A 55755-nucleotide genomic window follows, 5' to 3' on the forward strand; every position below is an offset into this window, starting at 1 on the left:
TGGCCTCCAATCCAGCCAGCATCTTGAATCACAAACATCCGGCTTTGGGAATCCTACGATTCTCTCAAAATAGGAATCGCTCTAGTTGATCATAATAGCGATCGGCCGCTCGTATGTTTTCGCTGCCTATCATCACGTAGACGTCGATGAGGTCCGCCTTGGCCGCGGGTGACCAGACCAGCCTAACGGTCATTCCGCGAGGCTTCCGCCAGCCTTCGCCGAGCTTCCTTTCGCAACGCGTCGAAATCCACAGGCTCCGGCCTCCCACTTGCCTTGCCTTCATCCCACAGGTGCCTTAGCCGGCGGATATCGTCGTGCCGAAGTTCACGCTTGGCCAGCCAATCCCGCACCGCTTCACGCACAATCTCGCTTGCGGTGGCATACTCGCCCGCCTCGACAGCCTCACGCATCACAGCTGCTTGTTGCGGGGTCACAGCCACGCTCATTTTTCTACGTTTGCCACGCCCGTTTCCTTATCGCATTTTGCTCTATGGTAGGAAATATTACTCCCTCCGTATTCTGGAGCAACTGCGACGCCACCAAAGGCCTTACGTCCGCTGGACGCTGGTCAAGGCAGCCTGTCGTCGGCCGTCAACCGTTGATAACGCGATGCGCGCCTAGCCGCGCCGCTCCGGAAATTCAATAGCTCTGGGTCGAGCGCCGCACTTTCGCGATTGCCGGTTGTTTGGCCGGCGCAGCAGGCTTTGGCGCGGCTGCAGGCTTGAACGGACCTTTCTTGAACGGTGCCATGCCTTCACGCGCAAGCTCGTCGGCGCGCTCGTTCTCGACATGACCGTCATGGCCCTTGACCCAGTTCCAGGTGACCTTGTGGCGCTTGTTGGCCTCGTCGAGCGCCTGCCAGAGTTCACCGTTCTTCACAGGCTTCTTGTCGGCGGTCTTCCAGCCGTTCTTCTTCCAGCCGTGGATCCACTTGGAAATACCGTCCATGACATACTTGCTGTCGGTGTGAAGGTCGACCGTGCACGGTTCCTTCAGCGCGTTCAGCGCCGAAATGGCGGCCAACAGTTCCATGCGGTTGTTGGTCGTCTCGGCTTCGCCGCCGGAAAGCTCCTTGGTGGTGCCGTTGAAGCGCAGGATCGCGCCCCAGCCGCCGGGGCCGGGATTGCCCGAACAGGCGCCGTCGGTGAAGATCTCAACCTGTTTGCTCATGATACTCATATCAGGCCAATCCATATTCCGAAGACGATTTGATCGCCCGGTGGAACCGCATCCTTCTGATGTATTCGGTCGGATCGCGTTTCATCACCAGCCCGCCATCGGGAACGGTCAACCAGTCGTACAGCCGGGTCAGCATGAAGCGCAACGCCGAACCGCGCGCCAGCATCGGCAGCGCAGCCTTTTCCTGGTCGCTCAGGGGCCGGAGGCTCTGGTAGCCGGCGAGCAGCGCCTTGCCCTTGGTGAGATTGAAGGAAAAATCCTTCTCGAAGCACCAGGCGTTGAGACAGGTGGCGACATCGTAGGCGTAGAGGTCGTCGCAGGCGAAATAGAAATCGATCAGGCCGGACAGTTTTTCGCCGAGGAAGAAAACGTTGTCGGGGAAAAGATCGGCATGGATGATGCCTTGCGGCAGGTCTTTGGGCCAGTTGCGCTCGAAATCGGCAAAGTCGGCATCGACCTCGGCGGCCAGACCCGGCTCGACCTCGTCTGCGCGATCGCGCGCTGCATCCCAGAGCTTGCGCCAGCCGTCGATGGCCAGGGCATTCGGACGCGTCATCGAAAAATCGGCGCCGGCCAGATGCAATTGCGCCAGCGCCTTGCCGACCTCGGCGCAATGCGTTGCTGTGGGCCGCCGCAACGAAAGCCCTTCCAGGAAGGTGATGATGACCGCCGGCCGGCCGGCGAGCGTGCCGATGACGCTGCCGTCATGCGCGGTCACCGGCAGCGGGCAGGACACGCCCTTGTTGGCGAGATGGCCCATTAGCCCCAGGAAAAACGGCAAATCCGCCTTTTCGACGCGCTTCTCATAGAGCGTCAGGATGTAGGAGCCGCTGGAGGTGTGCAGCAGGAAGTTCGAGTTCTCGGTACCTTCGGCGATGCCCTTGTAGGACAGGAGATCGCCGACCGGATAGTGCTTCAGGAATGCGCCGAGTTCGCCTTCCGCAACGTCGGTGTAGACCGCCATGTGGCTTACGCGGCTCCATTGACGAAGGCCATGTCGGCCCGCGTCAGTTCGACATCGCGCAATACCCGCATGACCGGAAAATCCTCCGTTTCCGTGGCCGTGATGGCCAGATCGATCGTGACATCGAAGCGCTGCCGGAACGCGTCGATGATCTCGTCGACGATGATTTCGGGCGCCGACGCGCCGGCCGACAGGCCGAGCGTCGAGATGTTGCCGATGTCATTCCACGGAATCTCGGCGGCGCGCTGCACGAGAAGCGACATGGTGGCGCCTGCACGCTCCGCGACTTCGACAAGTCGTCGCGAATTGGAGGAATTCGGCGCGCCGACGATCAGATAGAGATCGGCGCCCGGCGCGGTGTCCTTGACGGCTTCCTGGCGGTTGGTGGTGGCATAGCAGATCGATTCCGCCGCCGGTGCCTGCAGCGCCGGAAAGCGATCCTGCAAGGCGCGGATGATGCCGGCGGTGTCCTCGACCGACAATGTGGTCTGGGTAACGAAGCCGAGCGCCTGCGGATCGGCGGGCGAGAGCTTTGCGGCATCGGCTTCGGTTTCGATCAGCGTCACCGCTCCGTCCGGCAGCTGGCCCATGGTGCCGATCACCTCGGGATGGCCGGCGTGACCAATCAACAGCACATGACGGCCGAGCCGCTGATGGCGCATCGCTTGCTTGTGGACCTTCGACACCAGCGGGCAGGTGGCATCGAGATAGAAGAGATTGCGCGCCTTCGCATCCGCCGGCACCGATTTCGGCACGCCATGCGCCGAGAACACGACGGGCGACTGCCGATGTTCGGCCGGTATCTCGGAGAGTTCCTCGATGAAGACGGCGCCAAGGCTTTGCAGCCCCTCGACGACGTAGCGGTTGTGCACGATCTCATGGCGGACATAGACCGGCGCGCCATATTTCTTCAGCGCCAGCACGACGATCTGGATGGCACGGTCGACACCGGCGCAGAAACCGCGCGGCTGGCAGAGCCGGATCGTCAGAGGTGGTTTGGTGGTTGTCTGAAGCATTAAATCCGGGCCGGTTGATCAAAGCCGAAATGAGGTGCGCACCCCTGCCCTGTCAAGGGCATCAGCCGCGTTCATTCGTCTTTCGCGGGACGGCGAAGCCGCAGGATGAGCACGGCTGCGAGCGCCGCGGCAAGCCCGTACCAAGTCATCGCATATTGCAGATGGCTGTTCGGGAGGTCGATGATGGTGACGCCGCCAACCGGCAAGCCGCCCGGGTTTGGCGTCTTGTCTGCGTCGATGAAGATCGGCACCAGCGCGGCGCCCGCCGGCAGACCGGCGCTCGCAGCCATCACGTCGCGGTCCTTCCAGTAGAAGATGTTCTTCGCCACGTCGTTGTCGGGCAGCATCATCGACGGCTTCGCCGGCAGCGGGTTGCGGGCCAGCCCGGTCACGGTCACTCTGCCAGTCACCTGTCCCTTGGCGCGCTTGGCGGCGTCCTTCAGATCGTAAGGCACGAAGCCGCGATTGATCAGGACGAAGCGGCCGTCGTCGAGCGCCAGCGGCGTGTAGACATTGAAGCCGGCGTCACCTTCCCAGGTTGCGTAGAAATGGCGTTCGCCTTGATGCAGGAACGTGCCGGTGACGGTAACCGGCGTATAGTCGACATCCCCGGTGGCGGCGAACTCTTTCTCGACCGCAACCAACGGCAAGGGCGCCGAATGGGTACGCTGGTCGATGGTCTGCAGAAGGCCTTCCTTCCAATACAGGCGCTGCACTTGCCAGGTGCCGAGCACCAGCAGGATCAGGAACAGCATAAGGCCAAGGCCGAGCAGCAATGCCGATCGCGGTCGCGAACGACCGTCAGTTTTAACGGAAGCCTCGCTCATTCGCCGCGATCCAGCCGGCCCTCGGCCGCTTTGTTGCGGTATTGCAGCGTCAGCAGCACGCCCTTGATCAGCCGCAGCGCCGTCAAGCACAGCACGACAGCCAGCGGAATCCAGACCAGCAGATGCAGCCAGAGCGGCGGGCTGAGCGTGACTTCTACCCAGAGCGCCAGGCCGACGATGATAAAGCCGATGATCAGGATCACGAACACCGCCGGCCCGTCGCCGGCATCAGCGTAGGAATAATCGAGGCCGCAATTGACGCAGCGCTTGCCGACGGTGAGGAAGCCGGAGAACAACCGCCCCTCGCCGCAACGCGGGCAGCGGCCATGCAGGCCGGCCGAGATCGGATCGATCGGCGGCCAGATCGCCCTGTCTTCACTCATGGGAGCGTCGTCGCTCATGCTTACCGCTCGATCTCGATCGGTGTGCCATCGGCCACCATCGCCCAGATTTCGTCCATATCGGAGTCCGTAACCGCAATGCAGCCGTCGGTCCAGTCGACCAATTGAAGCAGCCAGCCCCACCAGCCATAACCATTCGGTTGGCCGTGGATCATGATCATGCCGCCCGCGTCGACATTGCGCGCCCTGGCGGCCGCCAGATCGTCGGTGTTGGGGTAGGAAATATGGATCGACCTGTGCGCGATGCTGTTCGGGTTCCGCCAGTCGAGGACATAGTTCCCCTCGGGCGTGCGTTGATCGCCCTCCTGGTGCTTATGCCCCACAGGATCGCCGCCGAGTGCGATGCCGTAGCTGCGCAGGATCTTGCCGTAGCCGATGAGTTCCAGCCGGCGTTCGGCTTTGTGGACACGCACCAGATCCACCTTCTCGCCGGCAAAGGCCGGGAGTGCCGCGATCATCAATGCGCAAATGGCCCGGAAAATTGTCAGCCGCATCGGCTATCGATCAGCGATCATTGCGCCAAAAAGAAGAAGGCGGCCACGTTGCCGCGGCCGCCTTCTCGAAACGAAAACTCCTCAGGCCAGGATCAGTGGCCCTCGATCACCGCGCCAACCGATCCCCAGACGTAGATCGAGGCGAACAGGAAAAGCCAGACCACGTCGACGAAGTGCCAGTACCAGGCGGCCGCCTCGAAGCCGAAATGCTGCTTGGGGGTGAAATCACCCTTCATCGCCCGGATCAGGCAGACCAACAGGAAGATGGTGCCGATGATGACGTGGAAACCGTGGAAGCCGGTCGCCATGAAGAAGGTGGCGCCATAGATGGAATCCTTGAAGGCGAACGGAGCATGCATGTACTCGTAGGCCTGCACCATGGTGAACAGCATGCCGAGGCCAACAGTCAGCACCAGGCCGTTGATCAGGCCTTTGCGATCGCCATGGATGAGCGAATGGTGCGCCCAGGTCACCGTGGTGCCGGACAGCAGCAGGATGACGGTGTTGTAGAGCGGCAAATGGAAAGGATCGAGAACTTCCATGCCCTTCGGCGGCCAGACACCGCCGGTAAACGCGGTGCGGGCATATTGCTGGGCTTCGCTCGGAAACAGGCTGGCATCGAAATAGGCCCAGAACCAGGCAACGAAGAACATCACCTCAGAGGCGATGAACATGATCATGCCGTAGCGCAGATGCAGCGACACGACACGCGTGTGATGGCCCTCATGCGCTTCCTTAATGGTGTCCGACCACCAGGCGAACATGGTGTAGAGGATGATCACGAGGCCGATGAAGAACAGCCATGGATTGGCGATGTTGAAGCCGAAGATCGGGAACGAGCCGCCCTTCAGGTACTCCATCAGGCAGACGCCGCCAAAGGCGGTGACAAGTGCGCCTACCGATCCCAGGAAAGGCCACGGGCTCGGGTCGACGAGATGATAGTCATGCTGTGGTTTTGCGTGCGCGTCTGCCATATCAACCCCCGAGATTTGCTTCGGTATTCGAAATTGTCTTGCTGTTGCCCTCGGCCGGCTCCGAGGAGGCGACCGGCTTGGTCTTCTCGACCGGGAACATCGTGTAGGACAGAGTGATCGTCTTCACGTCCTTGAGCTCCGGCACATTGACGATGTCGGGGTCCACGTAGAACAGCACCGGCATGTCCAGCGTCTCCCCGGGCTTCAGCGTCGTGTCGGTGAAGCAGAAGCACTCGACCTTGTTGAAATAGGGACCTGCCAGTTCAGGCTGCACGTTGAAGGTAGCGCGGCCGGTCACGGGACGATCGAACTTGTTGGTCGCCTGATAGTGCGCCTGCACGGTCTCGCCGATCTTCATCGTCATCGAGCGCTGGACCGGCTGGAACTCCCACGGCACGCCAGCGATGTTGGCATCGAAGCGGACAGTGATCTCGCGGTCGAGCACGCGGCCGGCATACTGCTTCTCGGCACGTTGCGTCGTGCCGCCATAGCCGGTGGCCTGGCAAAACATTTTGTAAAGCGGCACCGCGGCATAGGCCATGCCGATCATGCCGGTGAAAAAGGCGAGGCAGACAGCCGCGACGATGACGTTGCCGTTCTTGCCAGCCGTTTTTTTTGAGGTCTCGACGCTCATCACATCGTGCCCAGATTGTGGCCGAACTTCACGATCGTCGCGATGTAGAAAATGACCACCAGCAGCGCCAGCGCCACACCGATGGCGATAGAACGGCTGCGCTGCGCCTTCTTCTGACGCTCGGTCAACGTGACGGTCTCGAGCTTTTCCTCGATCATGGTCATGCTCCACCCATGGCAAGCGCGCGTTCGACAACGCTGTCGGCCAGATAGGCAGCGAAGATGGCGAAGAGGTAAAGCAGCGAATAGGCGAACAGGGCCTTGGCCGGTTTCATGACGCCGTCATCGTCGGCCATGCCAAGCACTTTCCACGCGTACCAGACAAAACCGACTCCCAGAAGCAGGGCGGCCACGCCATAGAACGGCGTGGTGTAGCCAAGCAGCCACGGCAGCACGCCGACCGGGGCCAGCACCAGCGCATAGGCGAAGATCTGGCGGCGGGTCGAAGCGTGGCCGGCGACGTTGGGCATCATCGGAATGCCGGCCTTGGCATAGTCCTCGGACTTGAACAGCGCCAGCGCCCAGAAATGCGGCGGCGTCCACAGGAAGATGATCAGGAACAGGACAATGCTTTCGAGGCTGACTGTCCCGGTCACCGCGGCCCAGCCGATCACAGGCGGAATGGCGCCGGCGGCGCCGCCGATGACGATGTTCTGCGGCGTCCAGCGCTTCAGCCACATCGTGTAGACGACGGCGTAGAAAAAGATGGTGAAGGCAAGCAGCGTCGCCGCCAGCCAGTTGACCAGTACGCCGAGCGTCATCACCGACAGCACCGACAGCACCAGCCCGAAGGTCAGCGCTTCGTGCGGCTGGATGCGACCGGCCGGGACCGGGCGGGTGGCGGTCCTGGTCATCACGGCATCGATGTCGGCATCGTACCACATGTTGAGCGCGCCGGAGGCACCAGCACCTATTGCAATAGCCAGGATGGCGATCACCGCCAGCAGAGGGTTGATGGTCACGGGTGCGGCGACAAGGCCGACAAAGGCGGTGAACACCACCAGCGACATGACGCGCGGCTTCAGCAGCGCGAAGAAATCGCCCGCCGTCGCTTCCGACATGCGAAAGCCCGCTTCGTCAATCAATGGGTCGTCGACAAGGGCCATGCGTACTTAAGTCCATCATCCGTTGGCCAAAACCGCCGGCGGACCGGCGGTTTCGTATTCGAGCGGGCAGCCGCCTTACTTGATTTTCGGCAGCTGTTCCCACTGGTGGAAGGGCGGCGGCGAAGGCAGCTGCCATTCGAGCGTCGTTGCGCCCTCGCCCCATGGGTTGGCGCCGGCGATCCGCTTCTTCTGGAAGGCCTCGAACACGCCATAGAGGAAGATCAGGACGCCGATGGCCGAGATATACGAGCCGATGGACGACACATAATTCCAGCCGGCAAACGCATCGGGGTAGTCGATGGTGCGGCGCGGCATGCCGGCGAGACCGAGGAAGTGCTGCGGGAAGAAGATCAGGTTCACGCCGACGAAGGTGACCCAGAAGTGGGTGTTGGCGATGACGGGCGAATACATGTAGCCGGTCATCTTCGGGAACCAGTAGTACCAGCCGGCGAAGATGGCGAACACCGCGCCCAGTGACAGCACGTAGTGGAAGTGGGCAATGACGAAATAGGTGTCATGCAGCGAGCGGTCGAGGCCGGCATTGGCCAGCTGGACGCCGGTGACGCCGCCGATGGTGAACAGGAAGATGAAGCCCAGCGCCCACAGCATCGGCGTCTTGAACGAAATCGACCCGCCCCACATCGTCGCGATCCAGGAGAAAATCTTCACGCCTGTCGGCACCGCGATGACCATGGTGGCGAAGACGAAATAGCGCTGCGTGTCGAGCGACAGGCCGGTCGTGTACATGTGGTGCGCCCACACGATGAAGCCGACGGCGCCGATCGCCACCATGGCATAGGCCATGCCGAGATAGCCGAACACCGGCTTCCTCGAGAAGGTCGAGATGACGTGACTGATGATGCCGAAGCCCGGCAGGATCAGGATGTACACTTCAGGGTGACCGAAGAACCAGAACAGGTGCTGGAAGAGGATCGGGTCGCCGCCGCCGTCGGGCGCAAAGAAGGTGGTGCCGAAATTGCGGTCGGTAAGCAGCATGGTGATGCCACCGGCCAGAACCGGCAACGACAGCAGGAGCAGGAAGGCGGTGATCAGCACCGACCAGGCAAACAGCGGCATCTTGTGCAGCGTCATGCCAGGCGCGCGCATGTTGAAGATGGTGGTGATGAAGTTGATGGCGCCGAGGATCGACGACGCACCGGCAATGTGGATCGACAGGATCGCCAGATCCATGGCCGGCCCGGGCTGGCCCGAGGTCGAAAGCGGCGGATAGAGCGTCCAGCCGCCACCGACGCCAAAGGCGCCCGGCGCGCTCGGCACGAACATCGAGGTGAGAAGCAGGATGAAGGCCGGCGGCAACAGCCAGAAGGAGATGTTGTTCATGCGCGGGAACGCCATGTCGGGCGCGCCGATCATGATCGGAACCATCCAGTTGGCGAAACCGCCGATCAGCGCCGGCATGACCATGAAGAAGATCATGATCAGGGCGTGCGCGGTGGCGAAGGCATTGTACATGCTCTTGCCGCCGTCGATCGCGGCGTCACCGTTCATGCCATAGACCATCTGCGCCAGGCCGCTGAAGATTTGGATGCCAGGCTCCTGCAGCTCCATGCGGATGGCGACCGACAAGGCACCGCCGATGATGCCGGCCATGATCGCGAAGATCAGGTAGAGCGTGCCGATGTCCTTGTGATTGGTCGAATAAACCCAGCGGACCCAGCCGTGATAAGGCTTGTGGTCATGCCCGTCGTGAGCTGCAGCGTCTGCCATGTTCCGCTCCGTTCCCTAAATCTTGCTAACCCGCGGCATCAGTTGCCGGCGGCCGCTACCTTGTTCTGGCCGTCGACCTCGGCCATCAGCGTCTTGTTGGCGCCGGGCAGATCGGTCTTGGCTGCCGCCAGCCAGGTCTTGAACTGCGCATCGGAGACGACGCGGATGGCGATCGGCATGAAGGCATGATCCTTGCCGCAGAGCTGCGAGCACTGGCCGTAAAAAATACCTTCCTTCTCCGCCTTGAACCAAGTCTCGTTGGTGCGGCCCGGAATGGCATCGATCTTGATACCGAACGACGGCATGGCAAAGGAGTGGATCACGTCGGTCGCGGTGACGAGCACGCGGGTCATGGTGTTGACCGGCACCACCAGTTCGTTGTCGACGGCCAGCAGGCGCGGATAGACCTTGCGGTCCTCCTTGCCGGCGCCGGCCCGATCACCGTCCTGGAGGATCGCGGAGTTGAAGGAGAGCGTGTTTTCGGTCTGGTACTCGTAGTCCCAGTTCCACTGGTTGCCGGTCGCCTTGACGGTCAGCTTTGCTTCTTCCGGCGGCGTATATTGCGCGGTCAGCAGCTGGAACGAGGGAATGGCGATGAGCAGCAGGATGACGACTGGCCCGATCGTCCAGATCAACTCGATCCACGTGTTGTGGCTGGTCTTGGACGGAACCGGGTTGGCGCTCGCGCGGAATCTGACGATGCAGTAGGCGAGCAGAAGCAGCACCAGGATGGTGATCGGGACGATGAACCACATTGTGTAGTTTCCGAACCACTCGATCTGCCGCATCATGTCGGTCGCCGGCGCCTGGAAGGTTGTCTCCCAGTTCTTGGGCTGGTCGGCATGGGCGGATGCGCCGGCGAAAAACGTGATAGCGGCACAAGCACTTAGAAACTTGGCACTTGCTGGAACCTTGGCGTTTGCCAGGAAATTTCTCATCGCCCTCATCGTCTCCCAGTTCCTCGCTGCGGTACTCACGAGAATAACGAACAATGCCGGGACGGGAATCCCGACAGTTTCAAGCTGGTTCAAACCATACTCTTTTTCCCTCCGCAAGAAAGGAGCGGACGAAACCGTGCGGCATTTTTGCGCGCAAGCCCGGATGTGCCTTTGGCGGCAGCCGCGGCAGCACCGAATCGCCTACAGTGAGCCCGCAGCAGCATTCCCGCGGGCCGCACGTGCCGAACGTCGCAATTCGGGCGAAATTGGCAGGGAAAAGCGCCCTATTGGCTTTTTCGGGGCAGACCTGGTGCGGTCTCGTCCTTTACTTGGCTTTGGCGCGGCTTAAAGTGCCGTGATTCGCAATGGAGCCGTCATGAATTACTGGCTTTCGAGAAACTCTCGGTTTTCGAGAAACTGGGCGAAGGTCATCTTTCTCGCCGCCCTGTCTGGCATCGGCTTGTCCGCGATCGTGTCCGGCACGGCCAACGCCGCGCAGCCGAGCGGCACCGTGCGCTCGACGCATGGCGCATGGTCGATCATCTGCGACACACCGGCCGGCGCCACCTCGGAACAATGCGTGATGATGCAGAACGTCGTCGCCGAGGACCGTCCCGAGATGGGATTGTCGGTCGTGGTGCTGCGCACCGCTGACAACAAGGCGGAGATCCTGCGCGTGCTGGCGCCGCTCGGCGTGCTTTTGCCCAACGGGCTCGGCCTCAATGTCGACGGCAAGGATATCGGCCGCGCCTATTTCGTGCGCTGCTTCCAGGACGGCTGCTATGCCGAGGTCATTCTCGAAAAGCCGCTTCTCGACACGCTGAAGACCGGCACGTCGGCCACCTTCATCGTCTTCCAGACCCCGGAAGAAGGCATCGGCATCCCGGTCGACCTCAAGGGTTTTGCCGACGGCTTCGCCGCGCTCCCCTGACAGCCCGGCGACATCACCGACTTCATCAACCAGAAGTGACATCGGCGGGCTGCTGGCAAACCGCTTTTGTCTTCACAATGCGGCAGAACGATTGTCTCGGCGCACCTTCGCGCCTACATCGTGGCAAAGACCCATTCCTCCTGTGAACGGACGCGCCATGAACAGCCTGATCGGCCAATTCGACATTTCAGACGATCGCATCAAGCAGATCGTCGCTGAGACCATCAACGGCGCCGATGACGGCGAGCTGTTCCTCGAATATAGCGAGAGCGAAGCGCTGATGTTCGACAACGGCCGGCTGAAGACCGCCAACTTCAACACCGACCAGGGTTTTGGCCTGCGTGCGGTTGCCGGCGAAGCCAGCGGCTATGCCCATTCCAGCGACCTCTCCGAAGCTTCGCTGCTGCGCGCGGCCGATGCCGTTTCAACCGTCAAGGGCGGTTATTCCGGGACGCTTGCCGCCGCACCCGCCCGCACCAACCGCCATCTCTATGGCGAAGAGAACCCGATCCCCTCGCCTTCCTTCGAGGCCAAGGCAAAGCTCTTGCAGGAAATCGATGCCTGGCTGCGCGCCGAGGATCCGCGCGTGCGGCAGGTTTCGGCATCGCTCGCCGCATCCTGGCAGCATGTCGAGATCGTGCGCGCTGATGGCCAAATGGTGCGCGACATCCGCCCGCTGGTCCGCATCAACGTCTCCGTCGTGGTCGGCGATGGTGACCGCCAGGAGAGCGGCTCCTACGGCATGGGTGGCCGCAAGGCGTTTGGCGAATTCCTGGTCGAGGGCAGCTGGAAGCACGCCGCCAAGGAGGCGCTCAGGCAAGCTCTGGTCAATCTCGAGGCCATACCGGCCCCGGCCGGCACTTTCGACATCGTCTTGTCCAGCGGCTGGCCGGGCGTCATGCTGCACGAGGCCGTCGGCCATGGGCTGGAAGGCGATTTCAACCGCAAGAAGACCTCGGCCTTCGCCGGCCTGCTAGGCCAGCAGGTCGCCGCCAAGGGGGTGACCGTCGTCGACGACGGCACGATGCCCGAGCGGCGCGGCTCGCTGACCGTCGACGACGAAGGCACGCCTTCGGCCCGCAATGTGCTGATCGAAGACGGCAAGCTGGTCGGCTACATGCAGGATCGCCAGAACGCCCGGCTGATGGGCATGAAGGCAACCGGCAACGGCCGTCGCGAAGGCTACGCCCACCAGCCGATGCCGCGCATGACCAACACCTACATGACATCAGGCGACATGGAGCCGGACGAAATCATCGCCTCGGTCAAGAACGGCATTTATGCTGTCTCCTTCGGTGGCGGCCAGGTCGACATCACCTCTGGCAAATTCGTGTTCGGCTGCACCGAGGCCTACATGATCGAGAACGGCAAGGTGACGCAGCCGATCAAGGGCGCGATGCTGATAGGCAACGGCCCGGACGCCATGCACCGCGTGTCGATGATCGGCAACGACATGAAGCTCGACACCGGCATCGGCATGTGCGGCAAGGCCGGACAGGGCGTGCCCGTCGGCGTCGGCCAGCCGCATCTGCGCATGAATCAGATGACGGTCGGCGGCACGCGGGTCTGATGCGATGGCCACTGGAGAAAAATCCGTTGCCTCCAGTCAACCGCCGATCAGCTCACACGGCCTGCTCCGGTCTTTCCCCCAACGCGACCCGAGGATGTGTTCGGGTCGCTGCCCAACAGAGGCAAGTCGAAAACATTGAGAGAAATAGAAACGGGCGTGCTCGCGGAAGCACGGCGTCGCCAAACCAGCGAATGATCTACCGCCTCTTCTTCGGCTTCTCCAGCAGCGCCACTGCCTCGACATGCGGCGACCACAGGAACTGGTCGATCGGGGTGACGCTTTTCAAGGTGTAGCCACCGTCGAGCAGGATGCGCAAATCCCGCGCGAGCGTCACCGGATTGCAGGACACCGCCGCAACGTAGGGAACATCCGAGCGGGCGATCTGCTTCGACTGGTCCTCGGCGCCGGCGCGTGGCGGATCGAACACCAGGCCGTCGAACGCATTCAACTCCTTGAACGTCAGCGGCCGGCGGAACAGGTCGCGGCGTTCGCCCGTCACCCGCTTCAGGCCAGTGGCGAAACGCGATCCACGGTCGAGGGCCGAAAGGGCTGCCGCATCGCCCTCCACCGCATGGACTTCCGACTTCGCGGCCAGGCGCAGAGCAAAACTGCCGCAACCGGCGAAAAGATCCGCCACCTTCTTGGCACGCTTCAGATGCCCGCCGACGATATCGGCCATCGCCTGTTCGGCGGCCTCGGTTGCCTGCAGGAACGCGCCCGGGGGCAAGGCTACAGCGACGCTGCCGAACATGACCACCGGCTTCCTCGGCTCGATGATGATTTCGTCATCGATGGACAGCCTGGCAAAGCCCTGCGCCATGACGAAATTGGCAGCGATGCGGCGCTGATGCTCCCCCAGCTTGCCGGATTCATGAACCGCGACATCGAGACCCGAACCGGTCACGGTGACCGCCAGCCGGAACGATTTGGTGGTTGCGCAGACCAATTCGGCGAGCGCCTTCAACCGATCGAGCGAAGCGACGATCTCCGGCAGCGAGATCGGGCATTCCGATATGGCGATGATCTCTGGCGACAGATGGCGATGGAAGCCGAGCAGCATGCCTGTATCGGTGCGGCGGGCGGCAAGCACGACACGGCGGCGCGTCTGCGGCGCGCAGGCGACCAGGTCACCGATCTCGCAATCGATGCCTTTGCCCTTTAGGATGTGCGCCACCTTTTCGCGTTTCCACTGGCGATAGGCTTCGGCTTCGAAATGCTGGAGCGCGCAACCGCCGCATTCGGTGAAATGGTGGCAGGCGGGATCGATGCGCAGCGGCGATGATTCCAGCACCGCCATCAGCATGGCGCGATCCCTTTCGCGCGCGGCGGTAACCGTTTCACCGGGCAGTGTGAAGGGAATGAACAGATCCCCTGTCTCGGTCTCGGCGACACCGTCGCCCTGAGCGCCAAGTTTCCTGATGCTGAAGCGCGCGCTCATCGGTCCTTGATCCCACCGAGCAGGAATTCGCGATTGCCGTCGCCGCCCTCGATCGGCGACAAATGCAGGCCCAGCGAGCGCCAACCGGGAACGGAGTCCAGCCAATCCTGCAGCAGGCCGGCGACACGAGAGGCGTCGTAGGGATCTTTCAACAGACCACCCTTGCCGATCGCATCACGGCCCGCCTCGAATTGCGGCTTGACCAGAAACATGGCCTTGGCGCCAGCCTTCGCCAGACCAAGCGCCGGCGGCAGCGCCAGTTTCAGCGAGATGAAGCTGACGTCGGACACGATGAAATCCGGAATACGCCCGCTGAGATCGGCAACAGCGAGGTCGCGGGCGTTCAGTCCTTCGATCACCGTCACACGCGGGTCGCCGCCGATATCAGGATGCATCTGGCCATGACCGACATCGACCGCGGTGACATGGGCCACGCCGCGCTCGAGCAACACCTGGGTGAAGCCGCCGGTCGAGGCGCCGATGTCGAGCGCTTCACAGCCGGCAGGGTCGAGGCCGAAATGATCGAGCCCACCGATCAGCTTGAGTGCCGCGCGCGACACATAGCCTTGCGCCGGATCATCGATGGTAACAAGGCATTGCGGCAAAACGCTCTGGCCGGGCTTGCGCGCAATGACGCCGTCGACGGTCACCGTGCCACGCTCGACCGCGTCGCGGGCACGTGAGCGGCTGGCAAACAGCCCGCGCTGGACGAGCAGGTCGTCGAGCCGCTGGCGTGCGCTGGCTGGCAAAGGCGAATTCATCGGCCTTCATGGCGAAAGCCGACGACGATGGCAAGAGCGCCAGATGGAAGCATTTCGTCTCCCGTTCCATCGTCACACCCAGCATCTTGCACCGTGACGATGGTGAGGCGTTCCGTCCCGCCGACCATCCTTATGAATATCCATGCGTTACGCCCGTTGAGACGGATGACCGCCGAAGCATGGGGTCTCGCCGCCTGCGGATAAATACCAAACACCTAGAAAGCCTCATGATTTCTTAACCAATTTTCATCGCATTTGCTTGAGGACTTCAATGTTATGACCGCGACGACCGGAAAACCCGGATGGAGAGGCGGCAACCTTGGAAATGGCCAGCGATATCGTCTACAAGGTTCTTGACCGGATTTCCGGCGCCGGCCTGCTGGCGACCGGACTTCTGTTGCTGACTGCTTTGGTCAGCGCCCTGGTCGCCTACTGGCGCACGGTCGAGAAAAAGAGCTGGAAAGAGTTCTTCGAGTTCGCAGTCCCGCATGAGGTCATCACGCATCCCTCGGCGAAAGCCGACCTTTTGTTCTGGGTGACGCGGAAGGCGCTGATGCCATTCCTCATGCTGCCCGCCGGCGTCGTCTTCGTCAGCGCCGTCGGCTATGCGACGAACTGGTTGCTCTCCACGCTGCTGGCAATCCAGCCGCCCCTGATCAAAGGACCGGCAGGGCCGGTGACGGTGACGATCTTCACCATCACCATGCTGCTTGCCTACGACATTTCGTACTATCTCTATCACGTCGCCCAGCACCGCTACCCGGTGCTCTGGGAACTGCACAAGGTCCACCATTCGGCCGAGGTGATGGTCGGCATCACCAAGGATCGCGTCCACCCGCTCGACGAATTGATGAACCGGGCCTGGGACGGCGTCATTCCCGGCATCTGCTTCGGGATCTGGTCGCTGGTGTCGCTGAACCTCGTCGAGCTGACGGTCTTCGGCGTCAACGTCTACATCATACGCAACATCCTGATGATGGATTTCGTCAGGCACACGCATTTCAAGATCTCGTTTGGACCATTGAACAATCTGATCCTGTGTCCGCACTGGCATCAATTGCACCACAGCACCGACCCGCGCCACTACGACAAGAACTTCGGGCTGCTCTTCTCGTTTTGGGATCGGCTCTTCGGAACGCTATGCGTTCCCAGACCCGACGAGGACTTCAAGTTCGGTTTGATCGAACGCAACGTGCGCGACTACCAGTCGCTCGCAGGCCTCTATGTTCTGCCGCTGAAGCGGATGTGGCGGCAGATCGCCAGACATTTCCGCACCGACAAGCCCGAGCCACAGCAATCGCCGCAAGGGGGCAAGCCATGAACGGACCCGCCGTGTTCCGGATGCCGCGAACGCACCGGATCGAAATTGCGACGTCGTCAGCGCGACTGGCAGAAATCGCGCCCGCCTGGGCAGCGCTCTGGCAACGCGCCGGCGGCCTCGTTTTCCAGCATCCCGACTGGATCTCGGCCTGGTGGCACACCACACCGCATCAGGACCGCCGCGGTCTCAGGATCGGCATGGTCTGGAGCGGCGAGCGCCTCGAGGCCGTCATTGCGCTCGCGACCTTCTGGCGCTCGGGCATCCGTATGCTGGAGTGGGCGGCGAAAGATCACTGCGACTATGGCGATGTCCTGCTTGCTCCCGATGCCGAGCCACAGATCCTGCCGCAACTCTGGCAACATATCCTCGACGATGGCGGCTTCGATCTTGCCTACCTCAATCGTCTGTTGCCCGATTCCCGATTCCGGACCCTGCTCGGTCCCGCCGCCCCAGGCCAAGACAATATCTTGCAGCCAAGCCACCGCAGCGAGGTCAGCTATCGAGTTTCCGGCGCCGGGCAACGCGGCGCACAATGGTTTGAAAGCCAGTCGAAAAAAACCCGGCAAAACTATCGCCGTGGCTACAAATTCATGGAGGAAGGCGGCGCGCTGCGTTTCCGCCTGATGGACGCGCACGAAGCCCGCGAGCCGGTGCTGGAGCGCGTCGCGGCACTGAAGCGGGTATGGCTTGCAAAACACGGCCGCGTTTCGGACCTCTTCGACGAAGGTTCCCCCGCGCTGGCGGCACTCATATCCGTTCTGGCCAAGCTTGGATTGCTGCGCATCTTCGTGCTCGAACGCGAAGACGAGATCATCGCCATATCGATCAATTTCGAGCAGCATGGAACGATGATGGCTTTCGTCACCACCTATGATCCGGCCTTCGAACGGGCCTCGCCAGGCATGGTCTTGATGATGGATTACATCCAGTGGTCGTTTGACCGGGGCTTGACCACGATCGATTTTCTCTGCGGCGGCGAGGATTTCAAGCGCCGCTTTGCGACGCATTCGGTGACCTTGTCGTCGGTGGTGGGTGGACGAAACCTGCGCGGACGCCTAGCCGCCCTGGCAGACCGCGCCCGCCACGCGGCGCAATCCTGGCGCCCCGAGAAACCGGCGCAGCAAGCGGAGTTGGTTGCGGCGGAGTAGCATTGCCAGCGCCTTCTTAGATCACCCGCACAGCGGCAAGCACATTGAAACGATCGGGCAATCCCGATCAAGGCTTGCTGCTCTCCAGCTCAGAATACGCTTCGCGGAACCGGACGCTCGACGGCTGGAGACAACCCATCCTCACGCCCTCCTGAAGCTTGCTCGCGTGCAGGCTCGATGGCAACCGCAGGCGCGGAAACAGGGGCCGGCAGAACCACCAGTTGCGGCACCTGCTTGAATGAAAAGCCGCCGCGGATGTCGCCCATCTTGCCAGCGATGATGCCCATCGCCGCCTTTTCGAGGCTGCGATCATAGCGCGTTTCGGCTGTGGCCGGCGCGACGATGACGGCGCAAAGCGCTGCACCGCACAGAAGCGTTTTCATTGTTGTTGTCTCCCTGCCTGATCACGATCTAGCAGGGCGCCATTGAAAAACGGCCAACAGACACGGTAAGCAAAGCGCCAAACGTCAGCGTAAACAACGCGTTAAGATCGTTGGCCGGCAAACCGATTCAAGTCATTGAGACTTTGATTCAGGCGCGCTGGGCGTGGACTGTGTGCCCGAGTGCCACGAACACGGTGCGCACGATGCCGGCAGCATCGAGCCCGGCATCGGCATACATCTTTTCCGGCTTGGCGTGGTCGGTGAACGCGTCGGGCAGTACCAGCGGGCGCACCTTCAGGCCGCTTTCCAGTAGGCCTTCATGGGCGAGGAACTGCAGCACGTGGCTGGCGAAGCCGCCGACTGCGCCCTCCTCCACCGTCACCAGCACCTCATGCGAGCGGGCCAGCCGCCGGATCAGATCCTCGTCGAGCGGCTTGGCGAAACGGGCGTCGGCGACCGTCGTGGACAGCCCGGCAGCCCCTAGCTCCTCCGCGGCGATCAGGCAATCCTGCAGCCGCGTGCCGAAGGACAGCAATGCAACCTTGGTGCCCTCCTTGACGACGCGGCCCTTGCCGATTTCGAGAACCGAGCCGCGCTCCGGCATGTCGACGCCGACGCCGTTGCCGCGCGGATAGCGGAAGGCGATCGGGCCGTCATCATAGCTTGCCGCGGTGCGCACCATGTGGCGCAGCTCCGCCTCGTCGGCGGCGGCCATGACGACGAAACCCGGCAGTGTCGCCAGGAAGGTGGTGTCGAAGGCGCCGCAATGGGTGGCGCCATCGGCGCCGACGAAGCCGGCCCGGTCAATGGGAAAGCGCACCGGCAATTTCTGGATGGCGACGTCGTGGACGACCTGGTCGTAGGCGCGCTGCAGGAAGGTGGAATAGATGGCCGCGAACGGCTTGTAGCCTTCGGTGGCAAGGCCGGCGGCGAAGGTCACCGCGTGCTGTTCGGCGATGCCGACATCGAAGGTGCGCGACGGGAACGCTTCACCGAACAAATCGAGGCCGGTACCGCTCGGCATGGCTGCGGTGACGGCGACGATACGGTCGTCCTCGCGGCCCTCCTGGACCAGGCTTTCGGCGAACACCTTGGTGTAGGCCGGTGCGTTGGCTGGCGCCTTGGCCTGCGCGCCGGTGATGACGTCGAACTTGTTGACGCCGTGATATTTGTCGGCAGCGGCTTCGGCCGGCGCATAGCCCTTGCCCTTCTGGGTGACGACATGGATGAGCACCGGGCCTTCGCCATTGTCGCGGACGTTTTTCAGGACCGGGATCAGATGCTCCAGATTGTGGCCGTCGATCGGGCCGATGTGATAGAAGCCGAGTTCCTCGAACAGCGTGCCGCCGGTGACGTAGCCGCGTGCATGCTCGACTGCCCTTGTGATCGCACGATCCGCGCGCTTGCCGAGATAGGACGTCAGTTTCTTGCCGAAATCGCGCAGGCCGATATAGGCCTTGCCGGAGGCCAGCCGCGCCAGATAGGCGCTCATCGCGCCGGTCGGCGGCGCGATCGACATGTCGTTGTCGTTGAGAATGACGATCAGCCGTGCATCGAGCGCGCCGGCATTGTTCATCGCCTCATAGGCCATGCCGGCAGACATGGCGCCGTCGCCGATGACGGCAATGACGTTGTTGCGGCCGCCGGAGAGATCGCGGGCGGCGGCCATGCCGAGGCCGGCCGATATCGACGTCGAGGAGTGGGCGGCGCCAAAGGGATCGTACTCGCTCTCGGCGCGGCGGGTGAAGCCGGACAGACCGCCTTCCTGGCGCAGCGTGCGGATACGGTCGCGGCGGCCGGTCAGGATCTTGTGCGGATAGGCCTGGTGGCCGACATCCCAGATCAGCCTGTCATCGGGGGTGTTGAAGACATAGTGCAGCGCCACTGTCAGCTCGACCACGCCAAGCCCGGCGCCCAGATGACCACCCGTGCGGGACACGGCGTCGACCAGCTCGGCGCGAAGCTCGGACGCCAATTGCGGCAGTTCACTTTCGGCAAGCGTGCGCAGGTCCGCCGGGATGCGGACCTTGTCGAGAAGCGGCGTATGCGGCGTTGCGTTCACGGTGCTCGGGCTTTCGGTTGATGGGCGAATAGGCCGCCGGCCGGCGAAAGTAAATGTGTGTCAGTGACGCGGATCAGGCCCTAGTCTTTTGTCTATGCATTTCGTTCTGCCACTTTTGGGTGACAGGGCATCAGCTTTCCGGCAGCGGAATAAACTCTTCCTCGTCTCCGGGAACGATGTCGAAGCGGCCCGTCTTCCATTCCTCTTTCGCCTGTTCGATGCGCTCCTTGGACGACGAGACGAAATTCCACCAGATGTAACGCTTCGAACCAAGAGAGGCGCCGCCGAACAGCATGAAATGCGCCCCGGTCTGCGACGACACGACGATCTCGTCACCGGGACGGAACACCAGCAGCCGTTCGGCTGGGAATACATCACCCGAAATTGAGACCTCGCCTTCCAGCGTATAGATGGCGCGTTCTTCCGCATCAGCAGGGATTTTCACGCTGGCGCCGGGCGCCAGGCGCAGGTCGGCGTAGAGCGTCTCCGTGTCGGCCCTGACCGGGGACCGCAGTCCCTGGAAATCGCCGATGATGAGGCGCCCGTTGACGCCTTCGGCTTCGATCTCGGGAAGCCGAAGCGCTGCGGTATTCTCGAAAACCGGAGCCACCTCTTCCTTGTCGTCCGGCAGAGCCAGCCATGTCTGCAGGCCGGATACCGACATCGGCGCGCCACGCAGTTCCTCCGGCGTACGCTCCGAATGGACGATGCCGCGGCCGGCGGTCATCAAATTCACGTCGCCGGGCTGAATGACCATTTCGGTGCCGAGTGAATCGCGGTGCCGGATCTTGCCGTCGAACAGATAGGTGACCGTCGACAGGCCGATATGCGGATGCGGACGGACATCCAGTGCCTGACCGGCGCGCAGGATCGCGGGACCCATGCGGTCGAAGAAGATGAACGGCCCCACCAGCCGCCTTTTTGCCGTCGGCAGGGCACGGCGCACCTGAAAACCGCCGATATCCTTGGCGTTGGGTATGACCATCAATTCGATCTGATCGCTGGCGAAGGCATCGCCTGCCTCAGGGTCTTTCCCGGGGAAGAAGCTCATGGACTCTCCTTGTCGGTGGTCGAAGGCCGCCTGGCCGCATCAGGCAAAGCGGATCGCCGCCTTTGCCCGCAGCTTGGCCGCCACCTCTTCGCGATTACGCGGATGCTGGTGGGTTTCCAGGGAATCGAGCAGTTCGCGCGCCGAGGCGGCGATGGCTTCGACGGCATGGTCGAAGGCGTGCTGGTTCTGCTTCGAGGGTCGCGTGGTTCCGCTCAGCTTGCGGACGAACTGAAGAGCCGCGTCGCGCACCTCGTCATTGGTTGCCGGCGGATCAAAATTGAACAGGGTCTTGATGTTTCTGCACATCGCTTCCGTATCTCCTCTTGTCCTTGAGCTGTTTCAATCGGAACGAGTTATATCCTCGATCATGATCATGTCCAAAAACCGGTGAGGCGAGGCCATCGTTCGGACCGAGCCTCAATCCGCGTCGAGTGGCTCCGTTCCAACCGGCTTGCCGTCGCGCGACAGCCTGATCTTCTCGACCTTGTCCTCGGCGGCCTTCAGCAGCCGGTCGCAATGCGCCTTCAGCGCCTCACCACGCTCATAGATCTTGATCGACTGGTCGAGCGGCACGTCGCCACGCTCCAGATCATCGACGATCTTCTCCAGCGCATCGAGTGCCTGCTCGAAGCTCATCGCCTTGACGTCTTCGTTGGTCTCATCGGCCATCATTCATCCTTTCATCAGTCGCCCGACATGGGCGGCGACCGAAAATGCCAATCCCTGCAGATCGTAGCCGCCCTCGAGCAGGCTGACGAGCCGGTTGCCGCTGTGGCGTGCCGCGCGCTGCATCAGCTGGCCGGTCGCCCAGTCGAAATCATCCTCGGTCAGATTGATCTCGGCCAGCGGATCGCGGTGGTGCGCGTCGAACCCCGCCGAAATGATGATCAGGTCGGGCGCGAAATTGTCGAGCGCGGGCAGGACGCGCGACAGGAAGGCATCGCGAAACACTTCGCTGCCGGTCTGCGGCGCCAGCGGTGCGTTGACGATGTTGCCGGCGCCCGTTTCGGTCTTCGCTCCGGTGCCGGGATAAAGCGGCATCTGGTGTGTCGAGCAATAGAGCACCGACGGATCGTCCCAGAAAATATCCTGCGTGCCATTGCCGTGATGCACGTCCCAGTCGACGACGGCAACGCGCTCGACACCGTGTTTCTTCTGCGCATAACGCGCCGCGATCGCCGCCGTGTTGAACAGGCAAAAGCCCATCGCCGTGGTCTTTTCGGCATGATGGCCGGGCGGCCGGGCGGCGACGAAGACGTTGTCGGCGCGGCCCGAAAAGACATCATCGACGGCGGCGTTGGCGGCGCCGATCGCGGTGATCGCCGCTTGCCAGCTCTTCGGGCTGGCAGTGGTGTCGGCATCGATGCGGGCAATCCCCTCGTCGGGGATGGCGGCGCGCACGCGGGCGACGAAATCGGCGGGATGCGCGTAGAGGATGGTGGCCTCGTCGCCTTCCGGCGCCTGAATACGATCGAGCCCGGCAAAGGCTTCGTCGTCGAGCACGCGCTCGATGGCGCGTAAGCGGTCGGGCCGCTCGGGATGTCCGGGCGGCGTGAGATGCTCGAGGAAGATCGGATGGGTGTAGAGACGGGTGGTCATCGTCCTAATCTAGTGACCCGGATCGACAAAGGCCATGCACGGGCGGCCGATGACTGGGGAAAATCGCGACTGCGTCCATTCGCGTCGCCGCAGGCATTGGCCCCGCGGGCGCTTCGGCGTAAGGTCCCTGGTACTGCCTGGTGCCCGCCGCAAGCGGGAGAATCGGGAACACGGTTGAATTCCGTGGCGTGCCCAACGCTGTGAGGGGGACCGCGCCGGTAAATGCCACTGTCGATGACGGGAAGGCACCGGACGCGGGTTGATCCCGAGCCAGAAGACCGGCCTGGCAGGCATTGTCATCCGCGTGGTCAGGCGGATGGCATCAGAGCGACGTGCGTCTACTTGGACGCACAAAGTACGCTCTGTCAGTTTTGAATCTGCAATCGCAAGGGGACAAGCGATGCCGGAACACATGACCGCTGCCATTGACGATGGATTTGACCAGAATGCGCGCGATGCGGTCTACCGCGCCATGTTCACGCGGCGTGACGTGCGCAGCCATTTCCTGCCCACCGCGATCGATGACGACGTGCTGGCACGGCTGCTGCTTGCCGCCCATCACGCGCCATCGGTCGGCTTCATGCAGCCATGGAATTTCATTGTCATTCGCGATGTCAAACGACGGGCGGAGGTGCGCGACCTGTTCCTGGCCGCGCGAGAACAGGAACTGCCGGCGATCGAGGCGGAAAAACAGGCGCTGTACCGCAAGCTCAAGCTGGAAGGCATCTGCGAGAGCGCGCTCAACATCTGCATCACCTGCGACCGGCAGCGCTCGAAGGGTTCGCCGCTGGGACGCTGGCACAATCCGGAGATGGATCTCTACAGCACCGTCTGCGCGGTGCAGAATTTCTGGCTGGCCGCGCGTGCCGAGGGCGTTGGCGTCGGCTGGGTGAGCATCATCGAGGCTGAGGCGCTGAAGCGGCTGTTGGCCATTCCGGATCACGTAACGCCGGTCGCCTATCTCTGCGTCGGCCGTGTTTCCGAGTTCGCTCCCAAACCGGACCTTGAAACGCATGGCTGGGGACGGCGGCTGCCGCTGCCGGAGCTGATCATGAGCGAGACCTTTTCCGGGCAAGGCGAGACACAGCTCAAATCCACCGTGGCGCGCCTCAACACCGTTCCTGCCTCACCAGACACCATCCGCCCAGCCGATCAGGGTGTGGCGCCGGCCGTAGCCCAGCGCGAACCGCCGAAGGAGGCCAGCGCCTTGTCCTTGAGCTCCCTGAACTTCGACGATGCCTCGGCCAGCCGGGCGTCCCAGGCCGGATCGGGCACCTGGCCCGCGATGGTCTTGAAATAGACCTGCATCAGGCAGGCGATGGCGAAAGGCTCGATGAACGCCGCCTTGAATGCCCAGGCGAAGACGATGGCGAGCACAAAAGCCCAGCCGGCGAGCTGGCCAGGCATCAGGAACAGAATCGCACCGGCAGGTGCCAGCATCATCAGAAAGATGATGAACGACATGCCCCACATGATGACCGCCAGCCAGACGGCGTTCTTGACCATGACCTTGCCGTTCTGAGCATAGAGCACTACGCCTTGGCGCGCCGTCTCGAAGGGCGAGGCTGAATTGATGCGGATGTTGTAGCCGAGGATGATCTCGTCGACATAGGTCAGCGACAGGCGGATCACCGTGTTGATGAAGGAGACCAGGCCGCTCAGGCCTGGTATCGGCAGGAAGGCGGCGATACCGCCGAGCAGGCCGGTGATGGCACGGATGGCACCCTTGACGAGTCGGTCGACGACGAAAAGGATGTTGGCTTCGGCAAAACGCTGGGTGACGACATCCCTGGCGTAGGCGATCTGGTCCTGACCGCCGGGAATGTCGCGGCCGTCGATCAGATGAACCATGACGGCGATGTGGCCGGCCTTGACGACATAGAGGATGTATTCGCGGATCCAGTAGACGGCGATCGAGACGACGCCGAAACCGACCACGCCGCCCCACAGGGCAAACGACAGCGGCCCGTCGGGATCGGTGGAGATATTGCCAACGCCATAGCCGACGGAGGCGCCGGTGCCGGTTGCCATAATATAGGCCAGCGTGATGCCGAAATAGACGATCATGCGAAAGACGATGAACGGCCAGGTCCGCATCATGATGGACACCGACCGGCCGATCTCGAAATCCCACATGTGTCCCGAATCTCCGCCTCAGAGATGGTGGAAGAGGATGGACTCAACCCGGCGATTGTCAATTGCGGCCCTGACGCCAAAGGGCGACGAATTCGGGGTAACGGGTTGGTTCGGAGCCCGCCAGCGCGTTGGCTGACGGAGCATCAAACGAAAAACCCGCCTGTGCGGCCGGTCACTGGCGCAAATCAGCACCATGGACGAATATATACCTTAGCTGAGGGCATGGTGTCAAGAAAAATTCCTATCGTGAACAGCTGCCGGCACGAAAGCTCCGGTGAGAACTTCAATTCGACTGCGGATCCGGCTTCTTCAGCAGGCCTTCAAGCAGTTGCTTGAACGCCGTCACCACCTTCTTCGACGTCGTTTCGGGGTCATTCGAATTGGCGATCCGTTGCGCTGCCTGGCTGCTCGCTCCGATGATCAGTCGCGAGGCGGTCTCGGGGTCGAGGCTGGAGACAACGACCCCCTCCTCCTGCAGCGCGGTCAGATGGTCGGTCATTGAAGCGATGCACGCACTGGCATTCGGCCATTGCGCTGGATCCCCCAGCACGGCCGGGCCATCGCGGAACATGATGCGCTGGATTTCCGGCTCCAGCGCCATCTCGATATAGGTCGAGCACTCGTCGACGAAATGTTGCCAGCGGGTCGGTGCTCTCGACGCGACCTCATTGATGCGCGCCGCCATCTCGCCGTCAATCTGGGCTATGACCGCCTGCAACAGCCCCTTCTTGTCGCCGAAATGATGATAGAGCGCACCGCGCGTCAGCCCGGCCGAAGCGGTGAAATCATCCATCGAGGCTTCCGCATAGCCTGTTGTGCCGAAGGCATGACGGGCCGCCGCAATAAGCTTTGCGCGCGTCTCGGCGATCATCTCCTTGCGGGGTTTGTGCATGTGTCCTGGACCTATTCACATACGCTTCGTATGCTAATTGACATACGCGGCGTATGCTCTATCTAATCATCATACGCTCCGTATGTAATTGTCCAATCGTCCTTTGTCGAGGAACCAACCGATGCAAAATCCCTATGCGGAAATCTTTCGTGCCCCCGGCGCCAAGGGCTTTGCGGCCGCCGGCTTCCTAGCGCGCCTGCCGATCGCCATGGCGCCCATCGGCATCGTGGCGATGCTGTCGCAGGCGCGCGGCGAATACTGGCTGGCTGGAGCCGTCTCGGCGACATACGCGCTGGCCAACGCCTTCGTCGCGCCGCAAATATCGAGACTGGTGGACCGCCTGGGCCAGACACGAATCGTCGTGCCCACCACTATCATCGCGGTGCTGGCTTTCGCCGTCCTCATAGCGGCGGCCAACCAGGACTGGCCGGTGTGGACGCTGTTCGTGTCGGCACTCCTGGCCGCCGCCATGCCAAGCATACCTGCGATGGTGCGGGCGCGCTGGACAGAGATTTTCCGAGGACGACCGCAGATGAACACCGCATTCGCCTTCGAGTCCGTGGCCGATGAACTGGTCTATATCGCCGGGGCATCGTTATCGGTCGGCCTGAGTGCCGCCCTATTCCCGGAAGCCGGCGTTCTGGTGAGCACATTATTTCTCGCATTCGGATCAGCGGCCTTCATCCTGCAACGCTCGACCGAGCCCCAGGTGCGGCCGGTCGACCATAACTCAAGCGGCTCGGCGATCCGCCTGCGGCCGGTTCAGATCATCACGCTTGCCCTGATCTTCGTCGGCGCAACCTTCGCGACGACGGAAGTGACCACCGTGGCGATCACCAAGGAGCTTGGCCAACCCGGCGCCGCCAGCCTTGTCATCGGCGTTTATGCGCTGGGATCGTTCGTGCTCGGCATCATCGTCGGCGCGCTCAGCCTGAAGGCGCCGCTGCAACGCCAGCTCGCCATCGCAGTCGCCCTCGTCGCGCTCGGCACGCTGTTGCCGCTCGCCGCCGACACCGTGCCGCTGCTGGCGCTGACCGTGTTCATCAGCGGTGTGGCGATCTCGCCGACCTTCATCACGGCCTTCGGCCTGATCGAGCGGCATGTGCCGGAAGCGATGCTGACCGAAGGCATCACCTGGGTCATGACCGGCATCGGCATCGGCATGGCGCTGGGCTCGTTCGCGGCCGGCGCGGTGGTGGATGCGTTCGGTGCACCGAACGGGTTCTGGGTGTCGGTGGCTTCAGGCACGATCGCGCTGGCCACGGTGCTGCTTGGCCAACGCAGCCTTGCCACGACTGAGTGCGAGATGGACATATGTGAAGCGGCCGCGATTGCCGCGGAATAATCAGATAGCGCCCGGTTTCGAGCCGGGCGCTAGCTGCCTAGAGGATCTCGGTCTTGGCGATGTGGATGCCAAAACCTTCGAGGCCGACATAGTGGCGTTCGCGCGAGGCGATCAGGTTGATCGAGGAGATGCCGAGATCCTTGAGGATCTGCGCGCCGAGCCCGATCTCGCGCCACTCGTTTTCGCGGCGGCGAGCCTCTTCGTGATCCTCGCGGTCGCCGCTGGCCGGCCGTTTGCGTTCCTGATGCGCAACGCCGACGGAGCCTTCTCTGAGATAGACGATGACGCCGCGCCTGCGCTCACCCATCGCCTTCATGATGGCGTCGAGCCGGTGGCTGGTGCCGAAGACATCGGTCACCACATCCTCGGAATGCAGACGCACCGGGACCTCCTCGCCGTCGCGGATGTCGCCGAAGACTATCGCGACGTGATGCATGGAGTCCCACGGCAGCGTGTAGGTGAAGACCTGTGCCTTGCCGCCGAGCGTGTCGATTTCCGAGCACGCGACGCGTTCGACCAGAGTTTCCTTGCGCTGCCGGTAGGCAATGAGGTCGGCGACCGAAACCTGCTTCAGCCCATGCTCCTGGGCGAAAGCCTGCACCTGCGGGCCGCGCTTGACGGTGCCGTCATCATTGACCAGCTCGGAAATGACGCCGACCGGCGGCAGGCCGGCGAGCTTGCACAGATCGACCGCTGCTTCGGTATGACCGGAGCGCATCAGCACGCCGCCTTCGCGCGCAATCAAAGGGAAGATGTGGCCGGGCCGGACGAAATCCGAGCCGCCGACATTGCCGTTGGCAAGATTGCGAACGGTCAAAGTGCGATCTTCGGCCGAGATGCCCGTGGTGGTGCCATGCTTGAAATCGACGCTGACGGTGAAAGCCGTGGTGTGGGCGGAATCGTTGTCGGCGACCATCGGCGCAAGGTTAAGCCGCTTGGCTTCTTCGCGCGGCATCGGCGTGCAGACGATGCCGGACGTGTGGCGAACGATGAACGCCATTTTTTCGGGCGTGCAGTGGACGGCGGCGACGATCAGGTCGCCCTCGTTCTCGCGCCCGTCATCATCCATGACGACGACGATCTCGCCGCGTTCGAAAGCACGCAGGGCTTCGACGATTTTTTTCTGGTCGTAAGGCATGGGTACTCGCTTCGCTCGCAGGGGAATAAGGGAGTAGGGCAGTACGGGAGTAGGGAAAAGCAAAAAGATTTGGCCGGCCGGACTAAGAGCGCAACATATTGCCCTATTCCCCTATTCCCCTATTCCCCTCCCCGTCTGTCCCCGATGCCGCAGATAGTGGTCGGCGATCGCACAGGCAACCATTGCTTCGCCGATCGGCACGGCGCGGATGCCGACGCATGGATCGTGGCGGCCCTTGGTCATGATCTCGACGTCCTTGCCGTCCTTGTCGATCGACTTTCGCGGCGTCAGGATCGACGAGGTCGGCTTGACGGCGAAACGGGCGACGATCGCCTGGCCGGTCGAGATGCCGCCGAGGATGCCGCCGGCATTGTTGGACAGGAACACCGGCTTGCCGTCATTGCCGATGCGCATCTCGTCGGCATTCTGTTCACCGGTGATGCGGGCGGCCTCGAAGCCGTTGCCGATCTCGACGCCCTTGACGGCGTTGATCGACATCAAGCCGGAGGCGATGTCTTGGTCAAGCTTGGCATAGATCGGCGCGCCGAGGCCTGGCGGAACGCCGTCGGCGACGATTTCGATCACCGCACCGACCGAGGAGCCCGCCTTGCGGATGCCGTCGAGATATCTGGTGAAGACAGGAACGGACGCCGGATCGGGGGTGAAGAACGGATTTTCGGCATCGCCGATGAAATTCCAGTTCCAGTTGGCGCGGTCGATGGATTTTTCGCCCATCGACACCAGCGCGCCGCGCACCACCACGCCCGGAACCACCTTGCGCGCCAAGGCACCGGCCGCCACCCTGGCTGCCGTCTCGCGGGCCGAGGAGCGGCCGCCGCCGCGATAATCGCGCACGCCGTATTTCACGTCATAAGTGTAGTCGGCATGGCCCGGCCGGTATTGGCGGGCGATCTCGCCATAATCCTTTGAACGCTGGTCGACATTCTCGATCAGCATCGACACCGGCGTGCCGGTGGTGATCATCGTCTCGCCGTCCTCGTCGAAAATGAAGCCAGACAGCACCTTCACTTCATCTGGTTCGCGACGCTGCGTCACGAAACGTGATTGCCCCGGCCGGCGCTTGTCGAGTTCGACCTGGATATCGTCGCGCGTAAAGCGGATGCCAGGCGGGCAGCCGTCGACCACGCAGCCGAGGGCGGCGCCATGGCTTTCCCCCCAGGTGGTGACGCGGAAAAGGTGGCCGAACGTGTTGTGAGACATGGAAAGTGCCCTGCCCGGCAGCGGAGCCGGCTGAAGCCTGCCTTCTATTGGCGTTTTTCGCAGTGGTCAAACTGTCATCCCAGCCGTTTAAGTTTTGACACATTCGGCTGGTTTCTGCTTTCTTCGATCCGCCGTTGAGTATCCGCCGCCGCCGTGCCGGTGCAATGATAAAGAGGAACGATTATGCGTACCCTGATTGGCGCCGTTGCCGCCACGCTGCTGCTTTCCACCGCCGCTTTCGCCGGCCAGACCGAAGGCCTGATCAAGAAGATCGACAAGGACACGGCGACGCTGACGCTGGATGACGGCAAGTCCTACAAGCTGAACGCCGAGACCTATGTCGACGCGCTGAAGCCGGGCATGGACATCGTCATCGCCTACGATGTAACCAATGGTGAAAACATCGTCACCGACATGGAACTGCCGGACAGCTCTGCCAACTAGAGCTTCCAGTAAAAATCGGGCGGTGGCTCGCCCTCAGAGGTGGGCTTACAGCCATTCCAGGCTCTTGCCTTCAAGCTTGAGCAGACGATCCTGCGGTATCTCCAGGTTCGCCGCCTCGGCCTCGGCAATGCCCAGCACAAAGCGAAACAGGGTCCGCATGACGCCGCCATGAGTCACGCAGATCGACTGGCGGTCGATCGCGTCGAAGCATGGCCTCACCCGTTCGAGCAGCATCTGATAGCTCTCGGCGCCTTCGCCGGGGGGCTGAAAGTTCCACTTGTCCAGAGCCCGCGTCATGCTCGCTCCGGGATACCGTGTCTCGAGTTCGGGAAAGGTAAATCCCTGCCAGTCGCCGAAATTGACCTCGACGAGGCGCGGATCGGTTCGATAGGCACCCGGATCGAGCTTCATCGCAGCGCGAATACGCTGCATCGTTTCGCGCGTCCGTTTCATCGGACTGGCGAGGAAATCGAATTCCCAGGGATTTGGGACCAACGCGGCTAGCCGAAGCCCGTTTCCGGTCGCCTGCTCGCGGCCAAGAGCGTTGAGATCGGTGTCGGCCTGCCCCTGAAGCCGCATTTCGGCGTTCCACGCGGTCTGGCCGTGGCGCGCGATATAAACCAGCGGGTACATCAGGTCTTCCGGTGCGGGATCGGGACGGACGACGGTTGGCCGGGTGTTAGTCCTTGACCGTCGAAATATCAGGCGCGTCGACCGCCTTCATGCCGACGACGTGGTAGCCCGAATCGACGTGATGCACTTCACCGGTGACGCCGCGCGACAGGTCGGACAGGAAATAGACGCCGGAATCGCCGACTTCCTCCTGCGTCACCGTCTGCTTCAGCGGCGAATTGTACTCGTTCCACTTCAGGATGTAGCGGAAATCGCCGATGCCAGAGGCCGCAAGCGTCTTGATCGGGCCGGCCGAAATGGCGTTGACGCGGATCTTCTTGGCGCCGAGGTCGACCGCCAGGTAGCGCACGCTGGCCTCGAGCGCCGCCTTGGCGACACCCATGACGTTGTAGTGCGGCATGACCTTTTCGGCACCGTAGTAGGTCAGCGTCAGCAACGAGCCGCCATTGGTCATCAGCGCCTCGGCGCGCTTCGCAATGGTGGTGAAGGAATAGACCGAAATGTCCATGGTGCGCAGGAAATTGTCGCGCGTCGTCTCGACATAACGGCCGGTCAGCTCGTCCTTGTCGGAGAAGGCGATGGCATGGACGAGGAAATCAAGCTTGCCCCAATGTTTGGCGACATTGGCGAAAACCTCGTCCAGGCTCGCCGGATCGGTGACGTCGCAATGGCCGGCGACAAAGGCACCCAGTTCCGCCGCCAGTGGCTCGACGCGCTTCTTGAACGCCTCGCCCTGATAGGTCAGCGCGATCTCGGCGCCATGGTCGACGCACGACTTGGCGATGCCATAGGCAATCGACCTGTTGTTGGCGACGCCAAGAATGAGGCCGCGCTTGCCGGCCATTAGGCCCTGTCCACCCGCCATGTCAGCGCTCTCCGCAAGATTTCAGCTTTGTGGGTTGCCCTATCGCACAGGCACAGAGCCCCTTCAAGCGCTCAAACCGGACAGTTCAGGGACAAAAGCCGCCGATCAGCCTTTTTGGCTGCGCAACAGCGCTTCGAGCGCGCTATCACCGCCTTCCGGCAGCATGATACGCACGTGGGCATAGAGATCGCCGTGACCGCCGGCCTTTTCCGGCAGGCCCCTGCCCTTCAGCCGCAGGACCTTGTCGGAGCTCGACCAGGCAGGAATGTTGACCGCAAGCCTGCCGGTCGGCGTCTCGACCGGCACCTTGGCGCCGAGCACCGCATCCGCCAGCGCCACCGGCAGATCGGCGTGCAGGTCGCGGCCCTCGATGCGGTAGCGTGGATGGCGGCGCAGATGGATCTTGACCAGCGCGTCGCCTGGCTGGCCCGGCCCCTGCTCGCCTTGGCCTTTGAGGCGGATGGTCTGGCCATCCTCGACATAGGCCGGCAGCTTGACCGCCACCTTGCGGCCGTCGGGGAACATCGCCGTCACCTTTTCGGCGGTCGCCGCTTCCTCGATGGTGACGTCGAGCGTCACGTTCAGATCGGCTGCTGTCGCCTGCTGGCGGCGATCGCCCGTTCCGGGACCGCGCGCGCCCGAAAAAGTGTCGCCAAAAATCTGGCTGAAGATGTCGCTGTTGCCGTCGAACGGATCGCCACCCGGTCGGCCAGAGCGGAATTCGAACCGCGAACCGCCCGGACCTTGCTGCCGGCGGAAGCCGCCGAAGGGATCGCCGCCACCGGCAGCGCCCTCAAAGCCTTGGAATCGCGGCTTGCCGTCGGCGTCGATTTCGCCGCGATCGAAAGCGGCGCGATTCTTTTCGTCGCCGACGATCTCATAGGCCTGGTTGGCCGCGGCAAAACGGTCCTTCGCCTTGGGATCATTCGGGTTCTGATCCGGATGATGCTTCTTGGCGAGTTTCCGGTACGCCGACTTTATGTCCTTGGCCGATGCGTTCCTGGCAACGCCCAGCACCTCATAGGGGTCGCGCATGCTTACTGCCCTGGAGTAGAGTTGAGTCTCTGGTTGCCTCCTATATGCGCTCGCATAGGAAGAAATTCCAGTGCTGGAGCAGCATATCAGACGCGGAAAATCAGAGTGCCTTGAAGTCCTGCATGCGCCAGCCACCGGCGCTGGCCAGGCACAGTTCGCCTTCGAACATGGCAACGCCGTCAAAGCTTTCGCGCGAGGCCTTGAAGCGGCGGCAGGTCTGGCCGTTGTCCTTCAATTCCGCCAGATCGGTGATGGAACCGCGCGAGCCGGTATCGGCATTGGCCCATGGGACGGCCTGCCCGCCGAGCTGCTCAATGTCGGCCGAGGAGACTGCATTGCCGATCGTCGTCTGGTCGGAGTCGCGATCCAAATTGGCCGGCGCGGCCGAGGCCGACGTGCTGCTGGTCAGAATCGAGCGGTCGACTTCGGCTTTTTCCAGGCTGAAGCCGCCGGCGCCACACGCGGCAAGCGGCAAGGCGACCGCCACGATCGCGGCTTTCGCGCTGGCCGAAGCGATAACGCTCCATTGCCTGCTGTCAAAAGCTTGCGCGATACGCGACAATCGGCAGCCTCCCCCTTGCTTCGTTAAGAATCTTGGTTTTGTAAGAATCTTGGCTTCGTGACAATTTGAGAAAAACTATGAGTGACACTGAGTTAACAAGCGGTGACTTTACCGAGGCTGCCGAGCCGTTTCGCCTCTTTGCCGCATGGCTGGACGACGCAACGAAAAGCGAGCCGAACGACCCCAACGGCGTGGCTCTGGCGACCGTCGATGCCGACGGCATGCCGGATGTGCGTATGGTGTTGCTCAAGGGATTCGATGAAGGCGGGTTTGTCTTCTACACGAATTTCGAGAGCGCCAAGGGCCAGGAGATTCTTGGCAGCATGAAGGCGGCGATGTGTTTCCATTGGAAGTCGCTGCGCCGCCAGGTGCGCATTCGCGGACCGGTGGAGATCGTCAGCGACGCCGAAGCCGACGCCTATTACGCGACGCGGCCGCGCGGCAGCCGCATCGGCGCCTGGGCCTCGAAACAGTCGCGACCGCTGGAAAGCCGCTTTGCGCTGGAAAAGGCGGTGGCAGAATACACGGCACGCTACCCGGTCGGCGAGATCCCGCGGCCAAAGCACTGGTCCGGCTTCCGAATCGTGCCCAGCACCATTGAGTTCTGGCACGACAGGCCGTTCCGGCTGCACGACCGGCTCGTTTTTACGCGCAGTGCGAAGGACGGCTGGGACAAGACACGGCTTTATCCCTGAGGCTCAGGCCTTCTTTCTCGTCATGAACGCGGTGAGCGCAGCGCGGGCCTCATCGGACTTCAGCCGCTCGCGAAAATGCTCGCTTTCCTCGCCGATGCGGGCGACGAGGTCGTCTCGCGAGCCACGCATCAGGTCGCGCGCGATCTTCAGCGCCTGCGGCGGCTTGGCCGCGATCTGCCCGGCCGCCGCCAGCACCGAGGCCTCCAGCGCTGCTTCCTCGACCACCTCGTAGATCAGGCCGGCGGCCTTCGCCCGTTCAGCCGAAAAGCCTTCGCCGAGGCCGAGCAGCGCGAAGGCACCCTGCTGCCCGAGGATGCGCGGTGCCAGCAGGCTCGATCCCGCCTCAGGCACCAGGCCAAGGTCGACGAAAGGCGTCCTGAACACGGTGCGTGGCGTGGCGAAGGTCAGGTCGCAATGCAAATTGAGCGTGGTGCCGATGCCGACCGCGATGCCATCGACGCCGGAGACCATGGGTTTTTCGACCTTGGCCAGGGCCATCAGGAAATCCCAGACTTCGGTGCCGCCGTCGCCGCCGGTGGCGACGACCATGAAGTCGGCAAGGTCGTTGCCGGAGGAGAAAGCGCCGGGCACGCCGAGAAAGACGTGGGCGCGGATCGCCGGGTCGGCGTCGCCTTCGGCCAGGGTTTTTGACATTTTCGCATACATGGCGCGCGTCAGCGCATTCTTTTTGTCCGGCCGGTTCATGCGGATAATCTGGATGGCGCCCTGGCGCTCGACGAGGATATGGTCTGTCACGGTGTTTTCCTTGTGAAACGTCAGGCGGAGACGAGCGTCTTGCCGGCAGCGGCGAGGCTTTCGGCGCCATCGATGACGCGCGCCCTCAAGGCGCTGACCTCGCCGAGCAGGTTTTCGGCAAAGAAACGGCAAAGCGCTATGCGGTTGTGATCGGCAAGAGCACCGCGCGCCAGATAGGCGCCGCCGGCGGCAAGCGAGATCAGCCTGAGATAGGGCGTGGCGCCTGCCAGCGCCTCTTCCGACCGGCCATCGGCCGTCAGTTTTTGCAGGAAGCGGGTCGCTTCGCTGAGATCGCCAAGTGCCGCGTCGAGAGCGTCGGCGGTGCGGCCGAAACCCTGCATGTTCGAGGTCCGCACCGCTGCGGCCATACCAGCCAGTTCGGCGATGTAACCATGCACATGGTCGCCACCGCCGAGCGGCAGCTTGCGCATCACCAGATCGATCGCCTGGATACCGTTGGTGCCCTCGTAGATCGGCGCGATGCGCGCGTCACGATAGAAGGCGGCCGCTCCCGTCTCCTCGATGAAACCCATGCCGCCATGAACCTGGAGGCCGAGTGAGGCAACTTCGACGCCGATATCGGTCGAGAACGCCTTTGCCAGGGGCGTCAGCAGATTGGCACGGTCGCGCCAGTGTGCCGCCTCGTCACCGGCGGAGACTCGGGCCATGTCGATGGCGTGGGCACAGGAATAGCTGATGGCGCGTGCGGTTTGGGTCAGCGCCTTCATGGTCAGCAGGTTACGCTGGACATCGGGGTGATGGACGATAGGCGCCATACCCGTGCCAGTGTAGCTCGTGGCCTTGCCCTGCCGGCGCTCATTGGCATAGGCGATCGCCTTCTGTGTTGCGGCTTCCGCGACCGCTACCCCCTGCATGCCGACACAAAGCCGCGCATTGTTCATCATGGTGAACATGCAGGCTAGCCCCTTGTTCTCCTCGCCGATCAGCCAGCCGACGGCGCCGGGTTCGGCACCTTCGAAGCCGTCGCCATAGATCATGGTGCAGGTCGGTGAGGCATGGATGCCGAGTTTATGCTCAAGTCCGGAACAGAAGACGTCGTTGCGCGCGCCAAGCGCGCCATCGTCGCCGACCAGGAATTTCGGCACCAGGAACAACGATATGCCGCGCGTGCCGGCCGGCGCGTCGGGCAGCCGCGCCAGCACCAGATGGATGATGTTGTCGGTGAAATCGTGCTCGCCATAGGTGATGAAGATTTTTTGGCCGAAGATGCGGTAGCTGCCGTCACCCGCCGGCTCGGCGCGGGCGCGCAAGGCGGCGAGGTCCGAACCGGCTTGCGGCTCGGTCAGGTTCATCGTGCCCATCCAGTCGCCGGAGACGAGCTTTTCGAGATATTTGGCCTTGAGGTCGTCGGAGGCGTGTTTGTCGAGCGCCTCGACCGCGCCCATGGTCAGCGTCGGGCCGATGCCGAAGGCCATGGCGGCGGAGTTCCACATTTCGAGCGCGGCCACGCCGAGCATGGTCGGCAGCGCCTGGCCGCCATATTCCGCAGGCCCGGAGAGCGCGTTCCAGCCGCCATCGATCCAGCGGCGATAGAGTTCCTTCCAGCCGGGCGGCGTGGTGACGGCGGCGCCCTTCAGCACCGCACCCTGCCGATCGCCGATCGTGTAGAGCGGTGCGACCTCTTCGGTGGCGAAACGGCCGGCCTCACCCAGAACGGCATCGACCAGATCCTCGCCGAGATCGCCGAAGGTGCCGGCATCGAGCGCCGATTTCATGCCGGCCACGTGCTTGAGCGTGAAGGCGATATCCTCGACCGGTGCCCTATACATGCCGCTCACTCCTCCTGATGCATCGGCCCGCCCAACCCTAGAGCCGGTGCCGCTGCAAAACCACCCGCCGTATCAGCGGTCTCCCACCTTTCCTCAAAAACGGCAACTAAGGCCCGCGATGCCGGGACTACCAAAACATCGCCGCCCTCGCTAATGGCTCGCCCCTACACTTTCCCCACAGCGCGTCAGCTCGAGCCGGGCGAATGATCGGCGCCTGCCTGATCTCCCCGCGCTACGTCACACAGCGTCAGCACATGGGATCGAGTCGATAGTCGCGACACGAGATCGCTCCAAGGACAAACACGCGCCCATCGCGCTATTGTTCGGCGTTCGCGATGCCCATGCCCGAATGCTTCCTGACGTCGGGCGTGTGGCTCGATCCGACGGCGCCGTTGGCGGGCCGTGCCGCCGTTTCGTGGCGCGAGATCGGTGGCCATGGCGGAGCATCCGCGCCGTACTTGGAGGCGATGCGCCATGATCTGCATCACTGCCTTTATCAATGAGCCGAACGTCCAAGCCATGCGATGAACACAGCGAGAACATGGCTCGCGATCAGGGGGGACTACTTGTGGGTGATCCAATCCAACAAAACTTCGATCTGCTCGCACCGACATGCATTGAAAGCGCCAGAACCTATAAGACTAGCCCTATTTACGATAGCAATTGCTGGTTTCGATCAATGTTGCTTCGCGCACCGCAAAACCTTAAAGACCGATGCGGCAAGGGCTTGTATCGGTTCCTATGATTCGAAAGGGAGTACGGCTCTTATTCCATGGCGCCGTTATCTCGGCGGATAGGTGAGATCGTGACAAAGTCAAAATGGACTGCAACGCGATCATGAGCCCAAAATCTGGCAATGAAATTCGCTCGATATGCATTGTCCAAACAAAATTCCTGGGTGATGTCACGCTGACATCTGCTTTGGTCCGCAATCTACGCCTCGCCTATCCCGACGCTTCGATAACAATGATATGCGCGCCTGGCCTTAAGCAATTCATTGTCGCGCAACAGATTGCCGACGTGGCGGTTGGCTTTGAAACCGGGGGCAGAGGAAGGACTCCGCTTAAGCGATTGACCGACTATTATGCCCTTATTTCTGCTCTGCGGCGTCAAAAATTCGATCTCAGCATCGATCTTACCGATACAAAAACCTCACGGATCATGCACCGTTTGACCGGCGCCCCACTTCGGGTTGGCTTCGATCCTCCCGAGCGTCCGTTTAAGTTCTGGGAAATTCAGATGGCAAACGTCCTCGCGCCGCCGTTCGGCCATGGTGGCTCCCATTATCTCTACAGATACCTGTCTCCATTGGGCGCCCTCGGGTTAGCGATTCAAAACCCAACCCCTCGGCTGCAGCCCACCAAGATTGCCCAAGAGGAGTGTGCCAGGCTTCTTTTCGAAAACGCCTTGGCGAAGAAATCATACGTGGCTGTGCATGCGGGCGCGAGGTCCGAGGGGCGTCGTTGGCCGCCGCAACATTTTGCCGCCGTCATTGATGAGATCTACGCCAAAACCGGGCTGCGGTCTCTGATCATCGGTGGGCCTGACGAAAGGCCCGTTGCGCAAAGCATAATTGAAGCGGCAACATCGCCGGTGGCCACTGTCGTCGGAAAGGCCTCGCTTGAAGTCCTTGTCGCGTTGTTGACAGAAGCGGCAATTTTCCTTGGCAATGACAGCGGCCCGATGCACGTTGCAGCCTCTGTTGAAACTCCGGCGGTGGGATTGTTCGGTCTGCAGTCTCCTGATCTATGGGGCCCGTTTGGTATCCCCAACAAAACGCTCCGGCCGCCCATGCCTTGTCCATGTATCGCTCCAGGTGTTTGTAAAGAATACAACCCCGGTGGGGTCTATTGTGTTCAGCGGCTTCAGGTTGCTGAAGTCGCAGAAGCGACACTCGATTTCATTGAGACAAGCGGCTCTCGACCGACCCAACTACGATGCGCGTAATTACCTAGCATTGATCCGCGACGTCATCGAACTGACGTGCCCCTCGATGCCGTTCGATCACCCACGCGATGCGAGATCGTTTCTTCGGCCGTCTCGTAGCTCACGTCCGTCTCGTCGCCAAGATACTCGTGCAAGCTCGACCTGAACCCATGAACGGTCACGTCGCCGGGCGTCAGATGCAGGATGCCGGTCCTGACAGTGCTTGGCTTCGCGCCTCGCGAGCCGCTAGGAAGATGTACGCCGCATCCCGATACGGAGGCAAGCTGCTCCCGGAGGATGGTCATGGCGCGCACATTTTTTGTAAGCCTCAAATTTGTCACGCGGATTTTGCAATCGGGGCGGCGCGTATTAAGTTCAAGCCATGCCGGATCGACCGGCGTGAGATCAGAACCAGCAACCGGAATCGCCCATGCTTGCCAGACCCGACGCTTACCGCTGCATCGAATGCGGCCTGCCCTATCGAGCGGAGGGGTTCTGTTACCATGGGGGCAGACTGGACCACGGTGCCGCCTACTGGTCGGATCGCGGCATATTGTGCTCCCCGCAATGCTCTCTGGCCCATCACCGCAAACGCGCCGCCGAAGGCACGCTGCGGCAAGAGCCCGCGCCCGATCCGTTTGGATTCTAGCCGCTGATGCGACGCCAGCTTTTCTGAAGCCGGCCTCCCGGAAGCAAATCCTTAACCATGACGGTTCAGGATTTGCCTTTGATCAACGGGGACTCCCTGTTTTGAAAAGGACGGCGTGCCTTCTTCGCCGCACAGCGCTTCTCGCCTTGGCGGCGACGATGGCGCTGTCCATGGCGGCAAAGGCCTCGGATTTTTCCGAGCCGTGGAAGAACGCCGACCGCGCTTTGGTCGTCGATGCCTACGAATACAATTCCATCGATTGGGCCCAGCTCGCCACCGACAAGCGGGTCGTCGGCTTCATCAACAAAGCCTCCGACGGCATGCCGCCGGCCTATTTCTGCTTGGGCAACGACATCGAGGTGAAGCTTTGCAAGGCGCTGTGGAAACGTCATGCGGTGACGCGCGAACTGTTCCAGACGCGCAGGGTGGTGGCCAAGGCACTCGGCCTGAAATGGGGCGCCTATCACCTTGCCCGCCCCGGCAATCCGGTCGAGCAGGCCAACAATTTCCTCGATTTCGCCGGGCCTGCGCCGGACGATCTCATGGCTCTCGACATTGAGGGCAATGATCCCTCGCAATGGATGTCGCTTGACGACGCCGAGGAGTTCGTACGCCAGGTGCATCGCCGCATCGGCCGTTTCCCGGTGCTGTACACCAACGGCAAGACCGCCCAGTACATTGCCGACAACAGCTACCGATACCGGCTCCTGTCGCGGTTGCCGCTCTGGTATGCGCGTTATACCAACGACATCGACGTGCATTTCCCGATGGGCAACTGGCAAGGCTACGCGCTGTGGCAGTTTTCCGCGCAAGCCAATTGCGGCCGATTCCGCTGCCCCTACAGGGTTGCCGGCACGCCTAACGACATAGACGTCAATGTCGCGCCGACAGACGCCGCCACGCTGCGCGCGCAATGGCCGTTCGGTGGGCTTATCGACGTGCCGCCGGACTATCTCGCCTCGATACCGCTACCGGTCTCACGCGAGGCCGGCCTCGCCGGCAATGTCACCATCACCTATGCGTCTGTGGCCGCGCCGCCGACTTTCGAGGACATGGTTGCAGCGTTGGGCACACGCTGGTCCCGTTTCCGCGACGGCTTCCGCATGCCAGTCGTGAAGACGGTGCCCCGGAGACCGAGTTTCGGCATTGTCCAATATGTCGCCTGGAAGCGGACCGAGCGGCGTTCGCCCGCACAACTCGACGCTGCCTTTGCCTTGTCCGATCCGCTCAGCACCGCTTCCACCGAACTCGATCGCGGCCAGCGGTGAGCCAACGCGGAACTTCAGGTTCCCTGTTCGCGCGCCACGGCCTGCCAGCCGATATCGCGGCGGCAGAACCCGTCCGGCCAATCGATGCGGTCAAGCGCGGCATAGGCTCGTTTCTGTGCCTCGCCGACCGTGGCGCCTGATGCCGTCACGTTGAGGACGCGGCCGCCATTGGCAACCAGCGCGCCGCCATTGATGGCGGTACCGGCGTGGAAGATCTCGACACCGTCGCTCGCCGCGTCTTCGACGCCGCGGATGACCGAGCCTTTTTCCGGCGTGCCGGGATAGCCTCTCGCCGCCATCACCACGGTGAGTGCCGCCTCGTCGCGCCAGCGCACCGAAGTATGCGCAAGCTGGCCGTCGGTCGCCGCGTTGAGCAGGACCAGCAGATCGTCCTTCAGCCGCATCATCAGCACCTGGCATTCCGGGTCGCCGAAACGGGTGTTGTATTCGATCAGCCTCGGTCCCTTGTCGGTGATCATCAGCCCGGCAAACAGCACGCCGGAGAACGGCGCGCCAAGTTCGGCCATGCCGCGCATGGTCGGCTCGATGATCTCGCGCATGGTGCGTTCGACCAGTTCCGGCGTCATCACCGGGGCCGGCGAATAGGCGCCCATGCCGCCGGTGTTCGGACCGGTGTCGCCGTCGCCGACGCGCTTGTGGTCCTGCGCGGTGCCGAAGGGCAGCGCGGTGGTGCCGTCACACAGGCAGAAGAAACTCGCCTCCTCGCCGGTCATGAATTCCTCGACCACTACTTCCGCGCCGGCGGCGCCGAAGGAACCATCGAAGCAGGCATCGAGTGCTGCCTGTGCTTCACTGGGCGTCATGGCGACGGTGACGCCCTTGCCGGCAGCGAGCCCGTCGGCCTTGATGACGATCGGCGCTCCGGTCTTTTCGACATAGGCCTTGGCCGAGGCCAGATCGCTGAAGCGGCCATAGGCGGCGGTCGGGATGTCGTAGCGGGCACAGAGGTCCTTGGTGAATCCCTTCGAACCTTCCAGCTGTGCGGCAGCCTTGGAGGGACCGAAGACGCGGATATTTTCGGCGCGCAGATCGTCGGCAATGCCGGCGACCAGCGGCCCCTCCGGACCGATCACCACGAGGTCGATTTTTTTCTCCCGGCAGAACGCGGCCACGGCGGCGTGGTCGGCTAAATCCAGCTTCACCAGCTCAGCCTCGCTGCCGATGCCCGGGTTGCCGGGAGCCGCATAGAGCTTTGTCAGCAGCGGTGATGCGGCAATCTTCCAGGCGAGCGCATGTTCGCGGCCGCCGGAGCCCAGAAGAAGAACGTTCATGGCCACCTCTTGATGCCGAAATTCTGCTCTGGCGGCCATCTGATGGCGTTTTCTGCGCTTCCGTTGCTCACGGACCAAATGTCCGCTCCGCTACGGTTCTCGAAACCACCACCATATGACTCGCCAGAGCGAATTTCGAAACAGTCTCTTGGAGCACCCGCTATTGCTCTCCGGGCGACGGGTCAAGGCATCAGGGTGTTTTGATCGGAATTGCGCACGGGAACGTTACCCCAGCCAGAATATGGGCCTCGAATACCGGCGCTCATATTCTGGCTGCCGCCTCAGCCCTGGTAGACCACCGGAAACCAATCCTCGCGCAATCTCTGTCCCGGCTGCATGCCATGGCCATGATAGGGCGGCGAGGTGCGGCCCGGCCGCTCGACATAGCGCGCATCGTCACCGACCCAGCGCAGCGACAGCGCCCGGCGCCGCGCCGCGGTCATATTGCCACGGGCGCCGTGCGCGGTCCTGAAGTCGAACAGGATGGCGTCGCCCGGCTCCATTTCCCATTCGAGCACCTTCATCGACGGATCCTTGTCGGGATCGGGCACCGGCAGATAGTCGCCCTCGCCGGCATAAAAGTTGCTATCGTCGAGCCAGCGCACCGGCAGGATCATCTTGTCCCATTTGTGCGAGCCGGCGATCAGACGCAGCGTCGCTTCCTTCACCGGGTCGATGGGTATCCAGAAGCTCACCGTCTGCCGGCCATCGACGAAATAGTAGGGGATATCCTGATGCCAGGGCGTCGGCTTCTGCGTGCCGGGCTCCTTGACCAGCACATGATCGTGGAAGAACTGCGCGGTGCGCGACTGCATCACCGCAGCCGCCAGTTCGGCGGCTGGCGAACCCCGCACCAGACTGACGAATTCGGGGATGCGCTCCCAGTTGCAGTAGTCGTCGAAGAAACTGCCGCGGCCGTTGGCGATGTCGGATGCGGTGGCGCTGCGGTTCTGCATGTTGCGTTCGATGCCGGCGGCAATCGTGTCGACCCAGCCCTTGAAGGCGCCGCGAATGCAGACAGCGCCGTCACGCTGATAGTCGGCAATCGTGGACGCGCCGATCATGGTGGCGTCGAGGATGGCAGTCTGGGAAGCCATGGCGTTCTCCTCTTGGAATGAAGCCATTATCGCAATATCAATTCATTCAGTAAAATAATAACTTTCCATCCGACATATAGAGTACTCCTATGAGTGTAACCCTCACGCAGCTGCGCTACCTGGTTGCCGTGGCGCGTCACGGCAGCGTCACCGGCGCGGCAAAGATGCTGAACGTCTCTCAGCCGTCGATTTCGGTGGCGATCGACGCGGTCGAAAAGAATTTCGGCCAGAAGCTGTTCGTCCGCCAGCGCGGAAGCGGCGTGTCGCCGACATCGTTCGGCCGCGCCGTCGTGGCCAAGGCAAGGCAGGTTCTCACCGAAACGGACGAACTCGTCGGCCTGGGTTCAAGCAAATCGGCTGTCGCGGGTGAGTTGGTGCTGGGATGCTTCGAGGATCTGGCGCCTTTCTTCGCGCCGGCTTTGATCCGCGCCTTCTCCGAACGCTATCCGGCCGTCAAAATCGTCGTTCGCGACGAGACGTTCGAGACCCTGGGACGACGGCTGGGTGATGCGGCCATCGATCTCGGCCTGACTTATGACCTCAGCCTGCCGACGCATTTCGCCCGCATCCTGTTGCGCGAACTTCGCCCGCATGCGCTGTTGCCGGCAGGCCATGCCCTGGCGGACCGGCCAACGGTCAGCCTTGCCGATTTGGCCGCCTATCCGCTGATCACGACGGACCAGCCGCACAGCTGGCAGCACATGCTCGACCTGTTCCGCAGCCGCGGCCTTTCGCCGGTGGCCGATACGACGACAAGCTCGTTCGAACTGCAGCGGAGCATGGTCGCCAACGGATTCGGAGTCGCGGTCAGTTACACCCGCCCGCACGGCGACCGCAGCTATGACGGCCTGCCGCTCATCTGCAAGCCGCTGTCCGATCCGCTGCCCATGCAGCGGATCCTGCTCACCTATGACACGCATCAGCGTGTGTCGAATGCAGCGCTGGCCTTCGTCGAGGTGGCCAGGGACTGGTTCGCCACCCGCGACATCTTTGCCTCGTGAAAGGCTGACGTGCACCACTCTCCCGCTTGCCGCTTGACGGTTTCTGCCGCTGCTGCCACTCCATGGACATGGAAAACATCCAGTCGAAAGCGGCCCAGGGCCGTGTCGCCGATGCGCCGAACGGCCATTGGGTCTACCGCGTGCTGCCGCGCTCGATATGGCCCTATGCGCAGCTTGCCCGATGGGACAGGCCGATAGGCTGGCAGCTGCTGCTGTGGCCGTGCTGGTGGTCGGCGGCCTTGGCGGCAAGCGCCTATCCGCGTCCCGGCGACCCGCTGCTCTCACTGCTGCCGGCACCAGTGTATCTCGTGCTTTTCCTGGTCGGGGCCATCGCCATGCGTGGCTCCGGCTGCACCTACAACGACCTCGTCGACGAGGACATCGACAGCCAGGTGGAGCGCACGCGCTCGCGACCGCTGCCGTCGGGCAAGGCGACCCGCCGGCGGGCATGGCTGTTTCTCGTCCTGCAGGCCCTGGTCGGCCTCGTCGTGCTCATCCAGTTCAACAGCTTCGCCGTCCTGCTCGGCATCTGTTCGCTGGCGGTCATAGCCATCTATCCATTCATGAAGCGGATAACCGACTGGCCCCAACTGGTGCTTGGCCTTGCCTTTTCCTGGGGCGCGCTGATGGGATGGGCGGTCGAGTTCGGCGATCTCGATGGGCCTGCCATCATGCTCTATATCGGCTCGATCCTGTGGGTGATCGGCTACGACACGATCTATGCGCATCAGGACAAGGAAGATGACGCCATCGTCGGCGTGCGCTCGACGGCACGCTTGTTCGGCGACAACACCAAGTCGTGGCTGGCAGGGCTTTATGGTGGCGCGCTGATCTGTTTTGCGATCGCCTTCGCGTCGGCGCAGGCGCCGGTGGTGGCGCTGGCCGGGCTGATTGCCGCCGGCGCCCATATGGCGCGGCAGATCGCGGTTCTGGATATCGACAATCCGGACCAATGCCTGCGACTGTTCAGGTCGAACAACCAGGTCGGCTGGCTGATCTTTCTCGGCCTGATCGGCGGCGCTGTGTGGGTGGCGCTGAAGCCGCTGGTTTAGCGGCTTCCCGTTTCAGCATTCCCAGCGGGATCATGCTCAGTCCCTCGAAATAATCTCCTGGCCGTCGATGACTAGCCTGAGACCGAGGGCGCCCGCTCTGCGGCGAGCGAGGAAACGCGGGCGGCGCGTGTTCGAAATCCGCCCCTTGCGCCGATCCTGCGGCGGCAGCGTCTTGATGGCGGCGCCGAGCGATTCTTCCAGGGTGCGGGCAACGCCGTCCGATTCGATCAGCAGCATCGGCAGACGGTAAGCGTCGGCCCAGGCGCGCCAGTCGGCTGCGACATCGTCGAGATCGTCGGCCACAAGCAGCGGCACCGACAGCATCGGGTCGTTGTGCAGGAGTTCCAGGGTCACCGTGACATTGCCGTCCGGGTCTTCCATGGCGCGGGCGGCAACGCCGCGGAACGCATTGGCGGGCAGAACGATGATTGCGGGCAGGCCGCTCATCTCGAGCAGGCGGCGGATCACGGCGCCGCGCTGGTCGATGGTGAAGGTTACATCGCCGTAGTCGTCGCGAGTCGCGTAGCTCACCACTTGCGGCAGGCGGAATGGGTCGAGACGCATGTTGCGTCCCGCCCAGACTGGCTTCAGTCCGGTGTTCATAGAGTGGCCTTCCTGTCTGTCTCCTGAGAGCCGGTGTCCGGTTCTCTCCGGGCCGGTTTTTCCAGCCTCGTTTGTATGGAGACAGTAGCGCGGGCTCCTTACCGCCCCGCTTAAGAAAGTCGGTTAAATTTTGCTGATCTCAGGGATGGTTATCGGAATCCCACCAGCCACAAGATGTCGAAAGGATCAGATAACCTTACCCGGATTCATGATGCCGGCCGGGTCGAAAGCGGCCTTAACCCTTCGCATCAGATCGATCGCCATCGGCGGCGCGGTGGCGATCAGTTCGTCGCGTTTCAACTGGCCGATGCCGTGCTCGGCCGAGATCGAACCGTGCAGGCTGCGCACCACATCGTGCACCGCCTTGTTCATGGGATGATAGAGAGCGAGGAACGCCTCATCGTCGCCGTCGACGGGCCGCGAAATGTTGTAGTGGAGATTGCCGTCGCCCATATGGCCGAAGCAGACCACGCGGGCACCTGCACTTACCGACGCCACGGCGCCGGCAGCCTCCGCGATGAAACGCGGGATCGAGGCAATAGGCACCGAAATGTCGTGCTTGATCGAGGCGCCCTCCGGTTTCTGCGCCTCGGGCAGCAGCTCGCGGAAATTCCAGAAGGCATCGCCCTGCGCGAGACTCGCGGCAATGACGGCGTCGCCGACGAATTCCTGTTCGAGGCCGGACGAGAGCACATCCTCGATCAACGCTCTCGAATCCTCCGACGAACGGCCTGATGAAATCTGCATCAGCACGTACCACGGCCAGTCCTCGATCAGCGGCCGCACCACGCCCTGGGCATGCGCCAGCGTGAAATCATATGGCCGCCTGCCGATCAGTTCGAAAGCGGTGAGTGCTGCCCCGGCACGATCCATGGCCAGGCTGAACAGCGAAAATGCTGCCTCTGGCGACGACAGGCCGGCGAAGGCGACTTCGCGCCCCTTCGGCTTCGGGAACAGCTTGAGCACGGCGGCGGTGATGACGCCGAGCGTGCCTTCGGCACCGACGAACAGGTTTTTCAGATCGTAGCCGGTGTTGTCCTTCTTCAGCTTGCGCAGGTCGTCGAACACCTCGCCGGTCGGCAGCACCACCTCGACACCGAGACAGAGTTCGCGCGCATTGCCATAGGCAAGCACTCCGGTGCCGCCGGCATTGGAGGAAAGATTGCCGCCGATCTGGCAGGAGCCTTGCGCGGCCAGCGACAGTGGAAACAGCCGGTCGGCGGCGTCGGCCGCCTCCTGCAGCGTCTGCAGGATGACACCGGCCTCGACCGTCACCGTGTTGGACAAGACATCGATTTCACGGATGCGGTTCAGCCGCGACAGCGACAGGACGATTTCGCGCCCGGACCTGTCCGGCACCTGGGCGCCGACCAGGCCGGTGTTGCCGCTTTGCGGCACGATCGGCGTGCCTGTCTCGGTCGCCAGCCGCATGATCCGGCTGACTTCGTCGACGCTGCCCGGCCGCAGCACCAACGATGTCGCGCCGTGCCAGAGCCCGCGCCGTTCAACGAGGTAAGGCGCGATATCCTGCTCTTCACGCAGCGCATATTTGTCGCCGACGATCGCCGTGAAGCGATCGATGAGAGCGGGATCGAGTGTCTCTGTGATTTCGGTCATGGGGAAAAACTATGTTGCGGGTTGTGGGATGTCACGAGGGGCGGCGGCACGCGACAGCCGATCGTTGATCGCTTCGCCGAGCCCGTCGAAGGGAACCGGCTCGACGGCGATGGTCCGCGCGCCGCTGCGGTCAAGCTCCTGCATATAGGCGAACAGATTGCTCGCCGCTTCGCGCAGGTCACCGGTTTCGGACAAATTGAGGAAGGCTTCGGCGCGGCGCCAGCCTTGCGCCCTCTGGCTGCCGAAGCCGAGCAAAGCCTCGCCCTCGCCGACCGTGCCGGCATGGAGCCGCATCGCAGCACCTGGCGCATAGTGCGAGGCAAGCATGCCCGGCGCCTCGATACCGGCGGTGCCGCCGCGCAACAGCTCCATGCCGATAGCCGCCTCAATCTCCTCGGCGGCGATGCCGCCGGGCCTCAGCAGCCGCAATCTGTTTCCTTCGGCCTTGATGATGGTCGATTCCAGCCCGATCGGGGTCGCGCCTCCATCGACGACCAGCTTGATCCGCGCGCCGAGATCGGCCGCCACCGCTTGCGCGGTCGTCGCGCTGATCCTGCCGGATGAATTGGCGCTGGGCGCGGCAAGCGGGCGGCCGAGCCTGGCGATCAGGTCGCCGCCAAAGCCCCTCGGCATGCGCAAGGCAATCGTATCGAGCCCGGCGGTGACCAGCGGATGGATGCCGTTGCCGGGCCGTTGCGGCAGCACCAGCGTCAGCGGACCTGGCCAGAATGCCAGCGCCAGTTTCCTGGACAGCGGATCGAACAGCGCGAGGCGTTCTGCCATCGCCATGTCTGCGACATGAGCGATCAGCGGGTTGAAGCGCGGCCGCCCCTTGGCCTCGAAAATGCGCGCGACACCGATGCCGTTGGTGGCGTCGCCGGCCAGCCCGTAGACGGTTTCCGTCGGGATGGCGACGACATCGCCTTCCATGAGCAGCGCCAGCGCCCGCTCCAGCGCCTCGCCCGAGGCAAGTATTTCAGCCACTCTCGTCACCTCACAGCTGCGGGGTGCGTAGTACGATGGCGGCCGTTGGGCAAGTCGCTGTTGGGTAAACGATTGTTGGGCGAGCAGGAGCATTGGCGATTTATCAATCCCTAAAATGCTATGTTTCCGCGAAAGCCGGCATCAATTCCGGCCTGCTATCGAACAGCTTCTGGGCAAAGGGGAGCGAAATCAGTGTCTGCGCGTATCCTGCTGGGTATCATTCTTGCTGTTGCGGCCGGCGAAGCCCAGGCGTCATCCCTGGTTTTTCCAGGCGCGCCATCCTCCACACCATCGATCGTCAGGATCGGCGCCCTCAACCAGCCTAGAACCGCCGATGCAGTCAATGCCAGCGATGGGCGGTCGGTGGTGGCAAAAGGGGAAGCGCAGCCCGACGTCACCGATGAAAAGGTGGCGGCGATCCCGGACAAGCCCGCGACCGGGCACGACTTCCAGCCAGGCCCGATGGTCATTCGTGGCGGCGTTACCGGTCCCGACTTCCCGGCACCCGCGCCAACCGCTGCACCAGCGACAGGTACTGCGCCGGCCGCTGGCACGGCGCCGGCGGCAGACACCGCGCCGGCAACGGCCACCGCCTCCGCAGCCCCCTCAGGGAACGCCGAGAACCAACCCACCCCGCCGAGCGCTCCGGCGCCGGCAGCAGGGCAGCGCATGCCTCCCAACGGCTACACCAAATAGCCTTGGCTCAAAGGCAGCCGACATCGATGGCGAGACTTGACGGTGGTCTGGCGCCCGGCGCACCATTGTCAGGCAACCCCGTTCTAGGCATTTCTGGCAGACGGGATTTCATCAGGGGTAAAGGGGGGACCATGAGAAAAGCTGGAATCGTAACCGGGGCAGGCCTTCTGCTGGCGTCACTGCTTGGCGTCGTCGCGGCTCACGCCGACGACATGCTGGGATCCTATGTCGCGCGCATTTCCGATCGCGACCATCAGGCGAGTGACGGCTATGCGCTGGACAATGCCGCGCAGATGGTGCGGCAGGACCGCGCCAACTGGCACAAATTCCACCGCCGTGACAGCGACGACGAGGGTGATGGCTGGTTCAGGACCAACGGCCAGCGCGCCGACCTGCAACGCATGCTGGAACGCGGCGGCGCGATGAGTTCCTCGACCAAGCGCGCCATCGTCAATGGCGAACCGCTGATCCAGGTCGATGTCTACGAAAACAGCGTGCGCGTCAGCATTCTCGAGAACTGACCGGGCCGTCGCCCGGGGCGGCTGACAGTCGGCTTCGGGGACGACTGACAGGAAAAGGCGGCGCCTCAGCACCGCCTTGCCATCGATGGAACCGGCGGCTGAAAAAATCAGGCCGCTTTTTCCTTGTCATCGACTTCTTCGGACTCGTCGCCTTCAGCCTTCACGCTATCCTCGGCGTCGTCTTCGTCCTCGTCGTCTTCATCTTCGTCGTCATCCGAGAGCGTGGCAGTTTCGGTGGACTCTTCGCCATCTTCATCGTCGCCGTCTTCGTCGTCATCAGACAGGTCAGCGGCTTCGACCGCTGCGGCGGCGGCATGATCGAGGATGGTTTCGGAAGCGGATTCAAGCGCCTCGGCGGAAGCCGGGGTTTCTTCTGTCACTTCGATGTCGTGATCGGAATTCATAGAAGCCTCCGTGGGGTTGGGGAACATGTCCCTTTTGCCACGGAGAGATCATCGCCATATGACTGTAAGCCGGCTCGAACGGCCGGCGGCAAAGAATATTTTCTTCGCCTTAACCTGCGATCTTCGAGAAATCCGCGACCTGGCCGGTGGCCGCGCGGATGCGGGCGAGCAGCGCCAGGCGGTTGGCACGCACCGCCTGATCCTCATCGTTTACAAGAACATGCTCAAAGAATGAATCAACCGGTTCGCGCAACACGCTAAGCGCCAGCAAGGCGGCGGAAAAGTTATCGTTTTGAATCGCTTCGCCGGCTTGCTTCTCAGCCTGATTCACCGCCGCAAACAGCGATTTCTCGGCATCCTCGCGCAAGAGTGCCGACTCAACGGTTTCGGCGACCACCGTTTTCTTCTTCTCCTCGGCGGCCAGAATGTTGGCCGCACGCTTGGTGCCGGCGAGCAGGTTCTTGCCATCCTCGGTGTCGAGGAAGGAGCCCAGCGCCTCGACCCGGCGCACGATCTGCAGCAGGTCGTCATTGGACGATTGGCCAATCTCCCCCCTTGTGGGGGAGATGCCCGGCAGGGCAGAGGGGGGTACTTGGCGCTGAGAGGACGGCGGGACAGCGCCCCCCTCTGTCGGCTTCGCCGACATCTCCCCCTCTAGGGGGGAGATCGGGCGCGAACCTGTCGCCAGCACCGCATCGATCAGGTCGTGCCGAGCGCCTTGATCGCGGAGGTAGACCTTTAGGCGATCGTGGAAGAAGGCCAGGAGGTCGCGATCCCCAGACTTTCCGTCGCCGGCGTGCGCCCGTGCACTCACATAGTCGCCACCCAACTTGACCTGCTCTTCAGCGTGCCGGCGGTCGATCTGGTCTTCAATGATTCTTCGATGTTTAGCTACGATCGAAAGAAGGCTTACCGGCGTCTCGTTATCCAGCACCAGCCTCACCACCCCAAGAGCAGCTCTGCGCAGTGCGTAGGGATCCTTCGACCCGGTCGGCTTTTCATCGATCGCCCAAAAGCCGACCAGCGTATCGAGCTTGTCGGCGAGCGCGACAGCGACCGACACTGGATCGCTCGGTACGCGATCGGACGGGCCCTGCGGCTTGTAGTGTTCCTCCGCTGCAGCGGCGACCGATGCATGCTCGCCCTGAAGCAGCGCATATTTGCGACCCATAGCGCCTTGCAGTTCTGGGAACTCGCCAACGACTTCGGTGGTGAGATCGGCCTTGGCCAAGACGGCAGCGCGCCGCGCCAGTGCCGGATCGGCGCCGATGATCGGCGCCAGTTCCTCGGCAAGCCGCGCAATCCGCTCCACCCGTTCGCCTTGCGTGCCGAGCTTGGCGTGGAAAGTCACGCCGAGATGGTCGAGGCGGGCCATGCGCTGGTCGAGCGGCTTCTTGAGATCAAGCCCGAATTTTTCCGCCGATGCCTCGAGCTCACGCAGGTCAGGCAAGTCGCCCTGGTCGGTCGTCCAGAAATAGAGCGCATCGGACAGGCGGGCGCGCACCACCTTGCCATTGCCGTGGGCGATCTCCTTGCCGCCATCCCTCGCTTCGATATTGGCGGTGAGGATGAAGCGATTGGAAAGCGCGTCGTCGAAACCCTGCGGCCGCGTCACAAAGCATTTCTGGTTGGCGCGAATGGTCAGCCGGATCACTTCGGCTGGAATGGCGAGGAATGCCTCCTCGAACTCGCCCATCAGCACGACCGGCCATTCGACCAGCCCGGACACTTCCTCCAGCAGCCCTTCGTCCTCAACCAGATCAAGCCCGTTGGCGAAGGCGAGATTGCGGGCATCGGCAAGGATGATCTCCTTGCGCCGGTCGGCATCGAGCACGACCTTGGCCGCTTCCAGCTTGGAGACATAGTCGTCGAAGCGGCGCACCGTGATGGCATCCGGCGCATGGAAGCGGTGGCCATAGGTGATGTTGCCGGAGCGGATGCCGTCGATCTCGAAATCGACCACGACAGGCTCCTCTGTTTCCGGGCCGAAGGTGCACAGGATCGATTGCAGCGGCCGTACCCAGCGCAGTGAACCGGGCTTGGCCGAGGCCGGCCCCCAGCGCATCGATTTCGGCCACGGAAAATTGCGGATGATGCCCGGCACCAGTTCGGCGATGATCTCCTCCGCCGCCCTGCCCGGCTTCGAAATGTGGGCGACATAAAAATCGCCTTTCTTCGGATCGGAATGGACATGCGCCTCGGCGATCGAGGAAAGTCCGGCCTTGCGCAGGAAACCCTGGACCGCCTGTTCAGGCGCCGATGTCGAAGGCCCCTTGATCTCTTCGCTTATATCCTTCGAGCGCGCGGTCAGGCCCCTGATGTCGAGGGTCTGCCGCCGCGGCGTCCAGTACTCGCGCGCCGCCTCATAGGTCAGTCCCGCCTCGACCAAACCGTCGGTCAGCATCTTCCTGAGATCACCCGCCGCCTTGCGCTGCATGCGCGCAGGGATTTCCTCGGAGCGAAGTTCTAGAAGCAGGTCAGGCATCGGGGTCAGCTCATGCGGGAGAGTGGTCCGGGCGGGGCATAGCAACTCGGCTGGCTGCTGTCACCCTTTACACAAATTTTGACCGCCCTGTCGGGACGAGACCACGCCACCCGTCCTTGGATCAAAGATTTCCATGAACCGAACGCAGCGCTGAAGCGACCCACGCTCAGGCAGGGAACATTTGGCTCAACGATCATGAAAACGGCATCCAGACTTCTGCAGATCCTCGCACTCGGCGCCTGCTTCACCGCGCAGGCTCACGGTGCCTTCTCGATGCCAGGCGTTCGACAGGCATTGCGCACGATCGACGGTGCCAGCAGCCAGAACATACTGCCGATCAAAGCTTCCTTCGAGATGATGAAGCGGGCCTGAGACTCAGGCCGCCAAGCCACCCGCCTGCGTCTTCAAAAATGCCTCACCGCAAGCCTTGGCCAGATTGCGCACCCGCAGGATATAGCTCTGCCGCTCGGTGACCGAAATCACGCCGCGTGCGTCGAGCAGGTTGAAGACATGGCTGGCCTTGATGCACTGGTCGTAGGCCGGGAAAACCATGCGGTGCATCGGCAGATTGTCGTTCGATGCCGGCGCGCCGGCGTCGAGCAGCGCCTTGCACTCGGCCTCGGCGTCCTCGAAGTGGCGCAGAAGCATCGCCGTGTTGGCGTATTCGAAATTGTGGCGCGAATATTCCTGCTCGGCCTGCAGGAAGACATCGCCATAGGTGACCTTGTCGGCGCCTTCGCGGCCGTTGAAATTGAGGTCGTAGACATTGTCGACGCCCTGCACATACATGGCCAGCCGCTCCAGCCCGTAAGTTAGTTCGCCGGCCACAGGCGCGCATTCGATGCCGCAGACCTGCTGGAAATAGGTGAACTGCGAGACTTCCATGCCGTCGCACCAGCATTCCCAGCCGAGACCCCAGGCGCCCAGCGTCGGGCTTTCCCAATCATCCTCGACGAAGCGGATGTCGTGCAGCAGCGGATCGACGCCGATCGCCGCCAGCGAGCCGAGATAGAGCTCCTGCAAATTGGGCGGGTTCGGCTTCAGGATCACCTGGTACTGGTAATAATGCTGCAGCCGGTTCGGGTTCTCGCCATAGCGGCCATCCTTGGGACGACGCGAGGGTTGGACATAGGCAGCGTTCCAGCGTTTTGGGCCGAGCGCGCGCAGCGTCGTTGCCGGATGAAACGTGCCGGCGCCGACTTCCATGTCGTAGGGCTGCAGGATGACGCAGCCATAGGCCGCCCAATAGTTGTGCAAGGTCAGGATCAGCCCCTGGAACGAGCGGCTGGGATGCATATGGGCGGGGATTTCAATTGTCACGGGTGGCCTCGACAGCACAGGCTAGCTTGCCGGCACGTCCTAGAGACCCAGCAGCAAAGCGTCAAGCAAGGCACGCCGATGCCGTCACCCCGACATTATGGACAATGTTGAAAGCTTTGCAGGGGCTGGCCCATTGCCCATCTCTCGGGCCTACGCTCTGTTTGCCTGTGCAGCAACGACAACAGGTTTCAGCCATGCCCAGCCCGATCGTCATCCGCCCTGTCGCGCGACAGGATTTCGAGCAATGGCTGCCGCTGTGGGATGGCTACAATGCATTTTATGGCCGCTCGGGCGAAACGGCCCTGCCGGGTGAGATTACCCAGATGACATGGTCTCGTTTCTTCGATGCCTATGAGCCGGTCCACGCGCTGGTGGCCGAAGGCGAGGGACAGCTTCTCGGCCTCGTGCACTATCTCTTCCATCGCAGCACCACGGCGATCGCACCGAATTGCTATCTGCAGGACCTTTTCACCACGCAGGCATCGCGTGGCAAAGGCATCGGACGGGCGCTGATCGAGGGCGTCTACGAGCGCGCCCAGGCGGCCGGCTCGGGCCGCGTGTACTGGCTGACGCATGAGACCAATCACACGGCGATGAAGCTTTACGACAAGGTCGCCGAACACTCCGGCTTCGTCGTCTATCGCAAGCTCTTCTGAGGCAGCCAGCCTAATACGGTTCAAACGAAAACGGGACTCCGAAAGAGCCCCGCTTGCGTTGAATTCAAATGGCTGACTTCATCCCTTCGGGGCGGGCACCGGCTCCGGCTTGACCTTCGGGGTCTCCTGCGCCGTGTTGGATTCGATCGGCGGCAGGCCCTTCATCAGCTTCTGCTGCAAGTTGGCCAGCACATCGGGATCCGGCTTCAGGTCGCGAGCCTGGTTCCACTGGAAGGTGGCTTCCAGCTTGCGGCCGACGCGCCAGTAGGCGTCGCCGAGGTGATCGTTGAGAACCGGATCTTCCGGCTTCAGCGACACGGCGCGTTCCATTTCGCGCACCGCGTCATCGAACCTGCCGAGGCGGAAATAGGCCCAACCCAGCGAATCGACGATGTAACCGTCGCTCGGCCTGAGGTCGACGGCCTTTTGAATCATCGCCAGGCCTTCCTTGAGGTTCATGTTCATGTCGACCCAGGAATAGCCGAGATAGTTCAGCACTTGCGGCTGGTCGGGGAACAGTTCCAGCGCCTTGCGGAAGTTCGGCTCGGCCTTGGGCCATTCCTTCAGGCGCTCATAAGCGATGCCGCGCTGGTAGAAGATGTTCCAGTTGGCCGCGGTCGGCGCCTTCAGCACCTCGACGGCCTTATCGTAGAGAGTGGCGGCCGAACGGAAATCGTCCTTCGAGGAATAGACGCCACCGAGCGCCAGATAGGCGCGCATGTCATTGGGATGGGCGTCGACCAAGGCTTTCAGATGGGTGATCGCTTCTTCGTGACGGTCGAGATCGGCAAGATTGAGGCCGAGTTGCAGGTCCGAAAGCTCCTTCAGCGGCGAAGCGGCGGGAATCCGGCGATAGAGCGCGATGGCACCTTCGCCGTCCTTCAATTGCTCGGACACGGCGGCGAGTTGCACAAGGGCAGCGTCGCTATCTGGCTTCAAAGCAAGCGCATATTGCAGATAGAGGCGGACGAAGGGCTCGCCGCCACCACGGTTGAGCGCGGTGGCGAGGTCGAGCAGGATTTCGGAGGCGCCATCGGATGGACCGGCAACCAGCGGCGCAATCTTGTCGCCTTTTGCAATTCGGTCGCGCAAGGCGACGATTTCCAGCTTGCCCGGCGAAAACGCCTCGGCCTGGTCGAGCACCGACAGCGCCTTGGTCTTGTCGCCCTTGCGGACCAGGAACGAGGCGTAGGCCTGGGCATTGCGCATCCAGGTTTCGGGAGCGGCACCGCCGGCGGCGGTATCCTGCATGGTCGCGGCATAGATCGCCTCGGCCTTTTCGGGCATGCCGGATGCATCAGCGATCAGGGCGCGGTGGAACGACTTGAACAGGCCGAACCAATCCGGCCCCTGCAGCTTGTCGATGGACGCCATCGCATCGGCAGGCTCGCCGGCGCCTTGCTGCGCCCAGCCGGACATCACCCCGGAGATCAACCGGTCGAGATCGGATTCCAGCGACAGCTTGAGCCAGTACTGCGCCTTGGTGAAATCCTTCTTGTGGAAGGAATCGACGGCGAGCGCCAAGCGCGAGAAACGCTCGACGTCAGGCACTTCCTTGAGCTTGTCGGCATAGACCAGGGACTCGTCGAAGCGCCCTTGCGCGATCAGCGACAGCATCAGGCTCTGCTGCAGGCCGGTGTCGCTCGGGTCAAAGGCCAATGCTTGCTTGTAGTAGGCGATGGCGCTGTCGAGGTCGTTATCGCCTTCGGCGATCCGGGCTGCCAGATAGGCGCCCGAAAATGACGTGATCTTGACCGGTTCGCTGGTCTGCTTGGCATAGGCCGGCAAAGCCGAGATCGTCATGCCTGTCACAATTGCCAGCCTTGTCAGCCAGCGCGCACATCCTTGCCGCATCGTATCCCTTTCAGCCAGGCGCCATCTCCGCATCAGCGGGATCGGCGTAGACTCGATCTTTCCAGGCAAAGCATGGCCTTTTTGGGGTCGCGCTTCAATCCGCCTCGAATTCACAATCCGGGCACCCGATTAACAAATCATGGCGACAGGGGGCAGTTTTCCGATTTTGAATTTCGGCCATGGCCCTGCGCAGCGCCGAATATATCACAGCTTCGACCCTTGAGCTCGGCGCCAATATCAACCCTTGGCTGGCGAGGCGGGCCGCTGCACCAGCGTGTCGCTATATCCACCGGC

At 62.6% G+C, this 55755-nt stretch carries 58 protein-coding genes, 1 pseudogene and 1 riboswitch (1 of these 60 only partly in view); of the genes and pseudogenes, 18 read left to right on the forward strand and 41 right to left on the reverse strand.

Annotated elements, in window-relative coordinates:
- Positions 1-182: 182 nt before the first annotated feature.
- From NKI69_RS25725 to coxB, 13 genes are all read right to left on the reverse strand, one after another.
- Positions 183-446: a ribbon-helix-helix domain-containing protein gene (locus tag NKI69_RS25725; protein WP_023808601.1), complete on the reverse strand. Its 264-nt coding sequence runs from the start codon at positions 444-446 to the stop codon at positions 183-185.
- 193 nt (positions 447-639) lie between these two features.
- Positions 640-1170, reverse strand: a complete 531-nt coding sequence (gene rnhA, locus NKI69_RS25730) for a ribonuclease HI (protein WP_023808602.1) — start codon at positions 1168-1170, stop codon at positions 640-642.
- 10 nt (positions 1171-1180) lie between these two features.
- A complete protein-coding gene (locus NKI69_RS25735; protein WP_023808603.1) occupies positions 1181-2143 on the reverse strand; it encodes a homoserine kinase in 963 nt (320 codons plus the stop codon).
- A 5-nt stretch (positions 2144-2148) separates the two neighbouring features.
- On the reverse strand, positions 2149-3159 hold the full coding sequence (gene ispH, locus NKI69_RS25740) for a 4-hydroxy-3-methylbut-2-enyl diphosphate reductase (protein WP_023808604.1): 1011 nt from the start codon (positions 3157-3159) through the stop codon (positions 2149-2151).
- A gap of 71 nt (positions 3160-3230) precedes the next feature.
- The gene (locus NKI69_RS25745) at positions 3231-3986 is read right to left on the reverse strand and encodes an SURF1 family protein (RefSeq protein ID WP_023808605.1); all 756 of its coding nucleotides are present in this window, start codon (positions 3984-3986) and stop codon (positions 3231-3233) included.
- Positions 3983-4369, reverse strand: coding sequence for a DUF983 domain-containing protein (locus tag NKI69_RS25750; protein ID WP_023808606.1), 387 nt, complete (start codon positions 4367-4369; stop codon positions 3983-3985). Before NKI69_RS25750 ends, NKI69_RS25745 begins: the two co-directional genes overlap by 4 nt.
- A gap of 20 nt (positions 4370-4389) precedes the next feature.
- Positions 4390-4881, reverse strand: a complete 492-nt coding sequence (locus tag NKI69_RS25755) for a L,D-transpeptidase family protein (protein ID WP_023808607.1) — start codon at positions 4879-4881, stop codon at positions 4390-4392.
- Between the two features lie 92 nt (positions 4882-4973).
- Positions 4974-5855 (reverse strand): cytochrome c oxidase subunit 3, encoded by an 882-nt coding sequence (locus NKI69_RS25760; RefSeq protein ID WP_023808608.1) that lies wholly within the window; start codon positions 5853-5855, stop codon positions 4974-4976.
- A 1-nt stretch (position 5856) separates the two neighbouring features.
- The gene (locus tag NKI69_RS25765; protein ID WP_023808609.1) at positions 5857-6489 is read right to left on the reverse strand and encodes a cytochrome c oxidase assembly protein; all 633 of its coding nucleotides are present in this window, start codon (positions 6487-6489) and stop codon (positions 5857-5859) included.
- On the reverse strand, positions 6489-6653 hold the full coding sequence (locus tag NKI69_RS25770; protein ID WP_024503613.1) for a cytochrome c oxidase system small membrane protein: 165 nt from the start codon (positions 6651-6653) through the stop codon (positions 6489-6491). The genes NKI69_RS25765 and NKI69_RS25770 overlap by 1 nt, the downstream gene beginning before the upstream one ends.
- Positions 6650-7594, reverse strand: coding sequence for a heme o synthase (locus NKI69_RS25775; RefSeq protein WP_023808610.1), 945 nt, complete (start codon positions 7592-7594; stop codon positions 6650-6652). Before NKI69_RS25775 ends, NKI69_RS25770 begins: the two co-directional genes overlap by 4 nt.
- A gap of 75 nt (positions 7595-7669) precedes the next feature.
- A complete protein-coding gene (ctaD, locus tag NKI69_RS25780; RefSeq protein WP_023808611.1) occupies positions 7670-9322 on the reverse strand; it encodes a cytochrome c oxidase subunit I in 1653 nt (550 codons plus the stop codon).
- A 38-nt stretch (positions 9323-9360) separates the two neighbouring features.
- A complete protein-coding gene (gene coxB, locus NKI69_RS25785; protein ID WP_031212224.1) occupies positions 9361-10260 on the reverse strand; it encodes a cytochrome c oxidase subunit II in 900 nt (299 codons plus the stop codon).
- A gap of 376 nt (positions 10261-10636) precedes the next feature.
- Between coxB and NKI69_RS25790 the strand changes: the two genes are divergently transcribed.
- Both NKI69_RS25790 and tldD read left to right on the forward strand, forming a co-directional pair.
- Positions 10637-11191: an invasion associated locus B family protein gene (locus NKI69_RS25790; RefSeq protein ID WP_023808613.1), complete on the forward strand. Its 555-nt coding sequence runs from the start codon at positions 10637-10639 to the stop codon at positions 11189-11191.
- 157 nt (positions 11192-11348) lie between these two features.
- A complete protein-coding gene (gene tldD, locus NKI69_RS25795; protein WP_023808614.1) occupies positions 11349-12761 on the forward strand; it encodes a metalloprotease TldD in 1413 nt (470 codons plus the stop codon).
- Positions 12762-12957: 196 nt separating this feature from the next.
- On the opposite strand, the gene NKI69_RS25800 is transcribed toward tldD, so the two are convergent.
- Complete coding sequence (locus NKI69_RS25800; RefSeq protein ID WP_023808615.1) at positions 12958-14199, reverse strand: class I SAM-dependent RNA methyltransferase; 1242 nt, start codon at positions 14197-14199, stop codon at positions 12958-12960.
- Entirely contained in the window at positions 14196-14960 is a 765-nt protein-coding gene (locus NKI69_RS25805) for a TlyA family RNA methyltransferase (RefSeq protein WP_128302488.1), read from the reverse strand. Before NKI69_RS25805 ends, NKI69_RS25800 begins: the two co-directional genes overlap by 4 nt.
- A 325-nt stretch (positions 14961-15285) precedes the next feature.
- Between NKI69_RS25805 and NKI69_RS25810 the strand changes: the two genes are divergently transcribed.
- Together NKI69_RS25810 and NKI69_RS25815 are read left to right on the forward strand one after the other, a co-directional pair.
- Positions 15286-16281 carry a sterol desaturase family protein gene (locus tag NKI69_RS25810; RefSeq protein WP_023808618.1) on the forward strand — a complete coding sequence of 332 codons (996 nt, stop codon included), beginning with the start codon at positions 15286-15288 and terminating at the stop codon, positions 16279-16281.
- On the forward strand, positions 16278-17429 hold the full coding sequence (locus tag NKI69_RS25815; protein ID WP_502900200.1) for a GNAT family N-acetyltransferase: 1152 nt from the start codon (positions 16278-16280) through the stop codon (positions 17427-17429). The genes NKI69_RS25810 and NKI69_RS25815 overlap by 4 nt, the downstream gene beginning before the upstream one ends.
- An 89-nt stretch (positions 17430-17518) precedes the next feature.
- On the opposite strand, the gene NKI69_RS25820 is transcribed toward NKI69_RS25815, so the two are convergent.
- The 6 genes from NKI69_RS25820 to NKI69_RS25845 all read right to left on the reverse strand — a co-directional run bounded on the left by NKI69_RS25820 (position 17519) and on the right by NKI69_RS25845 (position 22524).
- Entirely contained in the window at positions 17519-17812 is a 294-nt protein-coding gene (locus tag NKI69_RS25820; RefSeq protein WP_023808620.1) for a hypothetical protein, read from the reverse strand.
- Between the two features lie 148 nt (positions 17813-17960).
- A complete protein-coding gene (dxs, locus tag NKI69_RS25825; RefSeq protein WP_023808621.1) occupies positions 17961-19874 on the reverse strand; it encodes a 1-deoxy-D-xylulose-5-phosphate synthase in 1914 nt (637 codons plus the stop codon).
- 130 nt (positions 19875-20004) lie between these two features.
- Positions 20005-20925: a pirin family protein gene (locus NKI69_RS25830; RefSeq protein ID WP_352550848.1), complete on the reverse strand. Its 921-nt coding sequence runs from the start codon at positions 20923-20925 to the stop codon at positions 20005-20007.
- Between the two features lie 39 nt (positions 20926-20964).
- Complete coding sequence (locus tag NKI69_RS25835) at positions 20965-21231, reverse strand: DUF2277 domain-containing protein (protein WP_027035955.1); 267 nt, start codon at positions 21229-21231, stop codon at positions 20965-20967.
- Positions 21232-21342: 111 nt separating this feature from the next.
- Entirely contained in the window at positions 21343-21594 is a 252-nt protein-coding gene (locus tag NKI69_RS25840; RefSeq protein ID WP_127268720.1) for an exodeoxyribonuclease VII small subunit, read from the reverse strand.
- Between the two features lie 3 nt (positions 21595-21597).
- Positions 21598-22524: a histone deacetylase family protein gene (locus NKI69_RS25845; protein WP_127290880.1), complete on the reverse strand. Its 927-nt coding sequence runs from the start codon at positions 22522-22524 to the stop codon at positions 21598-21600.
- A gap of 121 nt (positions 22525-22645) precedes the next feature.
- Positions 22646-22825, forward strand: a riboswitch (cobalamin riboswitch).
- 111 nt (positions 22826-22936) lie between these two features.
- Here NKI69_RS25845 and bluB point away from each other — a divergent pair.
- Positions 22937-23554, forward strand: a pseudogene (gene bluB, locus NKI69_RS25850) (5,6-dimethylbenzimidazole synthase); the annotation flags it as partial.
- Between the two features lie 122 nt (positions 23555-23676).
- On the opposite strand, the gene NKI69_RS25855 reads toward bluB, so the two are convergent.
- Positions 23677-24660: a hypothetical protein gene (locus NKI69_RS25855; protein ID WP_352722788.1), complete on the reverse strand. Its 984-nt coding sequence runs from the start codon at positions 24658-24660 to the stop codon at positions 23677-23679.
- Positions 24661-24943: 283 nt separating this feature from the next.
- A complete protein-coding gene (locus NKI69_RS25860; RefSeq protein ID WP_352628635.1) occupies positions 24944-25552 on the reverse strand; it encodes a TetR/AcrR family transcriptional regulator in 609 nt (202 codons plus the stop codon).
- 121 nt (positions 25553-25673) lie between these two features.
- On the opposite strand from NKI69_RS25860, the gene NKI69_RS25865 reads away from it, so the two are divergent.
- Positions 25674-26897 (forward strand): MFS transporter, encoded by a 1224-nt coding sequence (locus NKI69_RS25865; protein WP_352722789.1) that lies wholly within the window; start codon positions 25674-25676, stop codon positions 26895-26897.
- A 37-nt stretch (positions 26898-26934) separates the two neighbouring features.
- On the opposite strand, the gene ribB is transcribed toward NKI69_RS25865, so the two are convergent.
- Positions 26935-28035, reverse strand: a complete 1101-nt coding sequence (ribB, locus tag NKI69_RS25870; protein ID WP_023808630.1) for a 3,4-dihydroxy-2-butanone-4-phosphate synthase — start codon at positions 28033-28035, stop codon at positions 26935-26937.
- Between the two features lie 111 nt (positions 28036-28146).
- The gene (aroC, locus tag NKI69_RS25875) at positions 28147-29256 is read right to left on the reverse strand and encodes a chorismate synthase (RefSeq protein WP_023808631.1); all 1110 of its coding nucleotides are present in this window, start codon (positions 29254-29256) and stop codon (positions 28147-28149) included.
- A gap of 183 nt (positions 29257-29439) precedes the next feature.
- Between aroC and NKI69_RS25880 the strand changes: the two genes are divergently transcribed.
- On the forward strand, positions 29440-29700 hold the full coding sequence (locus NKI69_RS25880; protein WP_352722790.1) for a DUF1344 domain-containing protein: 261 nt from the start codon (positions 29440-29442) through the stop codon (positions 29698-29700).
- Between the two features lie 45 nt (positions 29701-29745).
- Here the strand turns inward: NKI69_RS25880 and NKI69_RS25885 are convergent, their stop codons facing one another.
- The 4 genes from NKI69_RS25885 to NKI69_RS25900 all read right to left on the reverse strand — a co-directional run bounded on the left by NKI69_RS25885 (position 29746) and on the right by NKI69_RS25900 (position 32795).
- A complete protein-coding gene (locus NKI69_RS25885) occupies positions 29746-30333 on the reverse strand; it encodes a histidine phosphatase family protein (RefSeq protein WP_023808633.1) in 588 nt (195 codons plus the stop codon).
- 46 nt (positions 30334-30379) lie between these two features.
- The gene (fabI, locus tag NKI69_RS25890; protein WP_023808634.1) at positions 30380-31198 is read right to left on the reverse strand and encodes an enoyl-ACP reductase FabI; all 819 of its coding nucleotides are present in this window, start codon (positions 31196-31198) and stop codon (positions 30380-30382) included.
- A gap of 105 nt (positions 31199-31303) precedes the next feature.
- Positions 31304-32233 (reverse strand): DnaJ C-terminal domain-containing protein, encoded by a 930-nt coding sequence (locus NKI69_RS25895; protein WP_023808635.1) that lies wholly within the window; start codon positions 32231-32233, stop codon positions 31304-31306.
- A 100-nt stretch (positions 32234-32333) separates the two neighbouring features.
- Positions 32334-32795 (reverse strand): RT0821/Lpp0805 family surface protein, encoded by a 462-nt coding sequence (locus NKI69_RS25900; RefSeq protein ID WP_023808636.1) that lies wholly within the window; start codon positions 32793-32795, stop codon positions 32334-32336.
- 77 nt (positions 32796-32872) lie between these two features.
- On the opposite strand from NKI69_RS25900, the gene pdxH reads away from it, so the two are divergent.
- Positions 32873-33490: a pyridoxamine 5'-phosphate oxidase gene (gene pdxH / locus NKI69_RS25905; RefSeq protein ID WP_023808637.1), complete on the forward strand. Its 618-nt coding sequence runs from the start codon at positions 32873-32875 to the stop codon at positions 33488-33490.
- A 3-nt stretch (positions 33491-33493) separates the two neighbouring features.
- On the opposite strand, the gene NKI69_RS25910 is transcribed toward pdxH, so the two are convergent.
- Together NKI69_RS25910 and NKI69_RS25915 are read right to left on the reverse strand one after the other, a co-directional pair.
- The gene (locus NKI69_RS25910; RefSeq protein WP_023808638.1) at positions 33494-34246 is read right to left on the reverse strand and encodes a crotonase/enoyl-CoA hydratase family protein; all 753 of its coding nucleotides are present in this window, start codon (positions 34244-34246) and stop codon (positions 33494-33496) included.
- Between the two features lie 20 nt (positions 34247-34266).
- The gene (locus tag NKI69_RS25915) at positions 34267-36036 is read right to left on the reverse strand and encodes an acyl-CoA dehydrogenase family protein (RefSeq protein WP_128302483.1); all 1770 of its coding nucleotides are present in this window, start codon (positions 36034-36036) and stop codon (positions 34267-34269) included.
- Between the two features lie 335 nt (positions 36037-36371).
- On the opposite strand from NKI69_RS25915, the gene NKI69_RS25920 reads away from it, so the two are divergent.
- The 4 genes from NKI69_RS25920 (at position 36372) to NKI69_RS25935 (ending at position 39879) form a co-directional block, all read left to right on the forward strand.
- Positions 36372-36539 carry a hypothetical protein gene (locus NKI69_RS25920; protein ID WP_023808640.1) on the forward strand — a complete coding sequence of 56 codons (168 nt, stop codon included), beginning with the start codon at positions 36372-36374 and terminating at the stop codon, positions 36537-36539.
- Positions 36540-36855: 316 nt separating this feature from the next.
- The gene (locus NKI69_RS25925) at positions 36856-37983 is read left to right on the forward strand and encodes a glycosyltransferase family 9 protein (protein WP_352722791.1); all 1128 of its coding nucleotides are present in this window, start codon (positions 36856-36858) and stop codon (positions 37981-37983) included.
- Between the two features lie 409 nt (positions 37984-38392).
- Positions 38393-38611, forward strand: a complete 219-nt coding sequence (locus NKI69_RS25930; protein WP_081734729.1) for a hypothetical protein — start codon at positions 38393-38395, stop codon at positions 38609-38611.
- A 158-nt stretch (positions 38612-38769) separates the two neighbouring features.
- Entirely contained in the window at positions 38770-39879 is a 1110-nt protein-coding gene (locus tag NKI69_RS25935; RefSeq protein ID WP_352722792.1) for a glycoside hydrolase family 25 protein, read from the forward strand.
- Positions 39880-39893: 14 nt separating this feature from the next.
- Here NKI69_RS25935 and purD read toward each other — a convergent pair whose 3' ends face one another.
- Together purD and NKI69_RS25945 are read right to left on the reverse strand one after the other, a co-directional pair.
- Positions 39894-41171, reverse strand: a complete 1278-nt coding sequence (gene purD / locus NKI69_RS25940; RefSeq protein ID WP_352722793.1) for a phosphoribosylamine--glycine ligase — start codon at positions 41169-41171, stop codon at positions 39894-39896.
- Positions 41172-41452: 281 nt separating this feature from the next.
- Complete coding sequence (locus NKI69_RS25945; RefSeq protein WP_352722794.1) at positions 41453-42268, reverse strand: phytanoyl-CoA dioxygenase family protein; 816 nt, start codon at positions 42266-42268, stop codon at positions 41453-41455.
- A gap of 89 nt (positions 42269-42357) precedes the next feature.
- Between NKI69_RS25945 and NKI69_RS25950 the strand changes: the two genes are divergently transcribed.
- Complete coding sequence (locus NKI69_RS25950; protein ID WP_352722795.1) at positions 42358-43269, forward strand: LysR family transcriptional regulator; 912 nt, start codon at positions 42358-42360, stop codon at positions 43267-43269.
- 68 nt (positions 43270-43337) lie between these two features.
- A complete protein-coding gene (gene ubiA, locus NKI69_RS25955) occupies positions 43338-44321 on the forward strand; it encodes a 4-hydroxybenzoate octaprenyltransferase (RefSeq protein WP_352722824.1) in 984 nt (327 codons plus the stop codon).
- Between the two features lie 36 nt (positions 44322-44357).
- Here the strand turns inward: ubiA and NKI69_RS25960 are convergent, their stop codons facing one another.
- From NKI69_RS25960 to NKI69_RS25970, 3 genes are all read right to left on the reverse strand, one after another.
- A complete protein-coding gene (locus NKI69_RS25960) occupies positions 44358-44924 on the reverse strand; it encodes a DUF6101 family protein (protein ID WP_023808648.1) in 567 nt (188 codons plus the stop codon).
- Positions 44925-45110: 186 nt separating this feature from the next.
- Positions 45111-46541 carry an FAD-binding oxidoreductase gene (locus tag NKI69_RS25965; protein WP_352722796.1) on the reverse strand — a complete coding sequence of 477 codons (1431 nt, stop codon included), beginning with the start codon at positions 46539-46541 and terminating at the stop codon, positions 45111-45113.
- 9 nt (positions 46542-46550) lie between these two features.
- Positions 46551-47525, reverse strand: coding sequence for an L-threonylcarbamoyladenylate synthase (locus NKI69_RS25970; protein ID WP_352722797.1), 975 nt, complete (start codon positions 47523-47525; stop codon positions 46551-46553).
- 192 nt (positions 47526-47717) lie between these two features.
- On the opposite strand from NKI69_RS25970, the gene NKI69_RS25975 reads away from it, so the two are divergent.
- On the forward strand, positions 47718-48221 hold the full coding sequence (locus NKI69_RS25975; RefSeq protein ID WP_023808651.1) for a hypothetical protein: 504 nt from the start codon (positions 47718-47720) through the stop codon (positions 48219-48221).
- A 131-nt stretch (positions 48222-48352) separates the two neighbouring features.
- On the forward strand, positions 48353-48742 hold the full coding sequence (locus tag NKI69_RS25980; protein WP_023808652.1) for a hypothetical protein: 390 nt from the start codon (positions 48353-48355) through the stop codon (positions 48740-48742).
- Positions 48743-48849: 107 nt separating this feature from the next.
- Here the strand turns inward: NKI69_RS25980 and NKI69_RS25985 are convergent, their stop codons facing one another.
- Together NKI69_RS25985 and glyS are read right to left on the reverse strand one after the other, a co-directional pair.
- Positions 48850-49146, reverse strand: a complete 297-nt coding sequence (locus tag NKI69_RS25985; RefSeq protein WP_352722798.1) for an ATPase — start codon at positions 49144-49146, stop codon at positions 48850-48852.
- A gap of 109 nt (positions 49147-49255) precedes the next feature.
- Complete coding sequence (gene glyS, locus NKI69_RS25990) at positions 49256-51631, reverse strand: glycine--tRNA ligase subunit beta (protein ID WP_352722799.1); 2376 nt, start codon at positions 51629-51631, stop codon at positions 49256-49258.
- Between the two features lie 195 nt (positions 51632-51826).
- Between glyS and NKI69_RS25995 the strand changes: the two genes are divergently transcribed.
- Positions 51827-52003 carry a hypothetical protein gene (locus NKI69_RS25995; RefSeq protein ID WP_164755492.1) on the forward strand — a complete coding sequence of 59 codons (177 nt, stop codon included), beginning with the start codon at positions 51827-51829 and terminating at the stop codon, positions 52001-52003.
- A 3-nt stretch (positions 52004-52006) separates the two neighbouring features.
- Here NKI69_RS25995 and NKI69_RS26000 read toward each other — a convergent pair whose 3' ends face one another.
- Entirely contained in the window at positions 52007-52927 is a 921-nt protein-coding gene (locus NKI69_RS26000) for a glycine--tRNA ligase subunit alpha (RefSeq protein ID WP_056581147.1), read from the reverse strand.
- A gap of 218 nt (positions 52928-53145) precedes the next feature.
- On the opposite strand from NKI69_RS26000, the gene NKI69_RS26005 reads away from it, so the two are divergent.
- Positions 53146-53607, forward strand: a complete 462-nt coding sequence (locus NKI69_RS26005) for a GNAT family N-acetyltransferase (RefSeq protein ID WP_023808656.1) — start codon at positions 53146-53148, stop codon at positions 53605-53607.
- A gap of 78 nt (positions 53608-53685) precedes the next feature.
- Here NKI69_RS26005 and NKI69_RS26010 read toward each other — a convergent pair whose 3' ends face one another.
- Both NKI69_RS26010 and NKI69_RS26015 read right to left on the reverse strand, forming a co-directional pair.
- On the reverse strand, positions 53686-55461 hold the full coding sequence (locus NKI69_RS26010; protein ID WP_023808657.1) for a tetratricopeptide repeat protein: 1776 nt from the start codon (positions 55459-55461) through the stop codon (positions 53686-53688).
- 237 nt (positions 55462-55698) lie between these two features.
- Positions 55699-55755: the 3' portion of a DUF1284 domain-containing protein gene (locus NKI69_RS26015; RefSeq protein ID WP_352722800.1), read on the reverse strand. 387 nt of this gene lie beyond the right edge of the window; only the last 57 of its 444 coding nucleotides appear in the window; its start codon lies off the right edge, out of view; the stop codon is at positions 55699-55701.

This window comes from Mesorhizobium sp. M0491, from assembly GCF_040321265.1.
Classification (GTDB): Bacteria; Pseudomonadota; Alphaproteobacteria; order Rhizobiales; family Rhizobiaceae; genus Mesorhizobium.

Coding starts and splice junctions, on each gene's coding strand:
- ispH (WP_023808604.1), bottom strand. CDS start 3,159: ATGCTTCAGACAACCACCAAACCACCTCTGACGATCCGGCTCTGCCAG.
- ribB (WP_023808630.1), bottom strand. CDS start 28,035: ATGCCTTACGACCAGAAAAAAATCGTCGAAGCCCTGCGTGCTTTCGAA.
- purD (WP_352722793.1), bottom strand. CDS start 41,171: ATGAACGTTCTTCTTCTGGGCTCCGGCGGCCGCGAACATGCGCTCGCC.
- NKI69_RS25735 (WP_023808603.1), bottom strand. CDS start 2,143: ATGGCGGTCTACACCGACGTTGCGGAAGGCGAACTCGGCGCATTCCTG.
- NKI69_RS25965 (WP_352722796.1), bottom strand. CDS start 46,541: ATGACCGAAATCACAGAGACACTCGATCCCGCTCTCATCGATCGCTTC.
- NKI69_RS25840 (WP_127268720.1), bottom strand. CDS start 21,594: ATGGCCGATGAGACCAACGAAGACGTCAAGGCGATGAGCTTCGAGCAG.
- rnhA (WP_023808602.1), bottom strand. CDS start 1,170: ATGAGCAAACAGGTTGAGATCTTCACCGACGGCGCCTGTTCGGGCAAT.
- NKI69_RS25950 (WP_352722795.1), top strand. CDS start 42,358: ATGAGTGTAACCCTCACGCAGCTGCGCTACCTGGTTGCCGTGGCGCGT.
- NKI69_RS25810 (WP_023808618.1), top strand. CDS start 15,286: ATGGCCAGCGATATCGTCTACAAGGTTCTTGACCGGATTTCCGGCGCC.
- NKI69_RS25750 (WP_023808606.1), bottom strand. CDS start 4,369: ATGAGTGAAGACAGGGCGATCTGGCCGCCGATCGATCCGATCTCGGCC.
- ctaD (WP_023808611.1), bottom strand. CDS start 9,322: ATGGCAGACGCTGCAGCTCACGACGGGCATGACCACAAGCCTTATCAC.
- NKI69_RS25815 (WP_502900200.1), top strand. CDS start 16,278: ATGAACGGACCCGCCGTGTTCCGGATGCCGCGAACGCACCGGATCGAA.
- NKI69_RS25980 (WP_023808652.1), top strand. CDS start 48,353: ATGAGAAAAGCTGGAATCGTAACCGGGGCAGGCCTTCTGCTGGCGTCA.
- NKI69_RS25775 (WP_023808610.1), bottom strand. CDS start 7,594: ATGGCCCTTGTCGACGACCCATTGATTGACGAAGCGGGCTTTCGCATG.
- NKI69_RS25915 (WP_128302483.1), bottom strand. CDS start 36,036: ATGTATAGGGCACCGGTCGAGGATATCGCCTTCACGCTCAAGCACGTG.
- NKI69_RS25880 (WP_352722790.1), top strand. CDS start 29,440: ATGCGTACCCTGATTGGCGCCGTTGCCGCCACGCTGCTGCTTTCCACC.
- NKI69_RS25935 (WP_352722792.1), top strand. CDS start 38,770: ATGGCGCTGTCCATGGCGGCAAAGGCCTCGGATTTTTCCGAGCCGTGG.
- NKI69_RS25790 (WP_023808613.1), top strand. CDS start 10,637: ATGAATTACTGGCTTTCGAGAAACTCTCGGTTTTCGAGAAACTGGGCG.
- NKI69_RS25860 (WP_352628635.1), bottom strand. CDS start 25,552: ATGCACAAACCCCGCAAGGAGATGATCGCCGAGACGCGCGCAAAGCTT.
- NKI69_RS25765 (WP_023808609.1), bottom strand. CDS start 6,489: ATGAGCGTCGAGACCTCAAAAAAAACGGCTGGCAAGAACGGCAACGTC.
- aroC (WP_023808631.1), bottom strand. CDS start 29,256: ATGTCTCACAACACGTTCGGCCACCTTTTCCGCGTCACCACCTGGGGG.
- NKI69_RS25835 (WP_027035955.1), bottom strand. CDS start 21,231: ATGTGCAGAAACATCAAGACCCTGTTCAATTTTGATCCGCCGGCAACC.
- NKI69_RS25800 (WP_023808615.1), bottom strand. CDS start 14,199: ATGAGCGCGCGCTTCAGCATCAGGAAACTTGGCGCTCAGGGCGACGGT.
- NKI69_RS26000 (WP_056581147.1), bottom strand. CDS start 52,927: ATGCATCCCAGCCGCTCGTTCCAGGGGCTGATCCTGACCTTGCACAAC.
- fabI (WP_023808634.1), bottom strand. CDS start 31,198: ATGGCGGGTGGACAGGGCCTAATGGCCGGCAAGCGCGGCCTCATTCTT.
- NKI69_RS25885 (WP_023808633.1), bottom strand. CDS start 30,333: ATGTACCCGCTGGTTTATATCGCGCGCCACGGCCAGACCGCGTGGAAC.
- NKI69_RS25745 (WP_023808605.1), bottom strand. CDS start 3,986: ATGAGCGAGGCTTCCGTTAAAACTGACGGTCGTTCGCGACCGCGATCG.
- coxB (WP_031212224.1), bottom strand. CDS start 10,260: ATGAGAAATTTCCTGGCAAACGCCAAGGTTCCAGCAAGTGCCAAGTTT.
- NKI69_RS25925 (WP_352722791.1), top strand. CDS start 36,856: ATGGACTGCAACGCGATCATGAGCCCAAAATCTGGCAATGAAATTCGC.
- NKI69_RS25995 (WP_164755492.1), top strand. CDS start 51,827: ATGAAAACGGCATCCAGACTTCTGCAGATCCTCGCACTCGGCGCCTGC.
- NKI69_RS25895 (WP_023808635.1), bottom strand. CDS start 32,233: ATGCGCGACCCCTATGAGGTGCTGGGCGTTGCCAGGAACGCATCGGCC.
- NKI69_RS25960 (WP_023808648.1), bottom strand. CDS start 44,924: ATGAACACCGGACTGAAGCCAGTCTGGGCGGGACGCAACATGCGTCTC.
- NKI69_RS25945 (WP_352722794.1), bottom strand. CDS start 42,268: ATGGCTTCCCAGACTGCCATCCTCGACGCCACCATGATCGGCGCGTCC.
- NKI69_RS26005 (WP_023808656.1), top strand. CDS start 53,146: ATGCCCAGCCCGATCGTCATCCGCCCTGTCGCGCGACAGGATTTCGAG.
- NKI69_RS25725 (WP_023808601.1), bottom strand. CDS start 446: ATGAGCGTGGCTGTGACCCCGCAACAAGCAGCTGTGATGCGTGAGGCT.
- NKI69_RS25855 (WP_352722788.1), bottom strand. CDS start 24,660: ATGTGGGATTTCGAGATCGGCCGGTCGGTGTCCATCATGATGCGGACC.
- NKI69_RS25770 (WP_024503613.1), bottom strand. CDS start 6,653: ATGACCATGATCGAGGAAAAGCTCGAGACCGTCACGTTGACCGAGCGT.
- NKI69_RS25830 (WP_352550848.1), bottom strand. CDS start 20,925: ATGAGCTTCTTCCCCGGGAAAGACCCTGAGGCAGGCGATGCCTTCGCC.
- NKI69_RS25865 (WP_352722789.1), top strand. CDS start 25,674: ATGCAAAATCCCTATGCGGAAATCTTTCGTGCCCCCGGCGCCAAGGGC.
- pdxH (WP_023808637.1), top strand. CDS start 32,873: ATGAGTGACACTGAGTTAACAAGCGGTGACTTTACCGAGGCTGCCGAG.
- tldD (WP_023808614.1), top strand. CDS start 11,349: ATGAACAGCCTGATCGGCCAATTCGACATTTCAGACGATCGCATCAAG.
- ubiA (WP_352722824.1), top strand. CDS start 43,338: ATGGAAAACATCCAGTCGAAAGCGGCCCAGGGCCGTGTCGCCGATGCG.
- NKI69_RS25760 (WP_023808608.1), bottom strand. CDS start 5,855: ATGGCAGACGCGCACGCAAAACCACAGCATGACTATCATCTCGTCGAC.
- NKI69_RS26010 (WP_023808657.1), bottom strand. CDS start 55,461: ATGCGGCAAGGATGTGCGCGCTGGCTGACAAGGCTGGCAATTGTGACA.
- NKI69_RS25805 (WP_128302488.1), bottom strand. CDS start 14,960: ATGAATTCGCCTTTGCCAGCCAGCGCACGCCAGCGGCTCGACGACCTG.
- NKI69_RS25920 (WP_023808640.1), top strand. CDS start 36,372: ATGCCCATGCCCGAATGCTTCCTGACGTCGGGCGTGTGGCTCGATCCG.
- NKI69_RS25845 (WP_127290880.1), bottom strand. CDS start 22,524: ATGACCACCCGTCTCTACACCCATCCGATCTTCCTCGAGCATCTCACG.
- NKI69_RS25755 (WP_023808607.1), bottom strand. CDS start 4,881: ATGCGGCTGACAATTTTCCGGGCCATTTGCGCATTGATGATCGCGGCA.
- NKI69_RS25930 (WP_081734729.1), top strand. CDS start 38,393: ATGCTTGCCAGACCCGACGCTTACCGCTGCATCGAATGCGGCCTGCCC.
- NKI69_RS25985 (WP_352722798.1), bottom strand. CDS start 49,146: ATGAATTCCGATCACGACATCGAAGTGACAGAAGAAACCCCGGCTTCC.
- NKI69_RS25820 (WP_023808620.1), bottom strand. CDS start 17,812: ATGAAAACGCTTCTGTGCGGTGCAGCGCTTTGCGCCGTCATCGTCGCG.
- glyS (WP_352722799.1), bottom strand. CDS start 51,631: ATGCCTGACCTGCTTCTAGAACTTCGCTCCGAGGAAATCCCTGCGCGC.